Origin of the sequence: Nocardioides sp. (assembly GCF_041913365.1) — a bacterium.
Classification (GTDB): Bacteria; Actinomycetota; Actinomycetes; order Propionibacteriales; family Nocardioidaceae; genus Nocardioides.
In genome coordinates, this window is sequence record NZ_JAYSFM010000001.1 from 222,748 (window position 1) to 278,743 (window position 55,996).

The 55,996-nt window shown below is 72.4% G+C and carries 56 protein-coding genes and 1 tRNA gene (2 of these 57 running past the window's edge); 37 read left to right on the forward strand and 20 right to left on the reverse strand.

Translation table 11 applies throughout. The features are described from left to right. From ACE3QY_RS01130 to ACE3QY_RS01160, 7 genes are all read right to left on the reverse strand, one after another. On the reverse strand, positions 1-186 hold the 5' end (the start) of the coding sequence (locus ACE3QY_RS01130) for an adenylate/guanylate cyclase domain-containing protein (protein WP_374454164.1). It extends 855 nt beyond the left edge of the window; the window shows 186 of its 1,041 coding nt (coding positions 1-186); it begins with the start codon at positions 184-186; its stop codon lies off the left edge, out of view. Between the two features lie 7 nt (positions 187-193). After that, entirely contained in the window at positions 194-568 is a 375-nt protein-coding gene (locus ACE3QY_RS01135) for a cyclic nucleotide-binding domain-containing protein (protein WP_374454165.1), read from the reverse strand. 67 nt (positions 569-635) lie between these two features. After that, positions 636-1,862 carry an arginine deiminase gene (locus ACE3QY_RS01140; protein WP_374454166.1) on the reverse strand — a complete coding sequence of 409 codons (1,227 nt, stop codon included), beginning with the start codon at positions 1,860-1,862 and terminating at the stop codon, positions 636-638. A gap of 101 nt (positions 1,863-1,963) precedes the next feature. Continuing rightward, complete coding sequence (locus ACE3QY_RS01145; protein ID WP_374454167.1) at positions 1,964-2,890, reverse strand: hypothetical protein; 927 nt, start codon at positions 2,888-2,890, stop codon at positions 1,964-1,966. Between the two features lie 163 nt (positions 2,891-3,053). Next, the gene (locus ACE3QY_RS01150; RefSeq protein WP_374454168.1) at positions 3,054-4,190 is read right to left on the reverse strand and encodes a GNAT family N-acetyltransferase; all 1,137 of its coding nucleotides are present in this window, start codon (positions 4,188-4,190) and stop codon (positions 3,054-3,056) included. Next, positions 4,172-4,777, reverse strand: a complete 606-nt coding sequence (locus ACE3QY_RS01155) for a TMEM165/GDT1 family protein (RefSeq protein ID WP_374454169.1) — start codon at positions 4,775-4,777, stop codon at positions 4,172-4,174. Before ACE3QY_RS01155 ends, ACE3QY_RS01150 begins: the two co-directional genes overlap by 19 nt. A gap of 14 nt (positions 4,778-4,791) precedes the next feature. After that, entirely contained in the window at positions 4,792-5,652 is an 861-nt protein-coding gene (locus ACE3QY_RS01160; RefSeq protein ID WP_374454170.1) for a prephenate dehydratase, read from the reverse strand. A 68-nt stretch (positions 5,653-5,720) separates the two neighbouring features. Between ACE3QY_RS01160 and ACE3QY_RS01165 the strand changes: the two genes are divergently transcribed. Next, the gene (locus ACE3QY_RS01165; RefSeq protein WP_374454171.1) at positions 5,721-6,113 is read left to right on the forward strand and encodes a DUF4446 family protein; all 393 of its coding nucleotides are present in this window, start codon (positions 5,721-5,723) and stop codon (positions 6,111-6,113) included. Positions 6,114-6,121: 8 nt separating this feature from the next. On the opposite strand, the gene ACE3QY_RS01170 is transcribed toward ACE3QY_RS01165, so the two are convergent. Beyond that, entirely contained in the window at positions 6,122-7,696 is a 1,575-nt protein-coding gene (locus ACE3QY_RS01170; RefSeq protein ID WP_374454172.1) for a YegS/Rv2252/BmrU family lipid kinase, read from the reverse strand. A gap of 60 nt (positions 7,697-7,756) precedes the next feature. Here ACE3QY_RS01170 and serS point away from each other — a divergent pair, with 60 nt between their 5' ends. Genes serS through ACE3QY_RS01195 form a run of 5 tightly spaced genes read left to right on the forward strand, consistent with a single transcriptional unit; the run spans position 7,757 to position 11,648 of the window. Next, on the forward strand, positions 7,757-9,025 hold the full coding sequence (gene serS / locus ACE3QY_RS01175) for a serine--tRNA ligase (protein WP_374454173.1): 1,269 nt from the start codon (positions 7,757-7,759) through the stop codon (positions 9,023-9,025). A gap of 60 nt (positions 9,026-9,085) precedes the next feature. Then, positions 9,086-9,943, forward strand: coding sequence for an HAD family hydrolase (locus ACE3QY_RS01180; RefSeq protein ID WP_374454174.1), 858 nt, complete (start codon positions 9,086-9,088; stop codon positions 9,941-9,943). 1 nt (position 9,944) lies between these two features. Beyond that, a complete protein-coding gene (locus ACE3QY_RS01185) occupies positions 9,945-10,265 on the forward strand; it encodes a DUF1905 domain-containing protein (RefSeq protein WP_374454175.1) in 321 nt (106 codons plus the stop codon). Next, positions 10,262-11,062: a Cof-type HAD-IIB family hydrolase gene (locus tag ACE3QY_RS01190; RefSeq protein WP_374454176.1), complete on the forward strand. Its 801-nt coding sequence runs from the start codon at positions 10,262-10,264 to the stop codon at positions 11,060-11,062. The genes ACE3QY_RS01185 and ACE3QY_RS01190 overlap by 4 nt, the downstream gene beginning before the upstream one ends. 10 nt (positions 11,063-11,072) lie before the next feature. Beyond that, positions 11,073-11,648: a hypothetical protein gene (locus tag ACE3QY_RS01195; protein ID WP_374454177.1), complete on the forward strand. Its 576-nt coding sequence runs from the start codon at positions 11,073-11,075 to the stop codon at positions 11,646-11,648. Between the two features lie 4 nt (positions 11,649-11,652). On the opposite strand, the gene ACE3QY_RS01200 is transcribed toward ACE3QY_RS01195, so the two are convergent. From ACE3QY_RS01200 to ACE3QY_RS01215, 4 genes are all read right to left on the reverse strand, one after another. Then, a complete protein-coding gene (locus tag ACE3QY_RS01200) occupies positions 11,653-12,300 on the reverse strand; it encodes a bacterial proteasome activator family protein (RefSeq protein WP_374454178.1) in 648 nt (215 codons plus the stop codon). A 294-nt stretch (positions 12,301-12,594) separates the two neighbouring features. Next, the gene (locus ACE3QY_RS01205) at positions 12,595-13,563 is read right to left on the reverse strand and encodes an NAD(P)H-quinone oxidoreductase (protein ID WP_374454179.1); all 969 of its coding nucleotides are present in this window, start codon (positions 13,561-13,563) and stop codon (positions 12,595-12,597) included. 5 nt (positions 13,564-13,568) lie between these two features. Beyond that, complete coding sequence (locus ACE3QY_RS01210; RefSeq protein WP_374454180.1) at positions 13,569-13,892, reverse strand: DUF6457 domain-containing protein; 324 nt, start codon at positions 13,890-13,892, stop codon at positions 13,569-13,571. Positions 13,893-13,963: 71 nt separating this feature from the next. Then, positions 13,964-14,542: a molybdenum cofactor guanylyltransferase gene (locus ACE3QY_RS01215; RefSeq protein WP_374454181.1), complete on the reverse strand. Its 579-nt coding sequence runs from the start codon at positions 14,540-14,542 to the stop codon at positions 13,964-13,966. A gap of 84 nt (positions 14,543-14,626) precedes the next feature. Here ACE3QY_RS01215 and ACE3QY_RS01220 point away from each other — a divergent pair, with 84 nt between their 5' ends. Genes ACE3QY_RS01220 through ACE3QY_RS01230 form a run of 3 tightly spaced genes read left to right on the forward strand, consistent with a single transcriptional unit; the run spans position 14,627 to position 16,874 of the window. Continuing rightward, positions 14,627-15,394: a carbon-nitrogen hydrolase family protein gene (locus tag ACE3QY_RS01220; RefSeq protein ID WP_374454182.1), complete on the forward strand. Its 768-nt coding sequence runs from the start codon at positions 14,627-14,629 to the stop codon at positions 15,392-15,394. Between the two features lie 11 nt (positions 15,395-15,405). Further along, positions 15,406-16,590, forward strand: a complete 1,185-nt coding sequence (locus ACE3QY_RS01225; RefSeq protein ID WP_374454183.1) for a hypothetical protein — start codon at positions 15,406-15,408, stop codon at positions 16,588-16,590. Between the two features lie 56 nt (positions 16,591-16,646). Next, positions 16,647-16,874 carry a biotin/lipoyl-binding carrier protein gene (locus ACE3QY_RS01230; protein WP_310249565.1) on the forward strand — a complete coding sequence of 76 codons (228 nt, stop codon included), beginning with the start codon at positions 16,647-16,649 and terminating at the stop codon, positions 16,872-16,874. Positions 16,875-16,884: 10 nt separating this feature from the next. Here ACE3QY_RS01230 and ACE3QY_RS01235 read toward each other — a convergent pair whose 3' ends face one another. Further along, positions 16,885-18,996 (reverse strand): M1 family aminopeptidase, encoded by a 2,112-nt coding sequence (locus ACE3QY_RS01235; RefSeq protein WP_374454184.1) that lies wholly within the window; start codon positions 18,994-18,996, stop codon positions 16,885-16,887. Between the two features lie 100 nt (positions 18,997-19,096). Here ACE3QY_RS01235 and ACE3QY_RS01240 point away from each other — a divergent pair, with 100 nt between their 5' ends. From ACE3QY_RS01240 to ACE3QY_RS01250, 3 genes are all read left to right on the forward strand, one after another. After that, positions 19,097-19,741, forward strand: coding sequence for a Pr6Pr family membrane protein (locus tag ACE3QY_RS01240; RefSeq protein WP_374454185.1), 645 nt, complete (start codon positions 19,097-19,099; stop codon positions 19,739-19,741). Positions 19,742-19,751: 10 nt separating this feature from the next. After that, positions 19,752-20,756, forward strand: coding sequence for an aldo/keto reductase family protein (locus ACE3QY_RS01245; protein ID WP_374454186.1), 1,005 nt, complete (start codon positions 19,752-19,754; stop codon positions 20,754-20,756). A 91-nt stretch (positions 20,757-20,847) separates the two neighbouring features. Beyond that, positions 20,848-21,957, forward strand: a complete 1,110-nt coding sequence (locus ACE3QY_RS01250) for a S1C family serine protease (RefSeq protein WP_374454187.1) — start codon at positions 20,848-20,850, stop codon at positions 21,955-21,957. A gap of 73 nt (positions 21,958-22,030) precedes the next feature. On the opposite strand, the gene ACE3QY_RS01255 is transcribed toward ACE3QY_RS01250, so the two are convergent. Then, positions 22,031-23,302, reverse strand: coding sequence for an MFS transporter (locus ACE3QY_RS01255; protein ID WP_374454188.1), 1,272 nt, complete (start codon positions 23,300-23,302; stop codon positions 22,031-22,033). 97 nt (positions 23,303-23,399) lie between these two features. Here ACE3QY_RS01255 and chrA point away from each other — a divergent pair, with 97 nt between their 5' ends. Continuing rightward, a complete protein-coding gene (gene chrA / locus ACE3QY_RS01260) occupies positions 23,400-24,764 on the forward strand; it encodes a chromate efflux transporter (RefSeq protein ID WP_374454189.1) in 1,365 nt (454 codons plus the stop codon). 4 nt (positions 24,765-24,768) lie between these two features. Here the strand turns inward: chrA and ACE3QY_RS01265 are convergent, their stop codons facing one another. Then, a complete protein-coding gene (locus ACE3QY_RS01265) occupies positions 24,769-25,539 on the reverse strand; it encodes an HAD-IIA family hydrolase (protein ID WP_374454908.1) in 771 nt (256 codons plus the stop codon). Positions 25,540-25,610: 71 nt separating this feature from the next. On the opposite strand from ACE3QY_RS01265, the gene ACE3QY_RS01270 reads away from it, so the two are divergent. The 3 genes from ACE3QY_RS01270 (at position 25,611) to ACE3QY_RS01280 (ending at position 27,540) form a co-directional block, all read left to right on the forward strand. Beyond that, on the forward strand, positions 25,611-26,078 hold the full coding sequence (locus ACE3QY_RS01270; RefSeq protein WP_374454190.1) for an aminoacyl-tRNA deacylase: 468 nt from the start codon (positions 25,611-25,613) through the stop codon (positions 26,076-26,078). Positions 26,079-26,319: 241 nt separating this feature from the next. After that, positions 26,320-26,559 (forward strand): hypothetical protein, encoded by a 240-nt coding sequence (locus tag ACE3QY_RS01275; RefSeq protein WP_374454191.1) that lies wholly within the window; start codon positions 26,320-26,322, stop codon positions 26,557-26,559. A 48-nt stretch (positions 26,560-26,607) separates the two neighbouring features. After that, positions 26,608-27,540, forward strand: coding sequence for a zinc-binding alcohol dehydrogenase family protein (locus ACE3QY_RS01280; protein ID WP_374454192.1), 933 nt, complete (start codon positions 26,608-26,610; stop codon positions 27,538-27,540). Positions 27,541-27,582: 42 nt separating this feature from the next. On the opposite strand, the gene ACE3QY_RS01285 is transcribed toward ACE3QY_RS01280, so the two are convergent. After that, a tRNA-Ser gene (locus ACE3QY_RS01285) sits at positions 27,583-27,672 on the reverse strand. 149 nt (positions 27,673-27,821) lie between these two features. Between ACE3QY_RS01285 and ACE3QY_RS01290 the strand changes: the two genes are divergently transcribed. From ACE3QY_RS01290 to ACE3QY_RS01315, 6 genes are all read left to right on the forward strand, one after another. After that, on the forward strand, positions 27,822-29,717 hold the full coding sequence (locus ACE3QY_RS01290) for a lysophospholipid acyltransferase (protein ID WP_374454193.1): 1,896 nt from the start codon (positions 27,822-27,824) through the stop codon (positions 29,715-29,717). Then, positions 29,714-31,147 carry an HAD-IB family hydrolase gene (locus ACE3QY_RS01295; protein WP_374454194.1) on the forward strand — a complete coding sequence of 478 codons (1,434 nt, stop codon included), beginning with the start codon at positions 29,714-29,716 and terminating at the stop codon, positions 31,145-31,147. Before ACE3QY_RS01290 ends, ACE3QY_RS01295 begins: the two co-directional genes overlap by 4 nt. Beyond that, positions 31,144-32,541: a wax ester/triacylglycerol synthase domain-containing protein gene (locus tag ACE3QY_RS01300; RefSeq protein ID WP_374454195.1), complete on the forward strand. Its 1,398-nt coding sequence runs from the start codon at positions 31,144-31,146 to the stop codon at positions 32,539-32,541. Before ACE3QY_RS01295 ends, ACE3QY_RS01300 begins: the two co-directional genes overlap by 4 nt. 65 nt (positions 32,542-32,606) lie before the next feature. Further along, a complete protein-coding gene (locus tag ACE3QY_RS01305) occupies positions 32,607-33,818 on the forward strand; it encodes a GAF domain-containing protein (protein ID WP_374454196.1) in 1,212 nt (403 codons plus the stop codon). Positions 33,819-33,903: 85 nt separating this feature from the next. Further along, positions 33,904-35,427, forward strand: a complete 1,524-nt coding sequence (locus ACE3QY_RS01310; RefSeq protein ID WP_374454197.1) for an aldehyde dehydrogenase family protein — start codon at positions 33,904-33,906, stop codon at positions 35,425-35,427. After that, positions 35,427-35,804, forward strand: coding sequence for a DUF779 domain-containing protein (locus ACE3QY_RS01315; protein WP_374454198.1), 378 nt, complete (start codon positions 35,427-35,429; stop codon positions 35,802-35,804). Before ACE3QY_RS01310 ends, ACE3QY_RS01315 begins: the two co-directional genes overlap by 1 nt. Before the next feature lie 150 nt (positions 35,805-35,954). Here the strand turns inward: ACE3QY_RS01315 and ACE3QY_RS01320 are convergent, their stop codons facing one another. From ACE3QY_RS01320 to ACE3QY_RS01330, 3 genes are read right to left on the reverse strand one after another with little or no spacing between them, the layout of a single operon-like run. Continuing rightward, entirely contained in the window at positions 35,955-36,386 is a 432-nt protein-coding gene (locus ACE3QY_RS01320) for a GNAT family N-acetyltransferase (RefSeq protein ID WP_374454909.1), read from the reverse strand. Between the two features lie 47 nt (positions 36,387-36,433). Then, positions 36,434-36,895, reverse strand: a complete 462-nt coding sequence (gene tadA / locus ACE3QY_RS01325) for a tRNA adenosine(34) deaminase TadA (protein ID WP_374454199.1) — start codon at positions 36,893-36,895, stop codon at positions 36,434-36,436. Further along, positions 36,892-37,377: a tRNA adenosine deaminase-associated protein gene (locus tag ACE3QY_RS01330; protein WP_374454200.1), complete on the reverse strand. Its 486-nt coding sequence runs from the start codon at positions 37,375-37,377 to the stop codon at positions 36,892-36,894. The genes tadA and ACE3QY_RS01330 overlap by 4 nt, the downstream gene beginning before the upstream one ends. 127 nt (positions 37,378-37,504) lie before the next feature. On the opposite strand from ACE3QY_RS01330, the gene upp reads away from it, so the two are divergent. After that, the gene (gene upp, locus ACE3QY_RS01335; protein ID WP_374454201.1) at positions 37,505-38,146 is read left to right on the forward strand and encodes a uracil phosphoribosyltransferase; all 642 of its coding nucleotides are present in this window, start codon (positions 37,505-37,507) and stop codon (positions 38,144-38,146) included. Between the two features lie 8 nt (positions 38,147-38,154). Here upp and ACE3QY_RS01340 read toward each other — a convergent pair whose 3' ends face one another. Next, the gene (locus ACE3QY_RS01340) at positions 38,155-39,168 is read right to left on the reverse strand and encodes a LacI family DNA-binding transcriptional regulator (protein WP_374454202.1); all 1,014 of its coding nucleotides are present in this window, start codon (positions 39,166-39,168) and stop codon (positions 38,155-38,157) included. Between the two features lie 163 nt (positions 39,169-39,331). Between ACE3QY_RS01340 and ACE3QY_RS01345 the strand changes: the two genes are divergently transcribed. The 14 genes from ACE3QY_RS01345 to pntB form a co-directional block, all read left to right on the forward strand. Beyond that, positions 39,332-40,840 (forward strand): sugar ABC transporter ATP-binding protein, encoded by a 1,509-nt coding sequence (locus ACE3QY_RS01345; protein ID WP_374454203.1) that lies wholly within the window; start codon positions 39,332-39,334, stop codon positions 40,838-40,840. Further along, positions 40,837-41,919, forward strand: coding sequence for an ABC transporter permease (locus tag ACE3QY_RS01350; protein WP_374454204.1), 1,083 nt, complete (start codon positions 40,837-40,839; stop codon positions 41,917-41,919). Before ACE3QY_RS01345 ends, ACE3QY_RS01350 begins: the two co-directional genes overlap by 4 nt. After that, positions 41,919-42,986 carry an ABC transporter permease gene (locus ACE3QY_RS01355; RefSeq protein ID WP_374454205.1) on the forward strand — a complete coding sequence of 356 codons (1,068 nt, stop codon included), beginning with the start codon at positions 41,919-41,921 and terminating at the stop codon, positions 42,984-42,986. Before ACE3QY_RS01350 ends, ACE3QY_RS01355 begins: the two co-directional genes overlap by 1 nt. Before the next feature lie 22 nt (positions 42,987-43,008). Next, a complete protein-coding gene (rhaS, locus tag ACE3QY_RS01360) occupies positions 43,009-44,049 on the forward strand; it encodes a rhamnose ABC transporter substrate-binding protein (protein WP_374454206.1) in 1,041 nt (346 codons plus the stop codon). Between the two features lie 96 nt (positions 44,050-44,145). Beyond that, a complete protein-coding gene (locus ACE3QY_RS01365; protein ID WP_374454207.1) occupies positions 44,146-44,520 on the forward strand; it encodes an L-rhamnose mutarotase in 375 nt (124 codons plus the stop codon). After that, positions 44,520-45,683, forward strand: coding sequence for an L-rhamnose isomerase (gene rhaI / locus ACE3QY_RS01370; RefSeq protein WP_374454208.1), 1,164 nt, complete (start codon positions 44,520-44,522; stop codon positions 45,681-45,683). Before ACE3QY_RS01365 ends, rhaI begins: the two co-directional genes overlap by 1 nt. Positions 45,684-45,715: 32 nt before the next feature. Beyond that, positions 45,716-47,758, forward strand: coding sequence for a bifunctional aldolase/short-chain dehydrogenase (locus tag ACE3QY_RS01375; protein WP_374454209.1), 2,043 nt, complete (start codon positions 45,716-45,718; stop codon positions 47,756-47,758). A 21-nt stretch (positions 47,759-47,779) separates the two neighbouring features. Then, positions 47,780-49,225: a rhamnulokinase family protein gene (locus tag ACE3QY_RS01380; RefSeq protein ID WP_374454210.1), complete on the forward strand. Its 1,446-nt coding sequence runs from the start codon at positions 47,780-47,782 to the stop codon at positions 49,223-49,225. Next, positions 49,222-50,007: a (Fe-S)-binding protein gene (locus ACE3QY_RS01385; RefSeq protein WP_374454211.1), complete on the forward strand. Its 786-nt coding sequence runs from the start codon at positions 49,222-49,224 to the stop codon at positions 50,005-50,007. The genes ACE3QY_RS01380 and ACE3QY_RS01385 overlap by 4 nt, the downstream gene beginning before the upstream one ends. Positions 50,008-50,024: 17 nt before the next feature. Next, positions 50,025-51,482: a lactate utilization protein B gene (locus ACE3QY_RS01390; RefSeq protein ID WP_374454212.1), complete on the forward strand. Its 1,458-nt coding sequence runs from the start codon at positions 50,025-50,027 to the stop codon at positions 51,480-51,482. Then, positions 51,479-52,063, forward strand: a complete 585-nt coding sequence (locus ACE3QY_RS01395; protein ID WP_374454213.1) for a lactate utilization protein C — start codon at positions 51,479-51,481, stop codon at positions 52,061-52,063. Before ACE3QY_RS01390 ends, ACE3QY_RS01395 begins: the two co-directional genes overlap by 4 nt. 99 nt (positions 52,064-52,162) lie before the next feature. Beyond that, positions 52,163-53,239, forward strand: coding sequence for a hypothetical protein (locus ACE3QY_RS01400; RefSeq protein ID WP_374454214.1), 1,077 nt, complete (start codon positions 52,163-52,165; stop codon positions 53,237-53,239). Positions 53,240-53,421: 182 nt separating this feature from the next. Then, positions 53,422-54,948, forward strand: coding sequence for a Re/Si-specific NAD(P)(+) transhydrogenase subunit alpha (locus tag ACE3QY_RS01405; RefSeq protein WP_374454215.1), 1,527 nt, complete (start codon positions 53,422-53,424; stop codon positions 54,946-54,948). 3 nt (positions 54,949-54,951) lie between these two features. Next, on the forward strand, positions 54,952-55,996 hold the 5' portion of the coding sequence (pntB, locus tag ACE3QY_RS01410; RefSeq protein WP_374454216.1) for a Re/Si-specific NAD(P)(+) transhydrogenase subunit beta. 377 nt of this gene lie beyond the right edge of the window; 1,045 of the gene's 1,422 nt are visible here — the first part of the coding sequence; its start codon is at positions 54,952-54,954; the stop codon falls past the right edge of the window.

The window sequence follows — 55,996 nt, forward strand, 5'->3', positions numbered from 1 at the left end:
GCGGTGGGGGAAGCCGAGCTGGTGCCAGAGGGTGACGGCGACGTCGAGGGGTACGCCGGCGCGCTCGGCGACCTGGACTCGGGTCAGGCTGGGTGCCTCGCCGAGCAGGAAGGACTCCATGACGTCGCCCAGGTCGGGCGGCAGCCGCGGCGGCTCCGGCAGCGGCGGCCCGGACTCGATCGCCACGGTGGGATCAGCCCCGCTCGAGCCGCTCGGCCGCTGCGGCGCGGAGCGCGTCGCCGAAGGCCGGGATGTCCTCGGCGAGCTGCTGGATCCGCTCGCTGGTGAAGTGGACGACCTTGAGCGGGGTGAGCGCCACGATGGTGGCCGAGCGCAGCGTCTTGTTGACGATGGCGGTCTCGCCGACGACCGCTCCCGGGCCGAGCGTGGCCACCTCGGTGCCGCCCTTGCGGACCGACACCTCGCCCTCGGTGATGAGGTAGGCCTTGTCGGCGGGCGTGCTCTCCGCGATGGGCGACCATCCCTGCGGGAGGGTCAGCGCGTTTCCGGCGGCCAGGACCCGCTGGGCGTCCGTGGGGTCCAGGGCGTCGAGGATCGATGAGGTCATGCCGTCTCAACGAGCCAGCCGGACGAACGTGATGCCTTTTCGGTCAACAGTTGTGCACTGAGCGTGCTCAGTCCACGGAGAGCGGCTCCCGGGCGATCGGGCAGCTCATGCAGCGCGGGCCACCGCGTCCCGAGCCGAGCTCGGAGCCGGCGATCCGGACGACCTCGATGCCGGCGTCCTCGAGCCGGTCGTTGGTCTCGTCGTTGCGCTCGTAGGCGACCGCCACCCGCGGCGCGAGGGCCAGGGTGTTGTTGCCGTCGTCCCACTGCTCGCGCTCGGCGGTGACCGGGTCGAGGCCGGTGTCGATCTGGTGGAGCGTGTCGATCTGCATCGCCTTGGCCGCAGCGACCAGGAACGGCTCGGACTCGCTCACGCTCAGCGTCAGGTCGGACTCGTCCGAGCCCTGGTCGGCCAGCGTGACGGTGACGGCCCGCAGGGTGTCGGCGACGTTGGGGTACATCACGACCTTGTCGACGTCGACCATCGTGCACACGGTGTCGAGGTGCATCGTCGCCCGCTCCTGGGCGATCGGGACCGCGAGCACGGTGTGGGCGAGGTCGGCGTGGAAGACCTGGCGGGCCAGCCGCTCGACGCCGGCGGGCGTCGTACGCTCCCCGACGCCGACCGCGATCACGCCCGGCGCGAGCAGCAGGACGTCGCCGCCCTCGACGTGCTCGTTGTGCCAGCCGTGGATCTTGCGGGTGCCGGCGAAGCGCGGGTGCTCGGTGTAGATCAGCTCGGTCAGCTGGGTCTCGCGCTTGCGCGCGGGCATCGCGAGGCTGGTGACGGCCACCCGGTCGCGCACCCACACGCTGGAGTCGCGGGTGAACAGCAGGTTGGGAAGCGGGTCGATGAGGAAGTCGTGGGGGTGCAGCAGGCTGGTGACCAGGCCGTGGCCGCCCTTGACCTCGTCGTTGCGGATGCCGGCCGTGAGCACGTCGGTGAGCTCGGCCGGCGAGAGGTCGCGCAGCGCCGTCGCGAGGTAGTGCCGCATCGTGTCACCGAGGTGCAGGCCGGACAGCGCGCTGGTGATCGCGTGGTTGCGGGCGAGCTCGCTCTCGAGGGTCTCGGTGAGCAGCTCGGTCAGGTAGAGCACCTCGACGCCGCGGTTGCGCAGCGTCTCGGCGAAGGCGTCGTGCTCCTCCTGCGCCCGGTTGACCCACGGGATGCCGTCGAACAGTAACCGGTCGTTGTTGCGCGGCGTCAGGCGCTTGAGCTCGTTGCCGGGGCGGTGGAGCATCACGGTGGCCAGGCGGCCGACCTCGCTGTCCGCGCCATGGGGAGTGGAGACCATGGGCCGGACTCTATCGGTGCCAGCGCTGGACACGTGTCCGAGAAGTCGCCCTCCGTCTCCAGCCGCGGGGGCGACATCGCGGACACGTGTGGCGTACGACGTCAGGCCGCGTCGGAGAAGCCGGGGAAGTGCGGTCGCCAGTCGTCGCGCAGCCGGAGGGGCACGCCCGGCATCCCGCGAGCGAGCAGCACCCGGTGCACACGCTGGAGGGTGCGGAGCGGATGCTTGTAGATGCCGGCGCTGATCACGACGACCAGCCGCCAGTCGTCCTCGTCCATGTCCGCGCGACGCTCGAGGTCGTCCTCCCAGTTCTCCACCACCTCCGCGTGCAGCTTGCCGTTGAACTCCACCGCGACGCGTACGACGGGATAGCTGAGGTCGTACTTCCGGATCACCTCCCCGAGGTCGTCGCGGATCTCGAGGTTGACCGCGGGTTCGGGGAGCCCCGCGAGGACGAGGAGCATCCGCAGCCGGGTCTCCATCGGCGAGTCGACGCCGCGACGGACGAAACAAGCGGCGGTCAGCGCCTTCCTCCGGTCGCGGTGGCGGCTCGACTTGCAGGCCTTGACCAGCTGCTCGGGAGTGATCCCGCGGCGACGCACCAGCCAGTCGCCGACCACCACGAGGTCGACAAGGGTGAGCTGCCCGCTGAGCTCGATGAACATGGGTAGGTCGCCGGAGACCCGCATCCCTCTCTCGACGACAACGCCGGCGGGATCGCCCACGTGGCACCGGACGCCCTTGTGGTGGCGACGGAGCTTCTGGTGGGCGACGCTGACGTGCTCGTCGGCGATCGTCGGGATCGGCGCACCTTTCACCCGAGCCGCCGAGGCGTGGCTCGCCCACGCCTCCTCGCACTGGAGCACGAGCGCACCGCGGACGCGCTGGAGCGCGGTCGGCGGCGTGGTCGAGGCGACCAGCACGTTGCGGAACAGACGCCGGTAGCCAGGGCCACGCATCGCCTTCTCGGTGAGTCCGCCTGCCAGCCCGTCAGCACGCAGGAACGGTTGCGTCGGGTCGAAGGCCATGTGGCCAGCGTGGTCGACCGGCCCGTTGTCCCGCTGGGCTCGTCCACAGCCCGCCCGGGGCCGTACACGTGTCCGAGAAGCTGCCCCCGAACCTCGCGCGCGGGGGCAGGAACGCGGACACGTGTGGGGGCAGCGGGGGGAGCGCGAGCGTACGCCGGCTCGGTCAGGGCTGCTGGGCCAGCCACTCCTCGCGGAGGAGGGCGTACTCGTAGGAGTCGGTCCAGGTGCCCTTGGACCAGAAGTCGCCGCGGCGGTGGACCTCGCGGCGCATGCCGAGGCGCTCGCACAGCGCGGCGGAGCGGTCGTTGCGGGCGTCGAGGTTGGCGACGACCCGGCGCAGGCCGTAGTGCTCGAAGGCCAGCCGGAGCACCGCGCGCGCGGCCTCGGTGGCGTACCCCCTGCCGGCGTGCCGGGGCATCACGGTCCAGCCGATCTCGCCCTCGCTGAGGCCGGTGCCCTGGAGGATCAGGACCGAGTCGCCGACGACCTCGCCGTCGTGCTCGGCGACCAGGCCGATGAACGTCCCGTCGCCCGGCTCGGAGCGCCGGCGCACCATCTCCGCCACCTCGGCCGGGTTCATGGTGCCGCTGAGGAGCAGGCTCGTGTAGTCCTCGTCGGCCCACGCCTCGGTGAGGGCGGGCTCGTCCCCGGGCCGGAAGGGGCGCAGCAGCAGCCGCTCGGTGCGCAGCGGCCACACCGGCGCGACGGGGGTGAGGAACTCGCGGCGCGGCGCCTCGACCCAGGTCTCGCGCACCGTCGGCCCCCCGAAGCGCAGCCGGTCGTACGCCGTCATCGGCAGCAGGAACGACTCGAGGCCGGGCACCGCGAGGACGCCGTCGACGGCCTGCCCGAGCATGCCGCGACCGATCGGGTCGTGGGGGTCGCGGCGCAGGATCTCGACCGCGACCGACGCCTCGGCGACGCGCCTGGTCTTCATCCGGATCCGGACGGGCGAGACCTCCGTGAGGCAGACGTACTGGCCCGAGAGGTAGTGGCCCCACTCCTCCTCCGCGGTCGCGGGGTCGTCGGGCCAGAACGCGACGAACCAGTCGTGCAGCCGGTCGACCCCGCCGGCGATCTCCGCCAGTCTGCCGTGCTCGGCGGGCACCATCGGCGTCCCATCGGAGAGGAGGTACGACGGCAGCGGCAGGCGGCCCTCGAGCATCAGCGCCATCGCTTCGGGCGTGGCCTCCACGAAGTGCTCCCGGACGTAGACGTCGTCCGCCTCGCTCATCGGGTGGTCGCCGTTGACCTCGAGGTAGCGCCGGCGGACCTGGTCGATCAGCGTGTCATCTCCCACACGGTCAACCCTGCCATCAGCACGCAGACCGTCGCACCCAGGTAGTGGAGGACCGACAGCCGCACGCGCTGGAGCAGCAGCCGGCCGACGATCACGGCGAGGCCGGAGACCGTGAGCAGCGCGCCCCAGGCGCCGAGGAACACGGAGAAGGGGTCGTCGTACTTGGCGACGAGGGAGATGGTCAGCAGCTGCGACAGGTCGCCCCACTCGGCGGCGAACAGGACGAGGAACGAGGTGACCACGACCTTGACGCCGTGGGCGGCGGAGTCGGCCCTGGCGGCGTACTCCTCCTCCTGCCCGGCCTCGTCCTCGTCGGCCGAGCGGGCCTCGCGGAAGAGGATGACCGCGCCGATGACGAACATCAGCGCCGCCACGGTGTGGATCAGCTGCTCGGGCAGGAACGACGCGACCGTGCCGACGCCCACCGCGACGCCGGTCTGCACGAGGAACGCGAGCCCGACGCCGATCCAGACGAAGAGCGGGCGCATCTTCGTCGACATCACGAGGGTCGCGATGAAGGTCTTGTCGGGCAGCTCGACGACTAAGATGGCGCCGAAGGCGAGGGCCACGACCAGCAGATCGATCACGTGGCGAGTGTTTCCTACTCGGCGCGGAAGGCGTCGGCCGGGTAGACCCCGAGGACCTTCACCTCGGTGGTGAAGAACTCCAGCTCCTCCAGCGCGTTGCGGACCGGCGCGTCATCGGGGTGCCCGTCGACCTCGGCCAGGAACTGGGTCGCGGTGAAGTGCCCGTCGACCATGTAGCTCTCGAGCTTGGTCATGTTCACGCCGTTGGTCGCGAAGCCGCCGAGCGCCTTGTAGAGCGCGGCGGGCAGGTTGCGCACGTTGAAGATGAAGGTCGTGACGACCGGGCCGTTGCCGGAGGGGGCCTGCTCGAAGTCGCGGGAGAGCACCACGAAGCGGGTGGTGTTGTGGTCCTCGTCCTCGATCTCCTCGCGCAGCACCTGGAGGCCGTAGATCTCCGCGGCCAGCGGCGGCGCGATCGCGGCCTGGGTCGGGTCGCCGGACTCGGCCACCTCGCGGGCGGCGCCTGCGGTGTCGCCGGCCACGACGGGGGTCAGGCCGAGCTCGCGGATGACGCCGCGGCACTGGCCGAGCGCGTGGACGTGGCTGTGCACGGTCCGCAGCGAGTCGACGCTCGCCTCGGGCAGCGCCATCAGGGAGAACTGGATGCGCAGGAACCGCTCGCCCACGATGTGCAGCGACGAGGTCGGCAGGAAGTGGTGGATGTCGGCCACCCGGCCGGCGATCGAGTTGTCGATCGGGATCATCGCCAGGTCGGCGTCGCCGTTCTCCACCGAGGCGAAGGCGTCCTCGAACGACGCGCACGCCAGCGGCTCCCAGTCGGGGTAGGCCTGCTGGCAGACCAGGTGGGAGTTGGCTCCGGGCTCTCCCTGGTAGGCGATGCGGCGCGTGGCTCCGCCCGCAGATGGCTCTGTCACGCGGCGAGTCTTCCACGGCCGGCCGTGTCCGACCGGCCGTGACCAGTCGCCGAACATAGGGTCGCCCCATGCTCGATGTGGTCGCCGTCGTCCTCGCCGCCCTGGCCTGCGTGCTCGCCGCGCTCGCCCTCCGTCGTACGACGTCCCGCCCCGCCGGCGAGGGCGTCGACGCCCTGCCCGAGGACGTCCACGGCCTGCGGCAGGAGGTCGCGGCCCTCAAGGCGGAGAACGCCGACGCGCTGCGCCACCTCTCGGTCGTGCGCTACGACGCCTTCGGCGACGTGGGCGGCCACCTCAGCTGGAGCCTCGCCCTCCTCGACGACGCCGGCCACGGCGTCGTGCTGACGTCGATCCACGGCCGCAGCGAGGCCCGCACCTACGCCAAGTCGATCTCCTCCTGGTCCTGCGAGCAGCAGCTCTCGCCGGAGGAGGAGGAGGCGATCGAGCACGCCCGCCCCTGAGGGGCGCCTCAGCGCGGCACGCGCACCAGCAGCCGCCCGTGGACGCACTCCATCCGGAGCTCGCGGCCCTCGCCGATGGAGTCGCCGTCGAGCTGGCGGGGGGTGTCGGCGGAGGCCTTGATCCGGACCTTCGAGCCGGTGCGGCGGTCGAGCGTCTCGTCGACGATGGCGCTCTTGCGCAGCACCCGCAGCGCCACCGTGATCCACGACAGGAACTGCCGCGGGTGGATGATCACCACGTCGAGCACGCCGTCGTCGATGGCGGCGTCGGGCAGCAGCGGCATGCCGGCCTGGAGGAAGCCGACGTTGCCGACCACGACGGTGCGGGCCCGGTGGACGGTCGGCTGCTCGTCGTCGATCTGGATCTCGATCTTCACGGCCGGGAACATCAGCGACTTGAGCCCCGACAGGATGTAGGCCATCCAGCCGATCTTCTTCTTGATGTCCTCGTTGACGCCCTCCATGATCGCGGCGTCGAAGCCCATGCCGGCCATCACCATGAAGTGGGTGTCCTCGATGCCGTCGCCGCCGACCTCGACCAGGTCGATGGCCCGGTCCTGGCCGTTGAGCGCGACGTCGATGGCCGAGCGCAGGTAGAGCGGGATGTCGAGGTTGCGGGCGAGCAGGTTGCCGGTGCCGGCGGGGATGATCCCGACCGGGATGCCGGTGCCGGCGAGCTCGGCGCACACCTCGCGCACCGTGCCGTCTCCGCCGCAGACCATCACGAGATCGGCGCCCGAGACGGCGGCCTGCTCGGCCATGCCGGTGCCGGGGTCCTCGACGGTCGTGTACTGCCAGGTCGGCTCGGACCAGCCCGACTCCTTGGCCATGGTGCCGACGATCGACCGGAACTGCCCGACGTCGTCGACCTTGATCGGGTTGAGGATCACCGCGAGCTTGCGCTCGGAGGCGTAGACCTCCGGCAGTGGCTCGGCCTTCGCGGCGGTCGAGCGCGGCCGCGGGTCGATGAAGGCGAGCGCGAGCAGGAAGATGCCGAGGCCCAGCAGCGAGCCGGCGATGACGTCGGTGGGGAAGTGCCGCCCGAGCAGCACGCGGTCCAGGCACACCAGCAGCCACCACCCGACCGCCAGCACGATGCCGAGGCGGCGCAGGCTGGCGCGGCGTACGAAGAGGACGAGCAGCATCACCAGCAGGCAGGCGTACGCCGCTGTGGACGACGCGTGCCCCGACGGGAAGCTGTACGAGCTGAGCAGCCCGAGGTCGCCCTGCCACTCGGGCCGGTCCCGGCCCAGCCACACCTTGAGGCCGGAGGTCGCCAGCGACGTCGCCGTCATCACGACCGCGGCCAGCAGCGCGGCCCAGCGGTGGCGCCGCACGAAGAGCGCGACCACGAGGATGACCGACAGGATCGTCATGCCCGCAGTGCCGAAGGCGATCTCGACGGCCCGCAGCACGTCGATGAAGAAGGCGGAGTTGTCGGACCAGTCCTCGAGCTGCTTGCCGTTGACGTCGAACGAGTCGAGCGGAGCGCGGTCGCCGGTCACCAGGTAGCCGAGGACGGCGAAGACGGCCAGCGCGGCGATCGCCGAGGCGAGGCTGCGGGTGCGAGAGGCGGGGGTCACCCGCGAAGTATGCCCAAACCGAATCGCCCGCCCCACGCCCGTGCGGATAGCCTTTCCCGTGTGATCGATCCGCGCCTCCTCCGTGACGACCCCGACCGCGTACGTGCCGCCCAGGCCAAGCGCGGGCTGTCCGACGACGTGGTGGACCGGGCGCTGGCGGCCGACTCCGCACGCCGGCAGGCGATCGCCGACTTCGAGGCCAAGCGCGCCGCGCAGAAGGCCAGCGGCGCCCGCGTCGCGAAGGCGCAGGGCGAGGAGAAGCAGGCCCTGCTCGCACAGGTCAAGGAGCTCGCCGCGAGCGTGAAGGAGGCCGAGGCCGCCCGCAACGCCGCCGAGGCCGAGTGGGACGACGCCATCAAGGCCATCCCCAACCCGGCCGCCGACGAGGCCCCGGCAGGCGGCGAGGACGACTTCGTCGTGCTCGAGCACGTCGGCACGCCGCGCGAGTTCGACTTCGAGCCCCGCGACCACATCGAGCTCGGCCGGATGCTCGGCGCGATCGACCTCGAGCGTGGCGCGAAGGTGAGCGGCTCGCGCTTCTACTTCCTCACCGGCGTCGGCGCGCAGCTCGAGCTCGCGCTGGTCAACATGGCGATGGACCAGGCCCGCAACGCCGGCTTCACCCAGGTCATCGCCCCGTCGCTGGTCAAGCCGCGCGCGATGGAGGGCACCGGCTTCCTCGGCCAGGCCGCCGACGACGTCTACCGGATCGAGGGCGAGGACCTCTACCTCGTCGGCACGAGCGAGGTCGCGATGGCGGCCTACCACTCCGACGAGATCCTCGACGGCGGCACCCTCCCGCGGCGCTACGCCGCCTTCAGCCCGTGCTTCCGCAAGGAGGCCGGCAGCCACGGCAAGGACACCAAGGGCATCATCCGGGTGCACTGGTTCGACAAGGTCGAGATGTTCGTCTACACGACCGTGGAGGAGTCGTACGCCGAGCACGAGCGGCTGCTGGCGTGGGAGAGGGAGTTCCTCGACAAGCTCGAGCTCGCCTACCGCGTGATCGACGTCGCCGCCGGCGACCTCGGGCTGAGCGCGCAGCGCAAGTTCGACTGCGAGGCCTGGATCCCGACGCAGGGCAAGTACCGCGAGCTCACCTCGACCTCCAACTGCACCGACTTCCAGTCGCGCCGTCTCGACATCCGCACCCGTGAGGACGGCCAGACCGTCCCGGTCGCCACCCTCAACGGCACGCTGACCGCGATCACCCGCGCCATCGTCGCCGTCCTCGAGACCCACCAGAACGAGGACGGCTCGGTCACCGTCCCGCAGGCGCTCCGCCCCTACCTGGGTGGGCTGGAGGTCATCAAGCCCCTTGGACAGTGAGCCGCGAGCGCAGCGAGCAGCTCGGTGTCCTGAGGACGAAGAACTTCTACGAGAGCTGCCATGACTGAACCCCAAGCCGTGAACGACTGGCAACCGAAGGTCGTCGCGCTCGACATCGACGGCACCCTGCTCGCATGGGTCGACGGGCAGACCGAGGACTACGAGACGATCCCGCAGGCGGTGTACGACGTCGTGCACCGCGCCCTCGACGCGGGCGCGCACATCGTGCTGTCCAGTGGCCGCTCGCCGCACGGCATGACGCGCATCGCCGACCTGCTCGACGTCCCGCGTGAGGGCAACGACCGGCTCTGGATCGTGGCGTCCAACGGCGCCGTGGTCTTCCGCTACCCGCCGATGGAGGTCGTCCACGAGGAGACCTTCGACGCCGCCCCCGCGGTCGCTGCGGTGCTGGAGCACCACCCCAACGCCCTGGTCGCGGTCGAGGAGCGCGGCGTCGGCGGCTACCGGGTGAACCGCGTCTTCCCCGAGGGCGAGATCTCCGGGGAGCAGATCATCACCGAGGTCGACGACATCGTCGGCGAGCCGGTGAGCCGCGTGATCATCCGCGACCCCGAGGCCACCGCGCAGGACTTCGTCGACCTCGGCGCCCGCCTCGGCCTGCACGGCACCGACTACGTCGTCGGCTGGACGGCCTGGCTCGACCTGTCGCCGGTCGGCGTCTCGAAGGCGTCCGGCCTCGCCCACGTGTGCGAGGCGCTCGGCCTCGACGCGAGCGACGTGCTCGCGATCGGCGACGGCCGCAACGACATCGAGATGCTCCGCTGGGCCGGTCGCGGCGTGGCGATGGGCCAGGCCGTCGAGGAGGTCAAGGTGGCCGCCGACCACGTGACCGCCAGCGTCCACGAGGACGGCGCCGCGGTCGAGATGTCGCGGTGGTTCCCGCCCGTCGGGGGCTGAGGTGGGCGACTCGTTCACGTTCACCGCGCCGCTGTGGCGCTGGACGGCGCGTGAGGAGTCCGCGGACGCCGGGGCGTGGAGCTTCGTGACGCTGCCGCTCGACGTCGCCGACGAGGTCCGCCAGCGGGCCGGGGAGCCGCGGGGCTTCGGTTCGGTGCGGGTGCACGTCGAGGCCGCCGGCCAGGCGTGGGACACGAGCGTGTTCCCCGACGCCGGCTCGGGGAGCTTCGCGCTCCCGGTCAAGAAGGCCGTCCGCGCGGCAGCGGGCGTCGAGGAGGGCGACGAGCTCACCGTGACCCTGTTCCTCCGGGACCCCGCGTGACCGCACCGCGGCTCGTCGCCACCGACCTCGACGGCACGCTCCTCGACTCCGAGGGCCGGGTGTCCGCGCGGACCCGCGCGGTGCTCGACGAGCTCGACGCCACCGGCGTACCCGTCGTCTTCACCACCGGCCGGCCGATCCGCTGGATGGAGGAGCTCTGGGACGCCGTCGGCGGCCACGGGCTGGCGATCTGCAGCAACGGCGCGATCGTGTACGACGTCACGCGGCGCGAGGTGCGCGAGCACCGGCCGGTCACGCGGGAGGTCGGCCTCGCCCTGGCCGAGGCGGTGCGGGCGGCCATCCCGGGCACGACCTTCGCGATCGAGCACATCGGCGGCTGGTCCAGCGAGGACGCCTTCCCCACCCACCCCGACGACCACGCGGACCGCACCCGCGGTGCGTGGGCAGACATCTTCCGCGACGACGTCGTCAAGATCCTCGCCGTGCACCGCGACCTCGACCCGGAGGACTTCTGGGACCGCGTCGCGCAGGTCGTCGGTGACACAGTCGTCACGACGTGGTCGTCCTCCTTCGCCCTGGTGGAGATCAGCGCGGCGGGGGTCACCAAGGCCTCGACGCTGGAGTCGCTGGCCGCGGAGATGGGGCTCGCGGCCGAGGACGTCGTCGCGTTCGGCGACATGCCCAACGACCTGCCGATGCTGGAGTGGGCCGGGACGTCGTACGCCATGGCCAACGCGCACCAGAGCGTGCAGGAGCTCGCCGACCACCTCGCACCGAGCAACGACGACGACGGCGTGGCCACGGTCCTCGCCGAGCTCTTCGACCTCTCTCGCTAGGCTGCCCGCCATGATCCGCACCGCCCGACTCGCCGCTGCCCTGCTGCTCGCGTGCCTCGGGCTGGTCGTCACGGTCAGCGCCCCGGCCTCGGCGGCGGAGTGCACCTGCAAGCAGGGCCAGCTCGCCCAGCAGGTGAAGAAGGCCGACGTCGTCTTCATCGGCACCGTCGACGCGGTCGCCACGGAGGGCAAGGACCACACCTACTCGATCACCGCCTCCCGCGCCTACCAGGGCGAGCCCGAGCGCTCGACCATGGTCGAGTCGGCCGGCGGCCGCAACGCCTGCGGCCTCGGCGCGCTGGGCGTCGGGACGACGTACGTCTTCTTCGCCACTGGCACCGAGGCGCCCTACCAGGCCGACAGCTGCGGTGGCACCAGCGTGGCCAACCCGACGAAGGTGCAGAAGGTCGAGAAGCTGCTCGGCGAGGGGACCTCGGTCGAGCCGCCACCGCCGCCGCAGGCCGTCTTCACCCGGGTCGAGGACTCCGCCCCGCCACGCTTCGCGCGGATGGCCGCGCCCGGCGCGGCCGCGGTGATCATCGGCCTGCTCGGCCTCGTGCTCGTACGCCGCCTCGCACGCCGCTGACGGACTAGAGGTACATCCCCCCGCTGCCGCCCTGCGCGTCGTCGCCCTCACCGGGGTGCATCCGCGGCGCACCCATCGGCGGGTGCGGCGCGCCGTCGCTGCCGGCCGGGAGCGCGCGGCGGATCTGCTCGAGCTGGGCGCGCGAGGCGACCTGCTGGGCGTAGATCGCGGTCTGGATGCCGTGGAAGAGGCCCTCGAGCCACCCGACCAGCTGGGCCTGCGCGATCCGGAGCTCCCCCTCGGACGGGGTGCCGTCCTCGGTGAAGGGCAGGGAGAGCCGCTCGAGCTCGTCGACCAGCTCGGGTGCGAGCCCCGACTCCAGCTCCTTGATCGAGGCTGCGTGGATCTCCTTGAGCCGCTGGCGGCTGGCCTCGTCGAGCGGCGCCGCCTTCACCTCCTCGAGGAGCTGGCGGATCATGCTGCCGATCCGCATCACCTTCGCCGGCTGCTCGACCAGCTCGGTGATGTGCCGCTCGCCGTCGCCGTCCTCCCCGTCGCCGTGCTCCCCGGAGTCGGCGACCTGCGCCATGGGCGGCAGCGCGCTCGCCGGGATCGTGCCGATCGGCTGGCCGTCCGGTCCGACGACCACCACCTGGTCCTCGCCACCGTCGGCGGGGGTCGCGGTCGGGTCGGACTGCTGCTGCTCGGTCATGCCCGCAACCCTAGTCGGGGCCTCCCACGGGGCTGCCTGCGCTGGGTGAGCGGTGGTCGAGGGGGATTCCGGAGGCCCGAAATCCTCCTCTGCCACCGCCCGTCGGGTCGGCGGTGGTCCACCTACATTCGGCGGCCCGGAAATGTAGGTCGGTCACCGCTGCTCGGGCGTGTCGTCTCCGACCCGCGGGTGGGCGGTGGTCCACCGACATTCGGCGGGCCAGGAATGTAGGTGGGCCACCGCTCGACCGGCGGGCCAGGAGTGCAGGTGGGCCACCGCTCGACGGGCGGGAGGTCAGAGGGTGAGGACGATCTTGCCTGAGTGGCTGCCGTCCTCCATGAGCTGGTGCGCGGTGGCGAGGTCCTCGAGGGGCATGGTCCTGTCCACGACCGGGCGGATCGCGCCGGAGGCGACGAGCGGCCAGACGTTCTCGACCACGCCGCAGCAGATCGCCGCCTTCTCGGCGAGCGGCCGGGCGCGGAGCGAGGTGGCGGTGACCGAGGCGCGCTTGCGCAGGAGGGCGTTGATGTCGAGCTCGCCCTTGGTGCCGCCCTGCATGCCGATGATCACCAGCCGGCCGCCGGTGGCGAGCGCGGAGACGTTGCGGCCGAGGTAGCTCGCGCCCATGTTGTCGAGGATGACGTCGGCGCCGCCGGCCTCCTTCATCACCTCGACGAAGTCCTCGTCGCGATAGCTGATCGCCCGGGTCGCACCCAGCGATCGGCACAGCTCGAGCTTCTCCGCCGACCCGCCCGTGGCGAAGACCTCGGCACCGCGCGCGGCCGCGAGCTGGATCGCCATCGTGCCGATGCCGCCGGCGCCACCGTGCACGAGGAGCCGCTCGCCCTTGGCGAGGTGGGCGGTCATGAAGACGTTGGACCACACGGTCGCCGCGACCTCGGGCAGCGCGGCCGCCTCGAGGAGGGAGACGCCGGACGGGACAGGCATGACCTGGCCGACCGGCACGGCCACGCGCTCGGCGTACCCGCCGCCGGCGAGGAGGGCACACACCTCGTCGCCGACCGACCACCCCTCGACGCCCTCGCCGAGCGCGGCGACCCGGCCGCTGCACTCGAGGCCGATGACCTCGGAGGCGCCGGGCGGCGGGGGGTAGGAGCCCATCCGCTGGAGGGTGTCGGCGCGGTTGACCGCCGTCGCGACGACGTCGAGGAGCACCTCGCCCGCCGCCGCAGTCGGCTCCGGGACCTCTCCGACGGACAGGACGTCGGGCCCACCGGACCCGGAGGTGACTGCAGCGCGCAAGCCGGTCAGTCCTCGTACTCGTCGTCGGTGTGGTCGACCGACGAGTCGTCGGGCACCTCGTCGTCGATGTCGTCGGGGTCCGGCGCGTCGGAGGGACGGTCCCAGCTCTCGGCGAGCTGCTGCGCGCGACCGGCGAGCCGCTCCACCTCGTCGGGGTCCGCGTCGCCGGCGCCGGCGGCGAAGCCGAGGAGGTACGCCGTGATGGGCGCCGCGGTCTTCTGCACGTTCTCAGCGGCCACCCGCGCCAGGTCGAGGATCAACCCCTCGTCGACCTCTGTTTCGACGTCGAGCGCGTCGCTGAGCTCGTCGATCCAGTCGTGAAGGTTCACGAGGCCAATGTCTCGCACCCGACCCGCGTGCTGCAAGGGAACCGGGCGGGACCGGGCGGATCCGGGCGCGGCTACCCGCTGAGGTCGCGCAGGTCGGTCCAGGTGTCCACGTCGACCGCCTCCTCGCCCAGCGCCGGCACCTCGGCGAGGTCGAGCGGGGCGAGCAGCCGGTGCAGCGGCATGCCGTGCTGCCCCTCGAGGTCGGGTCGCACGTCCGCGAGCCGGCCCGCGTCGAGGACGCCGGCCAGCTGGCGACGCCCGGTGGCGTCGACGAGGAACGCCCCGTCGTGGCCCGGGCAGGCCTCGCGCAGGCGCCGCATCGTGTACGCCGTCGCGCGCGGCATGTCGACCGCCAGCACCCCGACCAGGCGGGGGCGGCGCAGCAGCGCGTCGACCCCGGTGAGCAGACCGGCCACCGGCCCGCCCCTCGGCGGGTCCTCACAGACGAAGGTGACGGGTCGGGTCGTCGGGACGGGCGTGGGGGCGACCACGACGACCTCGTCGGCGTCGAGGAACGCATCGATCGCGATCTCCAGCAGCGTCCGCCCGCCGAGCTCCACGCTCGCCTTGTCGACGCCGTCCATCCTCGCGGCCGTGCCGCCGGCCAGGACGACGCCGCAGAAGCCGGTCGCGGTGAGGTCGAGGTCCACAGGCCCATCCTCCCAGTCGAGGGTTTCGAGGCTCGCTGGCGCTCGCACCTCAACCACCGAGAAGCGGCGGCCTACGCTGGTCCCATGAGCGACCGGCTGCGCGTGCGCGTCCACCAGTGGGCGAGCGGGCTCGACCCCGCCGCCAACCGGGCCCGCCTCGCCCAAGGCGTCACGCCGGGCGCCGACCTGGTGGTGTTCCCGGAGGCCTTCGCCCGTGACTTCGGCCAGGCCGGGTCGGACGTCAGCGCGTTCGCCGAGCCGCTGGACGGTCCCTTCGCGCACGAGGTCTCCCGGGCCGCCGACGCCGCGTCGACGACGGTGGTCGCCGGGATGTTCGAGGTGGCCGAGGATCCGGAGCGGCCCTACAACACCCTCGTGGTGGGCGGCGCGGCCAAGGCGTCCTACCGCAAGATCCACCTCTACGACTCCTTCGGCTACCGCGAGTCCGACCGGCTGACCGGGGGTGCGCTGGAGCCCGTCGTGGTCGAGGTCGCCGGCTGGCAGGTCGGGGTGATGACCTGCTACGACCTGCGCTTCCCCGAGCTGGCCCGGCGGCTGGTGGACGCCGGCGCCGAGGTCGTCGTCGTACCCTCCGCGTGGCTGCCGGGCGACCGGAAGGTCGAGCACTGGCGCACGCTGCTGGCCGCACGCGCGATCGAGAACACCTGCTTCGTGGTGGGCGCCGGGCAGCCGGAGCCGCGCTACGTCGGGCACTCGGCCGTGTTCGGCCCGCTCGGGCAGGAGCTGGCGGCGGCGGGGGGTGGCGAGCAGGTCCTGGAGGCGACCCTGGACCGCGCCGACCTCGCCGCGGCGCGCCGTACCAACCCGTCCCTGGCCAACCGTCGGCTGTAACCTCGTCCGTCGTGTCTTCCCCCACCTCCAACCGCGCCCGCGGGTCCTCCCGCGGCAAGCGGGTGGCCGAGCGCCCGCCCTCGCGGCTGCGGCGCGCCCGGAAGGTGGAGCGGCCCACGCCGACCGCACCAGCTGCGACGCCGCCGGCGGCGCCGCCCGCACCCGTCGAGGACACCACGCCGGACTTCGGAGGTCCGTCGAAGAAGGTCGTCGCCCTCTGGCTGCTGCTGCTCGCGCTGGGCACCGTCGCGCTCGTCTGGGCGGCGGTCGACGGCGCCCTGAGCCGTGGCGACGCGCTGAGCGACCTGTTCCCGGTGCCCGCGTGGCTCGACGGCGCCGGCGCGGTGGCGGTGGTGACGTCACTGTCGTGGCTCCTCGCCACCCGCACCGCCGGCCGGCCGCTCGTGTCGGCGGGACTCGCGCTCGTGCTCGGGGTCACCAGCGTCCTGGTCGGCGGCCGCATCCTGCCCACCGGTGCGGCCGTGATGACCTGCGTCGTCGGCAGCGTGTACGCCGTCATGGTGACCGTGCCCGCGGTGACGTGGTGGAAGGCGGTCCGCGAGGTGCTCGTCGCCACGGTCGTGGCGGCGGTGACGTCCCTCGCGGCGATCGGCTTCGAGCCGACCGTGGCGACCGAGCGCTTCGACCTGGCGACGCTCGTGCTCGCGCTCGGGCTCGCGTTCACCATCGTCTACCGCCTCGGCGCCGGCCTCCACGGCCTCGGCCGCCGCGGCATGATCGTCGTGGCCATCGGTCTCGCCCTGCTCCTGGTCACGCTCGCCTACGCCGAGCTGCTGCGCCGCTACGGCGCCCAGACCTTCGTCTCCTCTGTCCTCGACTTCGTCGACACCACGTCCGAGCAGATCGGGGCGTTCCCGCGCCCGCTCGTCGTGCTGCTGGGCATCCCGGCGCTGCTGTGGGGCACCCACGTGCGGGCCCGCCGGCGGCAGGGCTGGTGGGTGTGCGCCTTCGGTGTCGCGGCGACCGTCCCCCTGGCGACCGGGCTGGTCGCGCCCGACAGCTCCTACCTCGAGGCGGCGCTGCGAGCGGCGTACTCCCTGGTGCTCGGTGTGCTGCTCGGCTACCTGATCATCCGCGCCGACCTCGCGCTCACCGGGCCGAAGGGCCGGCGCGGGCGACGGGCCGAGGAGGCGGGGCCGCACCGGCCCGAGCCGAGCCGCTTCGCCGAGCTCTGAGCGGGCCGGCCACGCTGATCGGTGGCTACGCCCGGGTAACCGCTAGCGTCGGGCGCATGGCCCGCTCCAAGTCGCTCGAGATCGTGTCCGAGCTGGTCGCCAACGTGCTGACGATCGAGGTCGCCGAAGGTGACCACGTCGAGGCCGGCGACACCGTCGTGCTCCTGGAGTCGATGAAGATGGAGATCCCGATGCTCGCCGAGCGGGCCGGCACGGTGAGCGCGGTCAAGGTGACCGTCGGCGACGTCGTGCAGGACGGCGACGTGCTCGTCGTCCTCGACTGACCCTTCTCCGCTAGCGCGGGCGCCCGTCCGGAGCCCAGCGCTTCGGTACGGCGGACGGCGACCCGAGTGCGCGGCGCGCGGACAGCGCATCGAGCCCGGCGGGCTTCTCACCGGTGAACAGCCACGCGTCGAAGAGCGCGTCGAGGTCCTCGCCCGAGACGCGCTCGGCGAGCCGCACGAACATCGGCGTCGTGACGTTGCCCCGCGAGTTCAGCTGCGCCCAGAGCCGCAGCGTCCGGAAGAAGGCCGGGTCGCCGATCTCCCGGCGCAGGGCGTGCAGGGTGCCCGCGCCCCGGAAGTACACCGCCCCGTCGAACAGCGCGTCGGGTCCGGGGTCGCCGATGGTGAGGCTCCAGAACGGGTCGTCGGCCGGGATCGAGGCGAGGAAGCCGAAGATGTCGTCGGCCGTGTCGCCGCCCTGCTCCTCGCTCCAGAGCCACTCGGTGTACGACGCGAAGCCCTCGTTGAGCCAGATGTGCTGCCACGTGTCGACCGCGACGTCGTCGCCGACCCACTGGTGGGCGAGCTCGTGGACCACCACGCCCTCGGTGCCCGCGGTGCGGTTCTCGAAGAAGCCCTTGGCGTAGATCGGCCGGGTCTGGTTCTCCAGGGCGAAGCCGATCCGGTCGGTGTCGTCGACGATGCCGCCGACCGCGGAGAACGGGTAGGGGCCGAAGAGGCCTTCGAGGAAGTCGACGATCTCCGGCTGGCGGGCCAGCGAGCCACGGGCCACGTCCCCGATCGACGGCGGCGCGTCGGCGACCGTGCCGGCGATCCAGTCGTTCTCGTTGGGGACGCTGCCGGCGGGTGCGCCCGGGGTGGTCCAGCCGTCGAGCGGGTCGGCGTCGGCCTCGAACGACGTGGAGCCGCCCGGCCACGTCACGTCGTCGACGTACACGCCGGAGAGCTGGTAGAAGTCGTCGCTCGCGACGGAGAGGGAGACCTCGACCTGCTGACCGGCGTACGGCGTCAGGTCGACGGCCCAGCGCTCGTAGCCGTCGCTCCCACCGCTCGCCGCCCACCACTCGCCGGTCGCGGTGCTGGGCGTGCACGTGCCGTCGCCGTTGTCGGTCTGGTAGCTCGTGAGGAACGGGTGCAGCCCGAGCCAGAACGGGCAGGAGAAGCCGGTGGCGTCGGAGGTGTGGCCCTCGAGGTCGGGCAGCGTCGTCCACTCGTCGGAGCCCACGGCGTGCGCCTCGACGAAGAAGTAGTCCCAGTCGGGCTCGGTGTCGCGGGTGACCCAGAACGTCAGCTGGCCGCCCGAGGCCGGCACCGTGATCGTGCGGGCCAGTCGCTTGTACGTCGTGTCGGCGGCCTGCGACAGGGCGTAGCCGTCGCCGGTGCGCGGGCCGGGCACGGCGTCGAGGTCGGGGTCCAGGGCGTCCCAGTAGCGCCGGCCGTCCGCACGGTAGGCCGCGATGTCCCACTCGCCGACCGAGGCGGTCGCCAGGTAGGCCGCCATCGGTTCGGCGACGCGCCAGCGCCAGGTGGTCCATCCCCGTCGGGTGGACGACCCGCGCAGCACGCCGTTGGAGACGGCCTCGAGCCCGGCGGGCGCGGTGACGTCGATGTCGAACGTGGCCTTGTCGCGCGGGTGGTCGTTCACGGGGAACCACGTGGCCGCGACCTCCGGCTCACCGATGACCAGCGAGCCGTCGTCCGTGTGGAAGAACCCGCTCTCCCCGAGCGTCGGGGACGAGATGGTCGCCGGCACGCCGTCGTACTCGATCACGCTGGTGAAGGCGTGGTGGCGGCGCAGGGTCTTGCGGGGGGTGACGGTGAGCTCGTCGCCGCTGCGGGTCCAGGCCGCCCGGCGGCCGTCGATGAGGACGCGGCGAACCGTGAGGCCGGCCAGGTCGAGGTTGAAGCTCGAGAGGTCCTGGGTCGCCCGGGCTCGCATCGTGGTGACTCCGGTGAGCACGTCGGTGGCCGGGTCGTAGCGCACGTCGAGGTCGTAGTGCCGCGCGTCGTAGCCGCCGTTGCCGTAGAGGGGGAAGTACGGGTCGCCGATGCCGGCCGCGCCGGGCGTGCCCGGTGGGTGTCCGTGGTCGCCCGGATGGGCGGCGGCCGGTGCGAGCGACGCAAGGACGAGGGTCAGGCCAGCAACAAGGGTCCGAGTCATGGCAGCCTCCTGGGTCCTTCGACCGTAAACCCGTTCTTTACTTTCGGAGCCGTGGTCTGGACCGCCGATCGGCCTCGGGCGCTGCCCCTACGCTCCTGCCATGACTCCCGAGCGGGCCCGATGGGTGCACCTCGTCGTCGCCGCCGTCGCCTGGTTCGCGCTGGTGCTCCAGCTGGTGCTGGTGCTCCAGGGCGGTCGGGTCCTCGACGAGGTGGACCCGCCCGGTCTCGTGGCACGGATCTACCGCTACTTCGCCTACTTCACGATCCAGAGCAACATCCTCGTCGCGGTGGTCTCCACGATGCAGTCCCGCGACCCGACCTGCGGCATCCGGGGCTGGCGGGTGGCGCGGGTCGCTGCCCTCGTCGGCATCACCGTCACCGCGCTGGTGCACTTCTTCCTGCTGCGCCCGCTGCTGGAGCTCGATGGGCTCGACTGGCTCTGCGACAAGCTGCTGCACATGGCGGTCCCGCTCCTGGCGGTCGCAGCCTGGGCGTGGGTGGGCCCGCGCCCGCGGATCGCCCTGAGAGACGCGGCGTACGCCCTCGTCTGGCCGGTGCTCTGGGTCGCCTGGACCCTCGCCGTCGGGCAGGTCGACGGCTGGGTGCCCTACCCGTTCCTCGACGCCGACGAGGAGGGCTGGGCCGCGGTCGGGATCACCTGCACCGGGGTCACGATCCTCTTCCTCCTCCTCTTCACGCTCTACGCGTGGCTCGACCGGAGGCTGCGCCCCGCCCCTCGCTAGTGTCGGGAGAATGGAATTCCGATACCTCGGCAACAGCGGGCTCAAGATCTCCGAGATCACCTACGGCAACTGGCTCACCCACGGCTCCCAGGTCGAGAACGACGTCGCGTCGCAGTGCGTGCGCGCCGCGCTCGACGCCGGCATCTCGACCTTCGACACCGCCGACGTGTACGCCAACACCGCCGCGGAGACCGTGCTCGGCGAGGCGCTGAAGGGCGAGCGCCGTGAGTCGCTGGAGATCTTCACGAAGGTCTACTGGCCGACCGGCCCCAAGGGCAAGAACGACACCGGCCTCTCCCGCAAGCACATCATGGAGTCGATCAACGGCTCGCTCGAGCGGCTGCAGACCGACTACGTCGACCTCTACCAGGCCCACCGCTACGACGTGGAGACCCCGCTCGAGGAGACGATGCAGGCCTTCGCCGACGTCGTGCGCCAGGGCAAGGCGCTCTACATCGGCGTCAGCGAGTGGACCGCCGACCAGATCCGCGCGGGCGTCGAGCTGTCGAAGGAGCTCGGCTTCCAGCTGATCTCCAGCCAGCCGCAGTACTCCATGCTCTGGCGCGTGATCGAGGACGAGGTCGTCCCGGCGTCCCGTGAGCTCGGCGTCTCGCAGATCGTGTGGAGCCCGATCGCGCAGGGCGTGCTGACCGGCAAGTACAAGCCCGGCGCCGAGCCGCCGGCCGGCTCGCGCGCCACCGACGCCAAGGGCGGCGCCGACATGATCTCGCGCTGGATGCGCGATGACGTGCTCACCGCGGTGCAGGACCTCGAGCCGATCGCGGCCAACTGCGGCCTCACGATGGCCCAGCTCGCCGTGGCGTGGGTCCTGCAGAACGACAACGTCGCCGCCGCGCTCGTCGGTGCCTCGCGTCCCGAGCAGGTCGCCGACAACGTCAAGGCCGCCGGCGTGACGCTCGACGACGACGTGATGAAGCGCATCGACGACGCGATCGGCTCGGTCGTGGTCCGCGACCCCCAGCTCACCCAGGTCCCGAAGGGCCGCGCGGTCTGAGGCCTCATCCCTGATCGCTGGGTGAGGCACAGCGACCGCACAGGAGGGCGGTCGAGGCTCGACGGACACCTCATCTCCAAGGAGTCCGTCGATGCCTCGTCCGTCCCTCACCCGCCGCCTGACCTCGGGCACCGCGGCGCTCGCCCTCGCTGCCACGGCGGTCCTGGTGCCGGTCGCCTCGGCCACCGCCGCGCCGGCGATCACCCGTGCCGCCGACTTCGGTCCGTACGGCGGCCAGTACCCGTCGTACCCCTCCGTGCCGGGCAGCGGCACCGCCACCACGACCGCAGGCCTCGACGTCACGACCGCGACCGACGCGCAGGCTGCGGGACTCGTGCTGGTCTCCTCCACCATCGGTTACGGCACCGGGACCGCGGCCGGCACGGGGATGGTGCTGGCGTCGGACGGCGTGATCGTGACCAACCACCACGTCGTCGAGGGAGCGACCAGCGTCGAGGTGACCGTGGCGACGACCGGGGAGACGTACGACGCGACGGTGGTCGGCGCCGACGCGACGCGCGACGTCGCGGTGCTGCAGCTCGAGGACGCCAGCGGACTGGCCACGGTGACGACCGACGACGACGGCCTGTCGACCGGCGACCCGGTCACCGCCGTCGGTGACGCGGGTGGGGACGGCGGCGACCTCACCGCCGCCGCGGGCACCGTGTCGGACCTGCGCGAGTCGATCACCGTCTCCGACGAGGACGGCGGATCCAGCGCGCTGCGCAACCTCATCGAGATCGACGCCGACATCATCGGCGGCGACTCGGGTGGTGCCCTCCTCGACGCCGCCGGCGACGTGGTCGGGATGAACGTGGCCGCCTCGAGCGGCACCGCCGAGATCACCGGGTACGCCATCCCGGTCGCGCGCGTCCTGCGTGTCGTCGACCGGATCCTCGCCGGCGACGAGGGCGGGAGCATCGTCCTCGGGGTCGGCGGGCGGCTTGGCGTCGCGACGGCGATGGGCTACGGCGGCGCCACGATCGCCGAGGTCGCCGACGGCACCCCCGCGGCTTCGCTGGGACTCGAGGTGGGCGACGTGGTCACCGCGGTCGACGGCACCGCCGTCTCCTCCTCCGAGCAGCTGTCGGCGGCGATCGGCAGCCACGACGCGGGAGACCGGGTGACGATCACCTGGACCGACACCTCCGGCGCCAGCCGCTCGGGCACGGTCACCCTCGCGGCAGGCGCGGTGCGGTAGACCGCACGCGCGCACACGTGTCCGAGTTCTCGCCCTCCAGGCGGCGGTCCGAGGGCAGCTTCTCGGACACGTGTCAGGCGGAGACGGCCCGGGTGACGCGGTAGCGGACGAAGGCAGGCACCGCGAGTGCGGCGAGGACCGTGAAGACCACGACCAGCACCCCGCCGCCGGCCGCCGCGACGGCGGCCCCGGTCGCTGCGGCGGTCGCGCCGTGGGCGACGTCGGCCACGCGGGGGCCGCCGGCCACGACCACGATGAAGATGCCCTGGAGTCGGCCCCGGACCGAGTCGTCGGCCGCGGCCTGCAGCATCGACGTACGGAAGGCGGCGGAGGCCATGTCGGCGGCGCCGCCGATCGCGAGCATCAGCACGGCGACGCCGAGCATGAGGGCGGGGGCGTACGACGCGAGCATGGCCGCGACGCCGAAGCCGACCATCGCCAGTCCCCAGACGAGGATCGCGACGATCACGGCGAAGCCCTGGCGCTCGACGCGGGAGACCCAGCCGGAGAGCACGCCGCCGATGACCGCACCCGCGGGGATCGCGGCGAAGAGGAGGGCGAAGGCCAGGCCGCCCTCGCTCGGACCGCCGAACTCGACGTCGGCCATCTCCGGGAAGAGGGCGCGCGGCATGCCGAAGACCATCGCGATGATGTCGACGACGAACGACATCATCAGCACCGGCTGGGTCCGGAGGTAGCGGAAGCCGTCGACGACCGCGCGGATGCCGGGTGTCACCGTCGCGCCGATTACCGGCAGCGCGGGCAGCCCGACGACGGCGCCGAGGGTGGCGAAGAGGGTGATCGTGTCGACGAGGTAGAGCCACGAGAAGCCGATCAGCGGGATCAGCGCGCCGCCGACCAGCGGCCCGGCGATGCCGCCGGCCTGCATGACGGTCATGTTGAGCGAGTTGGCCGCCGGCAGCAGGTCGTCCGGCAGCAGCCGCGGCAGCAGCGCCGAACGGGTCGGCTGGTTGACCGCGAAGAACGCCTGTTGCACCGCGAACAGCCCGAGCAGCAGCCACACGTCCTCCGCGCCGAAGGCGGCCTGCAGCCAGAAGCCCGCGCTCGTGAGGATGAGGCCGACGGTGGTGATCATCAGCAGCGTGCGCCGGTCGAAGACGTCGGCCAGCGCCCCGCCCCACAGCCCGAAGACCACGAGCGGCACGAGGCCGAAGACGCCGGTGAGACCGACGTACGCCGACGAGCCGGTGATGGCGTAGATCTGCGCGGGCACCGCGACGACGGTCAGCTGGGCGCCGATGACCGTGACGATGTTGGCCAGCCACAGCCGCTTGAAGTGCGGGTTGGCGAGGGGGCGGGTGTCCGCCAGCAGTCGCCTCTCCACCACGGCAGGCTAGGTGACCGGCGGGGCCGTCCCGGCACCGGTCCCAAAGTCGAGTCCGCGGCTTGACTTAACGGCTGCCACGCGGTTCGGTGCTCGCGTGCCGAACCCCCGCGACACGACGAACGACGTGGTCCCGCTGCGCGAGGCCACCAAGGCCTGGTTCGCGATCTCGCTGCAGACCTTCGGCGGACCTGCCGGGCAGATCGCCGTCATGCAGCGCACCCTGGTGGACGAGAAGCGGTGGATCGGCCAGCAGCGGTTCCTCTTCGCGCTGTCGTACTGCACGCTGCTCCCGGGTCCCGAGGCGCAGCAGCTCGCGACGTACGTCGGGTGGCTGCTCAACGGCGTGCGGGGCGCGCTGGTCGCCGGCATCCTCTTCATCCTGCCTGGGGTCGTCGCCCTGCTCGCCCTCTCCGGCATCTACGTCGCGTTCGGCGACACGACGCTCGTCGAGGCGCTCTTCCTCGGCCTGGAGCCCGCCGTCATCGCGATCGTCGTCCAGGCTGTGGTGCGCGTGGGCCGCAATGGGCTCGGCCACCCGGCGCTCGTGGTGCTCGCGGTCGTCTCGTTCGTGGCGCTGACGTTCTTCGGCGTGCCGTTCCCCGCGGTGGTCCTCGGCGCTGCCGTCATCGGCTGGGCCCTCGGCCGGCGGATCCCGACCCTCACGCACCCGCCGAGGTCGGCGGCCGACGACGGACCGCCGCCGCTGATCAGCGACGACGCGCTCCACCACGAGCTCCCGTCCGGTCGGCGTACTGCCCTGACGCTCGCGATCGGGCTGACGGCCTGGGCCCTGCCCGTCGCGGTGGCGGCTCTCGCGTTCGGCCGGTCGAGCATCTTCGTCGACCAGGGGCTCTTCTTCTCGGGTGCCGCCGTGGTGACCTTCGGGGGTGCGTACGCCGTCCTCGCCTACGTCGCCCAGCAGGCCGTCGAGGTCTACCACTGGCTCCTGCCCGGGGAGATGGTCCGCGGCCTCGCGCTCGCCGAGACCACGCCGGGGCCGCTGATCATGGTCGTGCAGTTCGTCGCGTTCGTCGGGGCCTACCGCGCGCCCGGCGACCTCGACCCGTGGGTCGCCGCGGTCGTCGCCGCGCTGCTGACGACCTGGGTCACGTTCGTCCCGTGCTTCCTCTTCATCCTGCTCGGGGCGCCGTACGTCGAGCGCCTCCGCGGCAACCGCGACCTCGCCGCCGCCCTCGCGGGCATCACGGCGGCGGTCGTCGGCGTGATCGCGAGCCTGGCCGTCTTCTTCACCCTGCACACGCTCTTCTCGGAGACCGGCCACGTGGCGGCCGGGCCGCTGGACGTCGAGTACCCGCACCTCACGTCCCTCGACGCGGCGGCCCTCGCCGTCGCCGCGCTGGGCTTCCTGCTCATCTTCTGGCGGAGGTGGTCGGTGCTGCGGACCCTGGGCGCCTGCGCGCTCGCCGGGATCGTGCTGGGGCTGGCCGGGGCGGTCTGAGGCCCTAGGCCTCGTCGGGGCGGAAGAGCTCGCCCACCAGCGCCACCACGTCGGCGATGGAGTCGACGACGCGGGTGGGTCGGTAGGGGAAGTTCTCGACCTCGTGCAGCGCGGTGGCACCGGTCGCGACGAGGATCGTGCGCAGCCCGGCCTCGAGGCCGCTGATGATGTCGGTGTCCATCCGGTCGCCGATCATCACCGTGGTCTCGGAGTGCGCCTCGAGCCGGTTGAGAGCGCTGCGCATCATGAGCGGGTTGGGCTTGCCGATGAAGTAGGGCTGCCGGCCCGTCGCCGTGCTGATCAGCGCCGCCACCGACCCGGTCGCCGGCAGCATCCCCTGGGCGCTCGGGCCGTTGGGATCGGGGTTGGTCGCGATGAAGCGGGCCCCGCCGCTGACGAGCCGGATCGCCCGCGTGATCGCCTCGAACGAGTAGGTCCGGGTCTCCCCGAGCACGACGTAGTCGGGGTCCCGGTCGGTCATGACGTAGCCGACGTCGTGGATCGCCTGGGTCAGCCCCGTCTCGCCCACGACGTACGCCGAGCCGCCCGGGCGCTGCTCGTCGAGGAACTGCGCGGTCGCGAGGGCCGACGTCCAGATCCGATCCTCCGGTACGTCGATGCCGCTGCTGCGGAGCAGCCGGACGCGCAGGTCGCGCGGGGTGAAGATGGAGTTGTTGGTGAGGACGAGGAACGGCAGGTCGCGCTCGCGCAGCGCGGCGATGAACTCCTTCGCGCCCGGGATCGGGTCCTCCTCGTGGACGAGGACGCCGTCCATGTCGGTCAGCCAGGTCAGGACGGGGCGGCGATCGGTCACCCGGACATCATGGCGGTCATAGTCTCGATGGCGTGGACGACGAGACTCCGGCGACGCGCGCGCTCGCCGCATCCGGGATCGCGCACACCGTCACCCGGCACGGCAGGGTCGGCTCGCTCGCCGAGGCCGCGGCAGCTCGGGGCGTCGACCCGTCGGCGATCGTGAAGACGATGGTGGTGCGCCGGGGCGAGGGCGACCACCTGCTCGTGCTGGTGCCGGGCGACCGGCAGATCTCGTGGCCCAAGGTCCGCGCCCTCCTCGGCGTCAACCGGATCTCGATGCCCGACGCGGACGCTGCCCGCGAGGTGACCGGCTACGAGCGTGGCACCATCACCCCGTTCGGCGCGCAGGGCGACCTGCCGGTCCTGGCCGACGAGCGCCTGGTCGGTCGGACCATCTCGATCGGTGCGGGTGGCCACGGCGTCGCCGCCACGCTCGCCGCCGACGATGTGATCGCCCACTTCGGGGCCCGGGTCGCCGACGTCACCGACCCCGCCTGAGCGACGTACCGCCGGGTCGTTTGGTGAGGGTGGCGGCGGACGACATCGGGTCGGGTGTCGGAGGTGTCGTATGCCGCCACCCTGGTGACCGACACGCCCGGAATGCGCGTTGAGTCGCTGGGCGACTCAAGGGCCAGTGGTCGTCGGCGCGAGTGGTCGAAGATCACACCTGCCAGGGATTGGATCGTTCCAATGATTTCGGGACACTGGACGTATCGACGCTCATCAGAGGAGAACCGACATGCGTCTGATCGACGAGCTCAATGAGCTCCACGCCCACTACGCCCGCATGATCGAGGCCGCGATCGCCGCCGACGACGTCGCCTCGGCCGAGGGCTACGCCCAGGCCTACGAGGACGAGGCCGTCCAGCTCATGGCCGAGCGCGAGGGTCTCACCCACCTGCTCCCGCTGCCCCGCTTCGGCACCCGGCCGAGCGCGCTGCGCACCCGCGTACGCCGCTTCGGCCGCCGCGCCGCCTGACGCACCGCTCGCAGGAGCGACGCGCCGGCCCTCGGCTACGTTCGAGGCATGGCACAGCACTGGGTCGCGACCCGTCCGGGCGGCACCGACGTCTTCGCGCTCGAGGAGCACGACGTCCCCACGCCGGGCACGGGTGAGGTGACCATCGAGGTCCACGCCGCCGGCATGAACCCCGCCGACGCCAAGCATGTGGCGCGCGGCAACCCCGAGGACTTCCCCAGGCCCATCGGCTACGAGGTCGCCGGGGTCGTCACGGCCGTCGGCCCCGACACCCAGGCCGCGAGCGGTCCGGTGGCCGTCGGTGACGAGGTCCTCGCCTTCCGCATCAGCGGTGGCTGGGCGACCGAGGTGACCGTGCCCGCCCGCGACGTCTTCGCCAAGCCCGCGTCCCTGACCTTCGGCGAGGCGGCGAACCTGCTGCTCGCCGGCTGCACCGCCGCGGAGATGCTCCACGTCACCGGCGCCGGCGCGGGTGACACCGTCCTCGTCCACGGCGCGTCCGGCGCGGTCGGGGTCAGCGTGCTCCAGCAGGCCGCGCTGCTCGGCGCGAGGGTGGTCGGCACCGCGAGCGAGAAGAACTTCGAGACCGTGCGGAGGTTCGGCGGGATCCCGGTCCCGTACGGCGAGGGCCTCGAGCAGCGCGTCCGCGAGCTGACGCCCGACGGCGTGGTGGCGGCGCTCGACTGCGTCGGCACCGACGAGGCCGTGGATGTGTCCCTGGCCCTGGTCGCGGACCGGGAGCGCATCGTCACGATCGCGGCTGCCGAGCGGGCGAAGCAGGAGGGCTTCACAGCCATCGCCGGCGCGATGCCGGCCAGCCAGGCCTACCGCGACTCGGTGCGCGGCGACCTCGTCCGGCTCGCGGGCGAGGGCCGCCTCGTCGTGCCCGTCGCCCGTACGTTCCCCCTGGCCGACGCCGTGGAGGCGACCGAGCTGCTGATGGGCGGGCACCCCGGCGGCAAGCTGGTCCTCGAGCCGTGAAATGACGATCAGGCCGGCCCGCGAGGGACCGGCCTGATCGGCTGGCGGTGACGGAGGGATTTGAACCCTCGGTGGACTTGCGCCCACAAACGCTTTCGAGGCGTTCTCCTTAGGCCGCTCGGACACGTCACCGCGCCGAACGTTACCGGAGGGTGCCCGCGAGCCGAAAACCGCGGGTGGTCCCACGAATCGCCCCGAGCCCGTGGCCAGCAGGCCCGTACGACGGTAACTTTCGGCGCACGCCTGTGCTCGCGCTGCGGCGCGTGCGGGAAGGAGAGGCTGTGGCTGCCGTCCGACGTGCCCGAGACCTCGCCCGTGCTGCGCTGCCCCGGAGCGTGGGGGAGCGGCTGCCCGCCGCGCCGCCGCAGGAGGTCACCGAGCTCCTGCACGACAAGCGCTTCCAGCGGGCCGTCGCCGAGCAGGCCGAGGAGCAGGGCCGCCCGGAGGAGGAGGTCTGGGAGGAGGTCAAGGGCTACCTCCACGAGATGGCCGCCGCCCACGACGACCGCGCCTCGCAGGGCTGGGCCCGCATGGGCGAGTGGTTCCTCAGGGCGTACGACGTCCTGGTCGACGAGGACGACATGCAGCAGCTGCGGCGGGTCGACCGCGACCACAGCCTGGCGCTGGCGTTCAGCCACCGGTCCTACCTCGACGGCATGGTCATCCCCAACGCGCTGATGGCACGGCGCTTCTCGCCGACCTACACCTTCGGCGGCGCCAACCTGAACCTCCCGGTCATCGGCTCGGTGGCCAGCCGCACCGGCCTGATCTTCATCCGGCGTGCGACGCAGGAGATCCCGGTCTACCGGCTCGCGCTGCGGTCCTACATCCGGCAGATGGTCACCAACAAGCGCAACCTCGCCTGGTCGATCGAGGGCGGCCGCACCCGCACCGGCAAGCTCCGCCCTCCGGTCCACGGCATCCTGAAGTACCTGACGGACACAGTGGACGGGGACGACGCGCCCGACGTGCAGGTCGTGCCGATGTCGGTCGTCTACGACCAGCTGCACGAGGTGTCGCTGATGACCCAGGAGGCGCGCGGCGCCAGCAAGACACCGGAGGACTGGCGCTGGCTGGTGCGCTTCGCGCGGCTCCAGCGCAACCGGCTCGGCCGGGCCTACCTCACCGTCGGCGAGCCGTTCTCGCTGCGCCAGCGGATGGCGGAGCTCGCCGCCGAGGGCGTCACCGGCCACCAGGCCGTCGAGCGGGTCGCCCTCGACATCTCCCACCGCCTCAACCGGGCGACGCCGGTGACGGTGACCGCCATCGTCAGCCTCGCGCTCCTTGGCGCCGACCGGGCGATGACCATGGACGAGGTGCTCGACACCGTCGAGCCGCTGGCCTCCTACATCGAGGCCCGCCAGTGGCCGGTCGCCGGGGCCGCCGACCTCCGCGACCGCGCGACGCTCCGGCGGGCGCTGGCCGAGCTGGCCCGCAGCGGGGTGCTGACGGCGTACGACGGGGGGACGGAGCCGGTCTGGAGGATCGGGGACGACCAGCACCTGGTCGCCGCGTTCTACCGCAACACGGTCATCCACATCCTCGTCGAGCGCGCGATCGGCGAGCTCGCGCTGCTGACCGTCAGCGAGCTCGAGCCCGGCGCCGAGCTGCCGCCGGGAGGCGAGCTGCAGGTGGGCTGGGAGGAGGCCAAGCGGATGCGCGACCTCCTCAAGTTCGAGTTCTTCTTCCCGGGGCGCGCCGGCTTCGAGGACGACCTCCGCACCGAGCTCCAGCTCCTCGTCGGCCAGGACGTCACGGGCATGACGCCCGACCGGGCCCGCGAGCTGCTGGTGTCCGCCCGCCCGCACCTGTCCCACCTCGTGCTGCGGCCGTTCCTGGAGGCCTACCTCGTGCTGGCCGACCGCCTCGCCGACCGCGGTGACGCGGAGGTCGCGGAGAAGGACCTGCTCGCCGACTCGCTCGCGGTCGGCCGCCAGTGGGCGCTGCAGCGCAAGGTCGCGAGCGAGGAGTCGATCTCGCTGGAGCTGTTCCGCACCGCGCTCGCGCTCGCGCGCCACCGCGGCCTGCTGGAAGGAGGGGACGGCGTGGGCACCGCCCGCGAGGCCTTCGCCGCCGAGCTCCGCGACTCCGTGCGACAGGTCAACATCATCGGCGAGATCGCCGGCGAGCCGACGTCGTCGGTGCCCGAGCCGCGCCACCGGCAGGACAACAGGTGAACGGACTCTCCGCCGACGTCGAGGCGGCCGTCGCGGCGATCGAGGCGGGGCCGCAGGGCCCGGAGGTCGGGGCGTTCTTCGACCTCGACGGCACCCTCGTCGCCGGCTACACCGCCGCCACGTTCTACGGCGACCGCCTCCGCGGCCGCGAGGTGTCGCCCGCGGAGTTCCTGCGCACCGTGGTGACGGCCGTCGACGGCGAGCTCGGCGGCGACCCGACGGCCATCGCGCACGTCGCCTTCGCCGCCATGCGCGGGGTGTCCGAGGAGTCCTTCGCCGACCTCGGGGAGCGGCTCTTCCGCTCCAAGATCGCCGGCACCATCCGCCGCGAGTCGCGGGCCCTGGTCGCGGCCCACCAGCGGGCCGGCCACACGGTCGCGATCGCGTCGGCCGCCACCCGCTACCAGATCGGCCCGGTCGCCCGGGACCTCGGCGTCGAGCACCTCGTGTGCACGCAGCTGGTGGTCGAGGACGGCCAGTTCACCGGTGCCACGGACGGCCCGATGCTGTGGGGCCGGCACAAGGCGACCGGCGTACGTCGCTTCGCCAAGGCGCACGGCCTCGACCTCGCGCAGTCCTACGCCTACGGCAACGGCTACGAGGATGTCGCCTTCCTCTCCTCCGTCGGCCACCCGACCGCGCTCAACCCGCACCGCGACCTCCGCGCTGCCGCGGCGCGGCTCGGCTGGCCCGTCCTCGACCTGACCGACCCGGTCGGCGGATCGCTCGTCGCGGCCGGGCGCACGGTCGCGGCCCTGGCGGGCATGAACGCCGGCGTTGCGGCGGGCATCGCCTACGGCCTCGCCCGCGCCGACCGGCGCGAGGGCCGCAACCTCGCGGTCAAGCTGGCCACGCACATCCCGATGGCGGTCGCCGGGGTGTCGATGGACGTGCTCCACCAGGAGCGCCTCTGGACCCACCGCCCGGCGATCTTCGTGGCCAACCACCAGAGCTCGCTCGACATCCCGGTCCTGGGCCGTCTGCTCGAGCGCGACTTCACGATCGTGGCCAAGAAGGAGGCGCGCTGGGACCCGCGCGCCATCGTCGGCTCCGTGGTGATCGACCCGGCCTACATCGACCGCTCCGACTCCGCGTCGGCCCGCGCCACCCTCGACGGGGTCGTCGAGCGGATCCGCAGCGGGACGTCGCTGATGATCTTCCCGGAGGGCACCCGGTCGGCCACGCCGGTGCTCGGTCCGTTCCGCAAGGGCGCGTTCCACCTCGCGGCGCAGGCGGGCGTGCCCGTCGTCCCCGTCGTGCTGCGCAACACCGGCGAGCTGATGCGGCGCAGCTCGCTGGTGCTCAACCCCGGCGTCGTCGACGTGTGCGTCCTCGAGCCGGAGACCGACTGGACCACCGACGGGATGGGCGAGCGCATCGCGGCCCTGCACGCGAAGTTCGAGGAGACCCTGGCGAGGTGGCCTTCATGACGAGTGCCGAGGACCTCGAGCGGTGGGGTGGCGCGGCCACCTGGTCCACCGGCTCCGAGCTGACGTCGATGCAGACGCTGCTGTGGCGCGCCGAGCGGCACCCCGTGCAGTCGTCCACCTCGACCGTGGTCATCGACCTCGACCGCGCCCCGGACTGGAAGCGCTTCGTCGCGGCGACCGACTGGGGCACCCAGCTCGTACGCCGCCTGCGCCAGCGCGTCGTCGACCCCGTCGTCCCGACCGCCTCGCCGACCTGGTCCGACGACCCGACCTTCGACCTCGCCTACCACCTGCGCCGTGAGCGGGTCGCCGACCGCGAGGAGATGCTGGCCCAGGCCGCGCAGATCGCCCTGCGCCCGTTCGACCGCTCGCGCCCGCTGTGGGAGGGAGTGCTCTTCGAGGTGGGCGAGGAGGGAGCGGCGTACGTCCTCAAGATCCACCACGCGCTCGCCGACCCGCTCGGCACCGTGCAGCTGCTGTCGATGCTCCAGTCGTCGCGGCGCACGCACACCGCGCGCAAGCCCCTCGCCGACGACGACACGTTCGTGGCGGCCGACCCCGTCGAGCTCGCCGTCGCCGGGCTGCGCGCCGACGTCACGTCGCTCCCGGAGGCGGCGGCGACCGCGCTGCGCAACCTCGGCCTCGCCGCCGCCCGCCCGCAGTCGGCGGTGGCCTCCGCGCTGCGCTACGGCGCGTCCGTACGCCGCCTCGTCACCCATGCCGCGCCCCCCTCGCCGGCGCTCACCCCGCGCACCGGGCGGATGTGGACCTTCCTCACGCTCGACGCGCCGCTCGAGCCGCTGCGCGCGGTCGCCCGGCAGGGCGGTGGCACCCTCGACGACGCGGCGGTGGCGCTGGTCCTCGGTGGGCTCGGCCGCTACCACGCGCGCCGCGACAGTCCGTTGACCGAACTCCCCGTGGCCGTCCGGGTCTCGCTCGACCGGGCCGACGACCTGGGCAACCGGTTCGCCGGCGCCCTCATCTCCGGCCCGCTGGCGATCGAGGACCCGGTCGACCGGGTGGCGGCGGTGCGCGGCGAGATCCTGTCGCTCCACACCGAGCGGGCCCTGACGGTGCTCGACGCCGCGGCCCCGGTGATGAACCGTCTGCCCGCCTTCGTCGGGGCCTCTGCGCTGCGGACCGCCGCCGTGCCCGACGCGTTCGTGCTCACGCTGCCCGGGCCGCCCCGGAAGCGCTACATGGCCGGCGCCGAGGTCCGCGGGATGTACGTCCTCGGGCCGCTGCCGGGGGCCGCGCTCACCGCCTGCCTGGTGACCGTGGGCGACACCGCCTGCCTCGGGATCAACGTCGACGCCAGCGCCGTCGCCGACCTCGCCGGGCTCGAGGAGTGCCTCGCCGAAGAGCTGGCGACGATGACCCAGGTGGTCGAGTAGCCCGCTGCTCGACCACCCGGGGCGGACCAACCGGCGACCAACGGTCCACGTGGTCCCATCGCGCGGTGACGACCCTCGCGACGGACGGCAGCATGCGCGCCCAGGTGGCCGACTCCTGGCACCTGTCCGCCGCGTCCGGGGTCGACGCCGAGACCGCCGAGGCGCCGATCACCCTCGCCGACGGCGACCTGCGCGACCACCGTGAGGCGCACCCGCTGGCGCGGGTCTTCCCGCTGCTCGACGACGTGCTGGGCCAGGCCGCCCGCGAGTGCGGCGCGATCATGGCGGTCAGCGATGCCGCCGGTCAGCTGCTGTGGGTCTGCGGCACGCCCTCCACCCTGCGAAGGGCCGAGTCGATCGGCTTCGTCGAGGGCTCGAACTGGGACGAGCGGATGGCCGGCACCAACGCTCCCGGCATGGCGTTGCGGCTGGGCCAGACCGTGCAGGTGCGTGGGTCCGAGCACTTCCGCCGCTCGGTCCAGCCGTGGAGCTGCGCGGCGACCCCCATCCTCGACCCGACCTCGTCGCACCTGCTCGGCGTCCTCGACGTGACGGGCGGCGACGACATCGCCGTCCCGCAGACCACGGCGATGGTGCGTGCCGCGGCCCGGATGGCCGAGGCCGAGCTCGCCCGCGAGCTGCTGTCGGGCCGGCCCCCGGTGCCCGCGGCGTCGCAGGGCTGCCAGGTCGGGGTCGAGCTGCTCGGGCGCCACGAGGCCCTGCTCACCGTCTCCTCGACCGGCCGGACCCGTACGCCGATCCGCCTCACGCCGCGCCACTCCGAGATCGTGCTGCTCCTCGGCACCGCCTCGCACGGCCTGTCCGGCGACGAGCTCGCGGTCCTGCTCTACGAGGACGACGGCGCCTCCTCGACCCTGCGCGCCGAGCTCAACCGGTTGCGCCACCTGCTCGGTGACGAGCTCCTGCTGTCGCGCCCCTACCGGCTCGCCGCGGCGATCGCCGGCGACTGGCTGGCGGTCGAGGCGCAGCTGGCGGCGGGCGACCTGAGGGGCGCGCTGCGGGCCTACCGCGGCCCGGTGCTGCCGCGCTCGACCGCGCCCGGCGTCGTACGACTCCGGGAGAACCTGCACCACTCCCTCCGGGCGGCGCTGCTCGCCGGCCGCGAGCCGGACCTGATGTCGACGTGGACCCGCACTGCCTGGGGCGCGGACGACTACGAGGTCTGGCAGGCCCAGCGCGACGTCGTGGGGCCGACCTCCCCGATGCGCGCGCTCGTCGAGGGCCAGATCGCCCGGCTGGACCGCGAGCTTGCCTGAGCCGCCCGAGGCAGCGCAACGTCGTTGCAACGTGCCGCTTCCTAGCGTGACGCCCGTCACAGCACCTCGCGCCTTGGAGCAGCACATGACCGTCTACGCACAGCCCGGAACAGCCGACTCGACCATCGAGGTCAAGAGCCGGTACGGCCACTACATCGGCGGAGAGTGGGTCGACCCGATCAGGGGCGCCTACTTCGAGGACATCTCGCCCGTCAACGGCAAGCCCTTCACCGAGATCGGCCGCGGCACCGCCGAGGACATCGAGAAGGCGCTCGACGCCGCGCACAACGCAGCACCCGCCTGGGGACGTACGTCGGCCACCGACCGCTCGAACGTCCTCCTCAAGATCGCCGACCGGATGGAGGCCGCGCTCGAGGACCTCGCCGTCATCGAGACGTGGGACAACGGCAAGGCCGTCCGCGAGACCCTCAACGCCGACCTGCCACTCGCGATCGACCACTTCCGCTACTTCGCCGGCGTCCTCCGCTCCCAGGACGGCACCATCTCGGAGATCGACGAGAACACCATCGCCTACCACTTCCACGAGCCGCTCGGCGTCGTCGGCCAGATCATCCCGTGGAACTTCCCGATCCTGATGGCGGTCTGGAAGCTCGCCCCGGCCCTCGCCGCCGGCAACGCGGTCGTGCTCAAGCCGGCCGAGCAGACCCCGTGGTCGATCCTCAAGCTCGCCGAGGTCATCGGCGACCTGCTGCCCGCCGGCGTGCTCAACATCGTCAACGGCTTCGGCGTCGAGGCCGGCAAGCCGCTCGCGTCGTCCCCGCGGATCTCGAAGATCGCCTTCACCGGCGAGACCACCACGGGCCGGCTGATCATGCAGTACGCCAGCGAGAACATCATCCCGGTGACGCTCGAGCTCGGCGGCAAGAGCCCGAACATCTTCTTCGAGGACGTCGCGGCCCAGCGCGACGCGTTCTACGACAAGGCGCTGGAGGGCTTCACGATGTTCGCCCTCAACCAGGGCGAGGTCTGCACCTGTCCCTCGCGGGCCCTCGTGCAGCGCTCCATCTACAGCGACTTCGTGCCCGACGCGATCGCGCGGGTCGAGGCGATCACCCAGGGCAACCCCCTCGACACCACCACGATGATGGGCGCACAGGCCTCCAACGACCAGCTCGAGAAGATCCTGTCCTACTTGGACATCGGCAAGGCCGAGGGCGCCAAGGTGCTCACCGGCGGCGAGCGCCAGGTGCTCGAGGGCGACCTCGCCGAGGGCTACTACGTGCAGCCGACGGTCTTCGAGGGCGACAACTCGATGCGGATCTTCCAGGAGGAGATCTTCGGCCCCGTCGTGGCGCTGACGTCGTTCGACGAGGAGGCCGACGCCCTCAAGATCGCCAACGACACGCTGTACGGCCTCGGCGCAGGCGTGTGGTCGCGCGACGGCTCGCGCGCCTTCCGTGCCGGCAAGGAGATCCAGGCCGGTCGGGTCTGGACGAACTGCTACCACGCCTACCCGGCCCACGCCGCCTTCGGCGGCTACAAGCAGTCCGGCATCGGCCGCGAGACCCACAAGATGATGCTCGACCACTACCAGCAGACCAAGAACCTGCTCGTGTCCTACTCCCCGGACGCCCTCGGCTTCTTCTGATGGGACGCGTCTCCGTCTCCGGTGGGGCGGCGGACCTGATCCGCCGCCTCACCGGCCTCCACGGCCCGGTGATGTTCCACCAGTCCGGCGGCTGCTGCGACGGGTCGGCACCGATGTGCTACCCCGACGGGGAGTTCCGCCTCGGCGGGTCCGACGTGCACCTCGGTGACCTCGACGTCGGCCTCGAGCGCCACGTCCCGGTGTGGATGTCCGCCGCGCAGCTCGCGTACTGGAAGCACACCCACCTCACCATCGACGTGGTCCCCGGCCGCGGCGCCGGCTTCTCCCTCGAGGCACCCGAGGGCGTGCGCTTCCTGATCCGCTCCCGCCTGCTCACCGACGAGGAGTACGCCGACAGCGCCGAGGCGGTCGAGTAGCCGAGCCCTCTCACTACATAGGTGGTCGAGTAGCCGAGCGAGGAACGAGCGAGGCGTATCGAGACCCATCCACCATCGAGAGGTCTCGATTCGCCGCTCGCTGGCGCTCGCGTACTACTCGACCACCTGAGGGGGAGTGGCGCTCGCGTGCTACTCGACCACCTGAGGGGGGTCTGTCGGGCCGATGTAGCAGAGCATCCGGTAGTCGACGCCCTCCTCGATGTTCACGAAGCCGTGACGCTCGTAGAAACGGCGGGTGTCGACGTCGACCTCGTCCACGTTGATGTGCATCTCCGGCGCCCCGGCCTCGCGGACGATCCGGCGGGAGAGGCCGAGCACCTGGGTGCCGATCCCGCGGTCGCGGAGGTCGGGCACGACGTAGAGCTCCTCGAGCTGCGCGACCGGCCCGTCGAACCAGATCGCCGGGCGCAGGCTGAGCAGCGCGAACCCCACTGCCGCGCCCTCGTCCTCCGCGACCACCGCGACGATCTCCGGCAGCTCCAGCAGCCGCGCGAACCGGTCGGCGAGCACCGGCGCGTCGTCGGTCTCGGTCTCGAACTCGGTGTTGAAGTCCCACAGCATCCGGGCGAGCACGGCCGCGTCGGCGGCGCTCGCCCGTCGTACGTCGGTCACGGCCGGTCCTGCCGGTGGCGGGCGAAGAACTCGTCGAGCAGGGCCGCGGACTCGGCGGCCAGGACCCCGGCGACGACCTCGGGCCGGTGGTTGAGCCGGCGGTCGCGGACGACGTCCCAGAGCGAGCCGACCGCGCCGAGCTTGTCGTCGTACGCCCCGAAGACGAGGCGGTCCACGCGGGCGAGCACGAGGGCCCCGGCGCACATCGTGCACGGCTCGAGGGTGACGACGAGGGTGCAGCCGGAGAGCCGCCAGCCGCCGCGGGCCCTCGCGGCGGCGCGGAGGGCGACCACCTCGGCGTGGCCGGTCGGGTCGCCGTCGGACTCGCGGGTGTTGCGGCCGGTGCCGATGACGGCCCCGGTCTCGTCGACGACGACGGCGCCGACGGGTACGTCCTCGCCGGCGAGCGCGGCCTGCGCCTCGGCGAGGGCCAGGCGCATCGGGTCGTCCCAGGTCATGCTGAGGTGAGGCCGACGGCGTCGTCGAAGAGCTTGCCGAAGCCGAGGCGGCGAGCGATGTCGGAGAGCATCTCGTCGGGGTAGAGCTCGACGTCGTCGAGCAGGGCGCCCATGTCGATGGCGTGCAGGCCCAGGTCGCCGAGCAGGTCGAGGTCGCCGGCCGGCACCTCGACGTCGTCGTCCTCCGGGGGCGGCAGGCCGAGGAAGTCGATGGCCGACTGGGCGAGCTCCCACTCGTCGGCCGCGGTGACGTCGCTGAGCAGGACGCGGGTCTCGGTGCCGTCGACCCGGACCAGCACGAAGAAGTCCTCGTCGACCGCCACCATGCCGACGGCGCCGGCGTCACCGGAGAGGCGGCGCAGGGCGTGGCTGAGCGAGTCGATCGAGTCGAAGGCGGGCGAGGCGATGTCCTGCAGCTGCCACCGACCGTCCTCGCGGAAGGCGGCCAGCGCGAAGTCGACCTCGCCACTCGGCTCGGACATCGGAGCGACCTCCCCACGGTCTTCGGGCAACCAGCGCCTACACAAGCCAATGTCCCAGACGGCGGGGGCTTCGCCAACCCTCTTTCGGACTCGTAGGGCCGCAGGCTGGGCCACTAGGGTGGCCCCCATGCGCCTGCACGTGGTGAACCACCCCCTCGTCTCCCACAAGCTCACCGTCCTCCGCGACGAGCACACCGACTCGCCGACCTTCCGTCGGCTGACCGACGAGCTGGTCACCCTGCTGGCCTACGAGGCGACCCGCGAGGTGCGCGTCGACCCCAAGCCGATCACCACCCCGGTCGGCCCCACCACGGGTGTCTACCTCGCCCAGCCCAAGCCGATGGTCGTCCCGATCCTCCGCGCCGGCCTCGGCATGCTCGACGGGATGATGCGGCTGCTGCCGACGGCCGAGGTCGGCTTCCTCGGGATGGTGCGCAACGAGGAGACCCTGGAGGCGTCGACGTACGCCGAGCGGCTTCCCGAGGACCTCTCCGGGCGCCAGTGCTACGTCCTCGACCCGATGCTCGCGACCGGTGGCACGCTGGCCGCCGCCATCAAGTTCCTCACCGACCGCGGCGCCGACGACATCACCGCGATCTGCCTGCTGGCCGCCCCCGAGGGCGTGGAGAACCTCGAGAAGGGCCTCGACGGCCTCGACGTCCCGGTCACGGTGGTGACCGCCGCCCTCGACCAGAAGCTCAACGACAAGGGCTACATCGTCCCCGGCCTCGGTGACGCGGGCGACCGGCTCTACGGCGTCGCCCAGTAGGCCTGGCGTCAGCCGAGGGTGGACCGCCGGGCGACCAGCTCGGGGGTGAAGACGAGCTGCTGGTGGAGGTGGCTGGGGTTGTCGGCCTCGTCCAGCACCAGCTCGGCGGCGCGGCGGCCGAGCTCCTGGCGGGGCTGGCGCACCGACGTGAGGGGTACGGCGGCGGCGCCGGCGTAGTCGATGTCGTCGTAGCCGACGATCGCCATGTCGCCGGGGACGGACAGGCCCGCGGTGCTGAGCTGCTGGAGCAGCCCGAGGGCGAGGAGGTCGTTGGCGCAGAAGGCCGCTGTGGGGCGGCGTCGCGCGGCCAGGCCCATCACCCGCTCGCCGGCCGAGCGGCCCTCCACCACCGTCAGCGCCGACGTCGGCACCACGGTGAGCTGGTCCGCCGGCAGCCCGGCGTCCGCCCACGCGCGGCGGGCGCCCTCGAGGCGGTCGCGCACCTGGCCGATGCTGTCGGGGCCGCCGATGAAGGCGACGCGGGTGTGCCCGCGCTCGACGAGGTGCTCGACGGCGAGCCGGCCGCCGAGGACGTCGTCCACGGCGACGGAGCAGAACTTGTCGTCCTCGCGGGTGCGGTCGACGATCACCAGCGGGGTGCCGTTGCGGCGCACCTCTGCGAGGCCGGGGGCCGCCGGGTCGACCGGGGTGACCAGGATTCCTTGCACCCGCTGCTCGACGAGGTGGGCGAGGTAGTCGGCCTCACGTGACGCGCGGTTGTCGGAGTGGCACAGGAACAGCGACAGGCCGGAGTCCTCGGCTGCGCGCTCGGCGCCCTCGGCGACGTCGGTGAAGAAGGGGTTGCGCACGTCGAGCACGACGTAGGCCAGCGTGCGGCTGCGCCCGGCGCGGAGCTGGCGGGCCGACTCGTTGCGGACGAAGCCCAGGTCGCGCATGGCCTGCTCGACCCGGCCGCGCGTCTCGGGGGAAACCCGCTCGGGCCGGTTGAGCACGTTGCTCACCGTGCCGAGGGACACCCCCGCCCGGGCGGCGACGTCCTTGACCGAGGCAGCGCGCGACACGACGTACCTCCTCGGGACAGCGCCGTTGAAACGATGTGGCGCGCAGCCTACGCCATGCCGGCCGTCCCGAATCGTTCATCGGTGGACACGCCGGGGCAGGGGGTTGACAGGTGTGACGACCCTCACCTACCTTGCGTTGAAACCTTTCAATCCGAGGAGCCCCATGACCACCGCCGCACCGGTGCTCGAGCTGCGCGACGTCTCCAAGTCGTTCGGCCCCGTCGTCGCCCTGCGCTCCGGCAGCATCCGCGTCGAGGCAGGCTCGATCCACGCGCTGATCGGCGAGAACGGCGCGGGCAAGTCCACGCTCGTCAAGGTGGTCGCCGGCGTGCACCGCCGGGACGGCGGCACCTTCGAGCTCGGCGGCGAGGCCGTCGACTTCTCCTCCACGGCCGAGTCCAAGCACGCCGGCGTCGCGGTGATCTACCAGGAGCCGACGCTCTTCCCCGACCTCTCGGTCACCGAGAACATCTTCATGGGTCGCCAGCCGCTGGCCCGCGGTCGCCGCATCGACCGGCAGGCGATGTACGCCGAGGCCGAGCGCCTCTTCGACCGCCTCGGCGTCCGCATCGACCCGCGCCGGCCGGCGGCGGGGCTCTCGATCGCCGACCAGCAGATCATCGAGATCGCCAAGGCCATCTCGCTCGACGCCCGCCTGCTGGTCATGGACGAGCCGACCGCGGCGCTGAGCGGCGTCGAGGTCGAGCGCCTCTTCGCCGTGGCGCGCAGCCTGCGCGACGAGGGCCGCGCCCTCGTCTTCATCTCCCACCGCTTCGACGAGGTCTTCGCCCTCGCCGACACCGTCACCGTGATGCGCGACGGTGACTACGTCGACACGCTCCGCATCGAGGACACCGACGTCGACCAGCTGGTCGCCCTCATGGTCGGCCGCGAGGTCGGCGAGCTCTTCCCGAAGACCGCCGCCACCATCGGCGAGACGGTGCTCGAGGTGCGCGGCCTGAGCCGGGCCGGCGTCTTCCACGACGTCGACCTCGAAGTCCGTGCCGGTGAGATCGTCGGGCTGGCCGGCCTGGTGGGCGCCGGCCGCAGCGAGGTCGCCCGCGCCGTGTTCGGCGTCGACGCCTACGACGCCGGCTCGGTCACGATGTCGGGCAAGCGGGTGCGCGCCAAGGACCCGAGGGCCGCGATCCGCGCGGGGATGGCGTTCATCCCGGAGGACCGGCGCAAGCAGGGCCTGGTGATCGACTCCTCCGTCGCCCGCAACGTCGCCGGCGCGATCCGCCGCGGCATCGCGAAGGCCGGGCTGATCACCTCCGCGATGGAGAACCGCGCGACCGCGCCGTGGGCCTCCCGCCTCGAGGTGAAGACCAGCGCCCTCGACATGCACGCCACCACGATGAGCGGCGGCAACCAGCAGAAGGTCGTCATCGCCAAGTGGCTCGCCACCGGCCCGAGGCTGCTGATCATCGACGAGCCCACCCGCGGCATCGACATCGGCACCAAGGCCGAGGTGCACCGGCTGCTGTCCGAGCTCGCCGGCCAGGGCCTCGCGATCCTGATGATCTCCTCCGAGCTGCCCGAGGTCCTCGGCATGGCCGACCGGGTCGTCGTGCTGTGCGAGGGCCGGGTCACCGCCGAGCTCGATCGCGCCGACGCCACCCCCGAGGCGGTCATGCACGCCGCCACCCACCACCCGGAGCCCGCAGCATGAACACCCACCTCGACACGCCCCCCGCCGCCCCGGACGCCGAGGTCTCGACGAGCGAGGCCCTCCTGGTCGAGCCGAGCCGCCTCTCGCCGACGCGTCGCGCGCTCACCACGGTGCTCCGCTCCCGCGAGCTCTCGATCTTCCTGGTGCTCGTCGCCGTGGTGGTGCTCGCGACCACCAAGAACGACAGCTTCCTCTTCAGTGCCGACGGGTGGCGCAACTTCCTGCTCAACCCCTCGCTCCTACTGCTGCTCGCGGTCGGCCAGGCCGCCGTGATCATCACCCGCAACGTCGACCTGTCGGTGGGCTCCGTGATGGCGCTGACCGCGTACCTCACCGGTCGCCTCTTCATCGAGCAGCCGGGCATCCCGATCGTCGCCGTGCTCGCCGCGTGCCTCGCGCTCGGGGCGGTCCTCGGCCTGGTCAACGGGGTGCTCGTCGCCTACGGCAACGTGCCTGCGCTGGTGATCACCCTCGGCACGCTCTACATCTACCGCGGCATCATGCTCACCTGGGCCGGCAGCGACCGGATCAACGCCGGTGACCTGCCGCGCGAGTTCCTCCGCCTCGGCACCCGCACCGTCGTCGGCGTACCCGTCCTGACGATCATCGCGCTCGTCGTGCTGGTCGCCGTCGGCTACTACCTCCACACCGCCCGCGGTGGCCGGGAGCTCTACGCCATCGGCTCCGACCCCGACGCGGCCGTCCTCTACGGCCTGCCCGTACGCCGCCGCCTGCTCGCCGCGTTCGTCCTCAGCGGCGCGCTGGCCGGGCTCGCCGGTGCCCTCTACACCGCCCGCTACGGCACCGTCAGCTCCAGCGTCGGCAACGGCATCGAGCTCCAGGCGGTCGCCGCCGCGGTCATCGGCGGCATCGCGATCTTCGGCGGCAGCGGCACCGTCTGGGGAGCCGCCATCGGCGCCTTCCTCCTCGTCACCATCAACCGCGCACTGCCCAGCCTCGGCATCGAGGACTTCTGGCAGCGGGCCGTGGTCGGCGCCCTGATCCTCGGCGCGATCGTGCTCGACCGCGTCCTCGCCGCGAGACAGGCCCGCAAGCTCGCCGAATCGAGGGACCACTGATGACCACGACCGAGGCCCCCGCCCGCACCTACGCGACGTACTCGGCACCGCTGTGGCAGCGCCTGCTGCTCACCCGGGAGACGGCCGTCATCGCGCTGACCGCGGCGGTGATCCTCTACTCGCTGGCCAACGTGCCCAACTTCGACGGCCCGCTGACGCTGAAGTTCCTGCTCCAGGACGTCGCCCCGATCCTGCTCATCGCACTGCCGATGACGCTGGTGATCATCACCGGGGAGATCGACCTGTCCGTCGCGAGCATCATGGGCCTGAGCAGCGTGCTGCTCGGCGTGCTCCACGAGAACGGCATGTCCGTCCCGGCCGCCGCGCTCCTCGCCCTGCTGGCCGGACTGGCGTGCGGCGCGCTCAACGGCTTCCTCATCGCGTACGTCGGCCTGCCGTCCCTCGCCGTCACCATCGGCACGCTGGCGCTCTTCCGCGGCATCGCCGTCGGCCTGCTCGGCACCAAGGCCGTCACCGACTTCACCGAGAAGTGGGCCGACCTCGCCACCGACACGATCGGGGAGAGCCGCATCCCGCTGGTGATGATCCCCTTCGCCGTCCTCGCGATCGGCTTCGTCGTGCTGCTGCACTTCTCGACCTTCGGCCGCGGCGTCTACGACATCGGCCTCAACAGCGAGGCCGCCCACTTCACGGGGGTCGACGTGGCCCGCACCAAGATGGTGCTGTTCCTGCTCTCCGGCGTCGTGTCGGCCTTCGCCGGCATCTACTTCACCCTCCGCTTCGGCAGCGCCCGCGGCGACAACGCCACCGGCTACGAGCTCCAGGTCATCGCGGCCGTGCTGCTCGGCGGGGTCTCGATCTTCGGCGGCCGCGGCCGACTGCACGGCGTCCTCGCCGGCGTCGTCCTGATCGGCGTCATCTCCAGCGCGCTGCGCCTGGAGAGCGTGACGGTCAACGTCACCAACATCATCGTCGGCCTCCTCCTGGTGGCGTCGGTGATCCTCCCCAACGTCCTTGGGTGGGCCGGCTCGCGGCTGCCCCGCAAGGCGCAGGCGGCTCCTCCCGGACCGCGCCCCGACAAGGACGCGGCATCCGCCGCCGTCTAGGAACACGAAAGGTAGAGAGACGATGAAGCTCCACACCAGGCCCACGGCCCTGGCCGCGCTCCTGCTCACCGCCGCGCTGGCGATGACCGGGTGCGGCAGCGACGACGGCGGCGACAGCGGCAGCGGCGGGGACGGTGGCGGTGACGCGCTGAGCCTCACGATGCTCCCGAAGAACCTCGGCAACGCCTACTTCGACACCAGCACCGACGGCGCCGAGAAGGCCGCCGACGAGCTGGGCGCCGACATCGAGGAGGTCGGTCCCGAGACCGGCAGCCCCGACGCCCAGGTGTCGTACATCAACACCGTCGCCCAGCAGGGCAAGGACGCGCTGATCCTCTCGGCCAACGACCCCGAGGCCCTCTGCGACGCGATCGACGAGGCCCGCAGCGCGGACGTCAAGGTCATCACCTTCGACGCCGACACCAACCCCGACTGCCGTGACCTGTTCATCAACCAGGCCACCGCCGAGGGCATCGCCGCCAAGCAGCTGGAGCTCATCTCCGAGCAGATCGGCGGCAAGGGCGAGATCGCGATCCTGTCCGCGTCGGCCAACGCGACCAACCAGAACGCGTGGATCGACATGATGGAGCAGGAGCTCGCCGACAACCCCGACTACGCCGACATCGAGCTCGTCGACACCGTCTACGGCGACGACGAGGACCAGAAGTCCTTCGACCAGACCGAGGCGCTGCTGCAGAACCACCCCGATCTCAAGGGCATCATCTCGCCCACCACGGTCGGCATCGCCGCCGCGGCCCGCTACCTCTCGGACAGCCAGTACAAGGGCAAGGTCGCGCTGACCGGCCTCGGCACCCCCAACCAGATGCGGGAGTACGTCGAGGACGGCACCGTCACCGCCTTCGCGCTGTGGAACCCGGGCGACCTCGGCTACCTCGCGACGTACGCCGCCGCCGCGCTCGTCAACGGCGACATCTCCGGCGAGGAGGGCGACACCTTCGAGGCCGGTGACCTCGGCGAGTTCGAGGTCGGCGCCGACGGCGTCGTGCTCCTCGGCGACCCGTACACCTTCGACGCGGACAACATCGGCGACTTCGACTTCTGATCGACGCCCCCGAGCTCCGCTGGTCGGGGAGGCGCACCACCCTCCCCGACCAGCGGGACCCACCACCCAGCAGCAGCCACCAGCGAGGAGACCGCGATGGACCGCGTCTGCTTCACCCTCCAGGTCCGCACGGACCGGATGGAGGAGTACGTCGAGCGGCACGCCGCGGTCTGGCCCGACATGCTCCGCGCCCTCCACGACACCGGCTGGCACAACTACTCCCTCTTCCTGCGCGAGGACGGCCTGCTCGTGGGCTACCTCGAGACCGACGACCTCGCCGCCGCGCAGGAGGGCATGGCCCGCACCGACGTGAACACCCGCTGGCAGGCGGAGATGGCCGGGTTCTTCGAGGACCTCGACCTCCCTCCCGACCAGGGCTTCTGGCAGCTGGCCGAGGTGTTCCACCTCGAGGACCAGCTCGCCGCCCTCCCCGACCAGCACTCCGACACCCCGACAGCTCAGGACCAGTGATGACCAGCTTCTCCGACATCAGCGACCGGCTCGGCGACCTCGCCATCGAGGTGCCGTCGTGGGCCTACGGCAACTCCGGCACCCGCTTCAAGGTGTTCGGCTCCGCCGGCACCCCGCGCACCGTGCAGGAGAAGATCGCCGACGCCGCCGCGGTCCACCGCTCCACCGGGCTCGCGCCGACCGTCGCCCTGCACATCCCGTGGGACCTCGTCGACGACTACGCCGCGCTGGCGTCGTACGCCTCCGACCTGGGTGTGCGGCTCGGCACGATCAACTCCAACACCTTCCAGGACGACGACTACAAGCTCGGCAGCCTCACCCACGCCGACCCCGCCGTCCGCGCCAAGGCCGTGCAGCACAACCTCGACTGCATCGACGTGATGGACGCGACCGGCTCGCGCGACCTGAAGATCTGGCTCGCCGACGGCACGAACTACCCCGGCCAGGGCGACATCCGGGCCCGCCAGGACTGGCTGGCCGAGGGGCTGCGCACGATCTACGACCGGCTCGGCGACGACCAGCGGCTGGTGCTGGAGTACAAGTTCTTCGAGCCGGCGTTCTACCACACCGACGTGCCGGACTGGGGCACGTCGTACGCCCACGTGGCCGCCCTCGGCGACAAGGCGATGGTGTGCCTCGACACCGGCCACCACGCGCCGGGCACCAACATCGAGTTCATCGTCGCCCAGTTGCTGCGGCTCGGGAAGCTCGGCTCCTTCGACTTCAACAGCCGCTTCTACGCCGACGACGACCTGATCGTCGGCGCCGCCGACCCGTTCCAGCTGTTCCGGATCCTCGTCGAGGTGATCCGCGGCGGCGGCTTCGGCCCCGGCTCCGACGTCGCGCTGATGCTCGACCAGTGCCACAACATCGAGGCCAAGGTGCCGGGCCAGATCCGCTCGGTGCTCAACGTCCAGGAGATGACCGCCCGCGCGCTGCTCCTCGATACCGACGCCCTCGACAAGGCGCGCACCGCTGGCGACGTGCTGCTCGCCAACGAGGTCTTCATGGACGCCTTCTACACCGACGTACGCCGCGACCTGGCCGCGTGGCGCGAGGAGCGCGGCCTCCCGGCCGACCCGATGCGCGCCTACCTCGAGTCCGGCTACCAGCAGCAGATCGAGGCCGACCGCGTGGGCGGCTCGCAGGCCGGCTGGAACTGACCCCCTACCGATCCACCACCGAAGGAACCCCCGTGAGTGACCTGAACCCGACCGTTGCCGAGCTCGTCGCGCGCTCGAACTCGTTGGGCGCCGACCCGAAGAACACCAACTACGCCGGCGGCAACACCTCCGCCAAGGGCACCGAGACCGACCCGGTCACCGGCGAGGACGTCGAGCTGCTGTGGGTGAAGGGCTCCGGCGGCGACCTCGGCACCCTGACCCCCGCCGGCCTCGCCGTGCTGCGGCTGGACCGGATGCGCGCGCTCGTCGACGTCTACCCCGGCGTCGACCGCGAGGACGAGATGGTCGCGGCGTTCGACTACTGCCTGCACGGCAAGGGCGGGGCTGCGCCGTCGATCGACACCGCGATGCACGGCCTCGTCGACGCCGCGCACGTCGACCACCTGCACCCCGACTCGGGCATCGCGATCGCGACGGCCGCCGACGGTGAGCAGCTGACCAAGGAGGTCTTCGGCGACAAGGTCGTGTGGGTGCCGTGGCGCCGGCCCGGCTTCCAGCTCGGCCTGGACATCGCCGCCATCAAGGAGGCGAACCCGAAGGCGATCGGCTGCATCCTCGGCGGCCACGGCATCACCGCCTGGGGCGACACCAGCGAGCAGACCCGCAAGAACTCGCTCTGGATCATCCGGACCGCCGAGCGCTACATCAAGCAGCACTCGAAGAAGCTGCCGTTCGGCGCGCGGGTGAAGAAGTGGGAGCCGCTGTCCCCCGCCAAGCGGCGCGCCCGCGCTGCGGAGCTCGCCCCACTGCTGCGCGGCGTCGCGTCGGCCGATCGCCCGATGGTCGGGCACTTCACCGACGACAAGGTCGTCCTCGACTTCCTCGCCTCGAAGAACCACCCGCGCCTCGCCGAGCTGGGCACCTCGTGCCCCGACCACTTCCTGCGCACCAAGGTCAAGCCGATGGTGCTCGACCTCGCCCCCGACGCGCCGCTGGAGAAGGTGCGCGCCCGGGTCGCCGAGCTGCACGAGGCCTACCGCGCCGACTACGCGGCGTACTACGACCGCAACAAGGTGAAGGGCTCGCCCGCGATGCGGGGCGCCGACCCGTTGGTGATCCTGGTGCCGGGCATCGGCATGTTCAGCTATGGCAAGGACAAGCAGACCGCCCGCGTCGCCGGCGAGTTCTACGTCAACGCGATCAACGTGATGCGCGGCGCGGAGGGCCTGTCGACGTACGCGCCCATCGACGAGGCGGAGAAGTTCCGGATCGAGTACTGGGCGCTGGAGGAGGCCAAGCTCCAGCGGATGCCGAAGCCCAAGCCGCTGGCCACCCGGGTCGCGCTGGTCACCGGCGCCGCGTCCGGCATCGGCCTGGCAACGGCGAGGAAGCTCGCCGCCGAGGGCGCGTGCGTGGTCATCGCCGACCTGTCGCTCGACAAGGCGCAGGCGGCGGCGGCAGAGATCGGCTCGACCGACGTCGCAGTCGGCGTGCAGGTCGACGTGTCGGACGCCGCCGCCGTGCAGGCGGCCGTCGACGCGACCGTGCTCGCCTTCGGCGGTGTCGACCTCGTCGTCAACAACGCCGGCCTCTCGCTGTCGCGCTCGCTGCTCGAGACGACCGAGAAGGACTGGGACCTGCAGCACGACGTGATGGCCAAGGGCTCGTTCCTGGTTGCGAAGGCCGCGGCGAAGGCGATGATCGAGCAGGGCATCGGCGGCGACATCGTCTACATCTCCTCGAAGAACTCGATCTTCGCCGGCCCCAACAACGTGGCCTACGGCGCCGCGAAGGCCGACCAGGCCCACCAGGTGCGGCTGCTCGCGGCCGAGCTCGGGGAGCACGGCATCAAGGTCAACGGCGTGAACCCGGACGGCGTCGTCCAGGGCTCCGGCATCTTCGCCGGCGGCTGGGGTGCGTCCCGCGCCGCGGTCTACGGGGTGGAGGAGAAGGATCTCGGCAAGTTCTACGCGCAGCGCACCCTGCTCAAGCGCGAGGTGCTGCCGGACAACATCGCCAACGCCGTGTTCGTGCTCTGCTCCGACCAGCTCAGCCACACCACCGGTCTGCACGTGCCCGTCGACGCCGGCGTGGCCGCGGCCTTCCTCCGGTGACGCCCTTTCTCGGTGGTTGAGGTGCGAGCGCAGCGAGCCTCGAAACCCGTCCACGTCGCGGCCGTCGACCTCGGGGCGTCGAGCGGCCGGGTGATGCTGGGCGAGGTCGGTCCCGACCGGCTGCGGCTGGCCGCGGCGGCCCGCTTCACCAATGGTCCGGTGACCGCTGCCGACGGGCTGCACTGGGACGTCTCCGCGCTGCACCGGCACGCGCTCGCCGGTCTGCGGGCCGCGGCCGCCGCCGCGCCCGGCGGCCTGGCCAGCGTCGGCATCGACTCGTGGGCCGTGGACTACGGCCTGCTGCGCGACGGCCGCCTGCTCGCGGAGCCGTTCCACTACCGCGACGAGCGCCGTGGCGAGGTCGGCCCGCGACGCGTGCACGACCGGGTGCCCCGGGCCGATCTCTATGCGCGCACCGGTCTGCAGTACCTCCCGTTCAACACCGTCTACCAGCTGGCCGCCGACGAGCGGCTGGCCGAGGCCGACCGGCTGCTGCTGGTGCCCGACCTGCTCGCCTGCTGGCTCACCGGCAGCGAGGTGGCCGAGCGGACCAACGCCTCGACCACCGGCCTGCTCGACGTCCGCACCGGGGAGTGGGACGAAGAGCTCATCACCGGCCTCGGACTGCCGCGCGGTCTGTTCGCCGACCTCGTCGACCCCGGCACGACGATCGGCACCCTGCTGCCGGAGGTCGGGGCCGCCGTCGGTGCGGCGGGGCTGCCCGTCGTGGCCGTCGGGTCGCACGACACGGCCTCGGCCGTGGTCGGCGTACCGATGGCGGGGGAGGAGGCGGCGTACGTCTCGCTCGGCACGTGGGGACTCGTCGGCCTCGAGCTCGACGCGCCGGTCCTGACCGAGGCCGCGCGGGTCGCCAACTTCACCCACGAGGGCGGCGTCGACGGCACGATCCGCTTCCTCACCAACGTGATGGGCACCTGGCTGCTCAGTGAGACCCTGCGCGCACGGGGTCGCGACGACCTCGGCCCGCTGCTCGCCGCGGCCGCCGACGTCACCGGGCCGGTGCCGGTCTTCGACGTGCAGGACCCGCGCTTCGTGCCGCCCGGCGACATGCCCGGCCGGATCGCGGCGTGGTGCACCGAGCACGACGTCGCGGCGCCGACCGACGACGCCCGCCTCGTCCGGAGCATCGTGGAGAGCCTCGCCGCGGCGTACGCCGACGCCCTCGCGACCGCCGCGACCCTGGCCGGACGGACCGTGCACCAGGTCCATGTGGTGGGAGGTGGCAGCCAGAACACCCTCCTCTGCCAGGCCCTCGCCGACCGCACCGGCCTGCCGGTCGTCGCCGGGCCGGTGGAGGCGACCGCCCTCGGCAACGTGCTGGTGCAGGGCCGCGCGGCCGGCGCGGTCTCCGGCGGCCTCGACGAGCTGCGCGCGCTGGTGGCCCGGACCCAGGACCTGCGGCGGCACGAGCCCCGCACCCGTGCGTGGCAGGATGCGACGGGATGAAGGTCGCCCTCCAGATCACCTGCGTCAACGACGCCATGTTCCCCGAGACGGGCAAGGCGGTCGTCCGGCTGCTGAGGCGGCTCGGGGTCGACGTGGACTTCCCGCAGGCGCAGACCTGCTGCGGCCAGCCGATGGTCAACACCGGCTACCTCGACGAGGCGGTGCCGGTCGTGCGGACCTTCGTCGACGCGTTCGCGGGCTACGACGCCATCGTCACGCCGTCCGGCTCGTGCGCCGGGTCGGCCCGCCACCAGCACTCCATCGTCGCCGAGCGCTCCGGCGACCCGGCCCTCGTCGCCGCGGTCGCGGAGACCGCGCCCCGGACGTACGAACTCACCGAGCTCCTCGTCGACGTGCTCGGGGTGACCGACGTCGGCGCCTACTTCCCGCACCGGGTCACCTACCACCCGACCTGCCACAGCCTGCGGATGCTCGGCGTCGGCGACCGGCCGCGGCAGCTGCTGGAGGCGGTCCGCGGCATCGAGCTGGTCGAGCTGCCCCGTGCCGGCGAGTGCTGCGGCTTCGGCGGCACCTTCGCCGTCAAGAACGCCGACACGTCGGTCGCGATGGGGGCCGACAAGGCCCGCCACGTCCGCGACACCGGCGCCGAGGTGCTGGTCGCCGGCGACAACTCCTGCCTGATGCACATCGGTGGCGTGCTGTCGCGCCAGCGGGCCGGCGTACGGGTCATGCACCTGGCCGAGGTCCTCGCCGCGACGGAGGACACCGAGGGTGAGTCCACCGGGCCCGCGGTCGGCAAGCGGGCGGAGTCGCTCCCGTGAGCGGCACCTTCGTCGGCATGCCAGTCTTCCCGACCGCCGCGCGCCAGGCGCTCGGCGACACCCAGCTGCGCCGCAACCTCGCCCACGCCACCCAGACGATCCGCGACAAGCGCGCCCGCGTCGTCGCCGAGGTCGAGGACTGGGAGGAGCTCCGGCTCGCCGGTGCCGGGGTGAAGGAGGCGGCGCTGCGCGACCTCGCCACCCACCTCGAGACCCTGGAGGCCTCGCTCACCCGGGCCGGTGCGACCGTCCACTGGGCGCGCGACGCCGACGAGGCCTGCGCGATCGTGGCCGCCGTCGCGAAGCGGCACGGCGCCGACGAGGTCGTGAAGGTGAAGTCGATGGCCACCCAGGAGATCGGGCTCAACGAGGCACTGGAGGCCGAGGGCATCGCCGCGTGGGAGACCGACCTGGCCGAGCTCATCGTCCAGCTCGGCGAGGACCTGCCGTCCCACATCCTCGTGCCCGCGATCCACCGCAACCGGGCCGAGGTGCGCGAGATCTTCCGCCGCCGGATGGCGGCGGTCGGCCGGCCCGCGCCCGACGACCTGACCGACGAGCCGGCCGTCCTCGCGGGTGCCGCCCGCGAGCACCTGCGCGAGAAGTTCCTGCGCGCGAAGGTCGGCGTCAGCGGCGCCAACTTCGCCGTCGCCGACACCGGCACGCTCGTCGTGGTCGAGTCCGAGGGCAACGGCCGGATGTGCCTGACCCTGCCCGACGTGCTGGTCAGCGTGGTCGGCATCGAGAAGGTCGTCGCGACCTGGTCCGACCTCGACCCGATGCTGCGGCTGCTGCCGCGCTCGTCGACCGGCGAGCGGATGAACCCCTACACCTCCACCTGGTCCGGCGTGACGCCCGGCGACGGCCCGCAGGAGGTGCACGTCGTCCTCCTCGACAACGGCCGCACGAACGCCCTCGCCGACGAGGTCGGCCGCCAGGCGCTCCGCTGCATCCGGTGCTCGGCGTGCCTCAACGTCTGCCCCGTCTACGAGCGCGTCGGTGGCCACGCCTACGGCTCGGTCTACCCCGGCCCGATCGGCGCGATCCTCAACCCGCTGCTCCGCGGGGTCTCCGACGAGCAGACCGCGTCACTGCCGTACGCGTCCTCGCTGTGCGGCGCCTGCTTCGAGGTCTGCCCGGTGCGGATCGACATCCCGTCGGTGCTGGTCGACCAGCGCGCGGCCGTCGTCGACTCCCACCGCGGCGACCGGGTTCCCAAGCCAGAGGCGGTGGCGATGAAGGCCGCCGCATGGACCTTCTCGTCCGCGAAGCGCCTCGCTCGGGCCGAGCAGGCCTCCGGCCTGGCCGGACGGGTCCTCGGCCGCTTCTCCCGTACGTCGCTGCCCGGAGGCAGGACCGCAGCCGGCCGCCTGCCCGGGCCCGGGGCCGCGTGGACCGGCGCCCGCGACCTGCCCGCCCCGCCCGAGGAGTCCTTCCGCGCGTGGTGGGACCGCACCGATGGGGGCCAGAAGTGAGCGCGCGCGACGACATCCTCCGGCGTGTCCGCACCGCCCTCGACAGCGTGTCGCCCGCCGAGGCCGTACCTCCGGCCCCCCGCGCCCCCGACCGGGGCGACCTGGTGGCGCTCTTCGCCGAGCGGGTCGAGGACTACCGGGCCGAGGTGACCCGCTGCGCGCCGGGCGACCTGGCGTCGGTGGTCGCCGAGGTGCTCGGGGCGGCGCGCGTCGTCGTACCTCCCGGGCTCGACCTCGACGTCCCCGGAGCGGTCGTCGACGACGGTCTCACCGCAGCCGAGCTCGACGCGATCGACGCGGTGGTGACCCGGGCCGCCGTGGGGATCGCCGAGACCGGCACGATCGTGCTCGACCACGGGCCGGGCCAGGGCCGCAGGATCATCAGCCTGGTCCCCGACGTGCACGTCTGCATCGTCGACGCGGGTCAGGTCGTCGCCGACGTGCCCGACGCGGTCGGCCTCCTCGACCCCGCCCGCCCGACCACCTGGATCAGCGGTCCCTCGGCCACCAGCGACATCGAGCTCGACCGGGTCGAGGGCGTCCACGGACCCCGCACCCTCCACGTGGTCCTCGTCGACTGACCCGGGTCGAGTGCGCCACCCCGCGGCGACTACTACCGCGCGGGCACTCGACCTGGGGGCCGCGCGCCCGACCACCCGTAGCACGGCAGGGTGGTGCCCATGACGGAGCACGGGGACGAGACGGTGGCGGCGGCTTCCGCACGGGCGATGGGCCTCGACGAGTGGGACGTGGTCGTCCCGCTCGCCGGCGGACGTGGGGGCGCGAGCCGCGCGACCGCGGGCGGTGTCGACCATGTGATGAAGCGCTACCCGGCCGGCGACCCGACGGGCGGTGCCCGCGAGCGGGCCGCGCTGCACGCGCTCGCCGGCGCCGCGGGCACGCCGACGCTGCTGGCCGAGGCGGACGAGCCACCGCTCGTGGTGATGTCCCACGTCGCGGGGCACGGGAGCGTCGCCGACGTGCTGCTCGGGGACGACCCGCAGGTGGCCGAGGAGGCGCTGCTCCGCTGGGCCGTCGCGCTGGCGCACCTGCACGCGGCGGGCACGCCCGACGTCGGCGATGCGTTCGTGGAGCGGCTGGCCGAGCGGGGCCCCGGGCTGGAGCCGCGGTCGCTGGCGGGCGACTTCGCCGGCGCCGCGGAGAGTTACGCCGTCGCGCTGGCCGACCTCGACCTGCCACCGCACCCCGACGGGCTCGCGGAGCTGCGGGCGCTTCCGGCCCGTCTCGGCGACGTACGCGACGAGGTGCTCTCGCCGGCGGACACCTGCCCCGACAACAACGTCCTCACGGCCGACGGCCTCGTGCTGATCGACTTCGAGCACGCCGAGCTGCGCCACCGGGCGTGGGACGTCGCCTACCTGCGCGCCCCCTGGCCGAGCTGCTGGTGCGCCTGGCTCGTCCCCGAGGACGTCGCCGCGCGGGCCGTCCACCGCTACCGCGCCGCCGCCGGCCCGGTCGCCGTCCGTCCAGGCTTCGACGCCGACCTCGACCTCGCCACCCTGGGCTGGCAGGCGATGACCCCGGGCTGGTTCCTGGCAGGTGCGCTGGAGAGTGACGACCGGGACCGCAGCGCCCGCGGCCCGACCCGGCGGGCCTTCGTGCTGCACCGCCTGGCCGCGGTGGCAGCGACGGACACCCTGCCCGCGCTGGCCGCCATGGCCGCGGACCTGCACGCCGAGCTGGTCCGGCGGTGGGGCGAGGTCGACCTCGAGCTGGCGCCGGCGTTCCGGTCCTGACCGGCAGGCCCGTTCGCCGAGGCACTGCTCTTCCTGCTCGAGCGCCTCGAGGTGGTCCCGCCCCGCGTGTGACGCGCGCCACCTGAGACACCGGCGCCGGGGGGCCTGCTTTCGGTACGTTGTGCCCGGCCCGCACGCCGTCCAGGTCCTGTCCACACACCCGGCCCACCCAGGAGGCACCAGTGCGCATCGGCATCCCGCGCGAGTCCCGACCAGGCGAGACCCTCGTCGCCGCCACGGCGAAGACGGCGTCCCAGCTCGCCGCGCTCGGGTACGACGTCGTGGTCGAGGCAGGTGCCGGAGTGGCCGCCGACCAGCCCGACGACGCCTTCCTCGACGCCGGCGTGCAGGTGGGCTCCGCCGAGGACGTGTGGGGCAGCGACGTCGTGGTGAAGGTCAACGCACCCACCGACGACGAGGTCGCCCGGCTCCGTCGCGGAGCCACGGTCATCAGCCTGATGGCCCCGGCCCGGACCCCCGAGCTGGTCGAGCGGCTCGCCGCCGCGGGCGTCACCGGCCTGGCGATGGACGCGGTGCCCCGCATCTCGCGCGCCCAGTCGATGGACGTCCTCTCGAGCATGGCCAACGTCGCCGGCTACCGCGCCGTGATCGAGGCCGCCCACGAGTTCGGCCGGCTCTTCACCGGCCAGGTGACCGCGGCAGGCAAGGTCCCGCCGGCGCGCGTCTTCGTCGTCGGCGCGGGCGTCGCTGGCCTCGCCGCGATCGGTGCGGCGGGCTCGCTGGGCGCGGTCGTGCGCGCCTTCGACGTACGTCCCGAGGTGGCCGAGCAGGTCGAGTCGATGGGCGCGGAGTTCGTCACCGTCGACATGGAGCAGGAGGTCTCCTCCGACGGCTACGCCAAGGAGATGACCGCCGAGCAGGAGGCCGCCACCGCGGCGATGTACGACGAGGAGGCGCGCGCCGCCGACATCGTCATCACCACCGCGCTGATCCCGGGCCGCCCGGCCCCGCAGCTGGTGACCGCCGAGACGGTCGCCGCGATGCGGCCCGGCTCGGTCGTCGTCGACATGGCGGCCGCCAACGGCGGCAACGTGGCGGCGACGGTGCAGGACGAGCGCGTCGTCACCGCCAACGGGGTCACGGTCCTCGGCTACACCGACCTCGCCGGCCGCCTCGCCGCCCAGACCAGCCAGCTCTACGGCACCAACATCGTCAACCTCCTCAAGCTGCTCACCCCCGAGAAGGACGGGCAGCTGACCCTCGACATGGACGACGTGATCCAGCGCGGCATCACCGTCACGCGGGAGGGCGAGACCCTCTGGCCGCCGCCGCCCGTCCAGGTGTCCGCCGCACCGGCGGCGCCCGCCGCCGCCGTGGTCGCGAAGGAACCGCCCCCGCCGCCGGACCCGAGGCGCCGGTTGTACGCCGCCGGGCTGGCGGCCGTGGTCTTCCTGGCCCTCGCGACCGCCGCGCCGGCGTACTTCCTGCCGAGCCTCACCGTCTTCGTGCTCGCCGTCGTCATCGGCTTCTACGTCATCGGCAACGTCCACCACGCGCTGCACACCCCGCTGATGAGCGTCACCAACGCGATCAGCGGGATCATCGTGGTCGGCGCGATCCTCCAGGCGCCGCTCGACGACGTCGCGGTGCAGGTGATCGCGGGCGTGGCCATCCTGTTCGCCAGCATCAACGTCTTCGGTGGCTTCCTCGTCACCCGGCGGATGCTCAACATGTTCCAGAAGGACTGAGCCGTGGTCTCGTTCGTGACGGGGGCCTACATCCTGTCGGCCCTCCTGTTCATCCTCGCGCTCGCCGGCCTGAGCAAGCACGAGACTGCCCGCCGCGGCAACGCCTTCGGCATGGCCGGGATGGCGCTGGCGCTGGTCTCGACACTGCTGCTGGTGCTGCGCCAGCTCACCGACGGCTCCTACGACTCGTTCAACGTCTGGGTCGGCCTGCTGATCATCGTCGTGACGATGGGAATCGGCGCCACCATCGGCATCCGGCTGGCGCAACGCGTGGAGATGACCGGGATGCCCGAGCTCATCGCGATGATGCACAGCTTCGTCGGCCTCGCCGCTGTGCTCGTCGGCTACAACACCTATATCGAGACCGCCTCGGTCCACGGCATCGTGACCGACTCGGTGCACGCAGGCGAGATCTTCGTCGGCGTCTTCATCGGCGCGGTGACCTTCACCGGCTCGATCGTGGCCAACCTCAAGCTGAGCGCGCGGATGAGGTCCGCGCCGATGATGCTGCCGGGACGCCACTTGCTGAACCTCGGCATCCTGGTCGCATCGGCGCTGCTCATGGTGTGGTTCATGGTGGCCGACGGCTGGCCGGCCATCGCCCCGCTGGCCGTCATGACCGCGCTCGCACTGCTGCTCGGCTTCCACCTGGTCGCGGCCATCGGCGGCGGCGACATGCCGGTCGTCGTCTCGATGCTCAACAGCTACTCCGGGTGGGCCGCGGCGGCGGCGGGCTTCATGTTGAGCAACAACCTGCTCATCGTCACCGGCGCCCTGGTGGGTTCCTCCGGTGCGATCCTCAGCTACATCATGTGCAAGGCGATGAACCGCTCCTTCGTGAGCGTCATCGCCGGTGGCTTCGGCTCGGACGGCGGTCCCGCGGAGGACCGCGACTACGGCGAGCACCGCGAGATCCAGGCCGACGACGTCGCCGACCTGCTCGCCCACGCGTCCACGGTGGTGATCACGCCCGGCTACGGCATGGCCGTCGCCCAGGCGCAGTACCCCGTCGCCGAGATGACCAAGAAGCTGCGCGAGAAGGGCGTCG

Coding starts and splice junctions, on each gene's coding strand:
- ACE3QY_RS01280 (WP_374454192.1), top strand. CDS start 26,608: ATGGCACAGCACTGGGTCGCGACCCGTCCGGGCGGCACCGACGTCTTC.
- ACE3QY_RS01330 (WP_374454200.1), bottom strand. CDS start 37,377: ATGTCCGAGCCGAGTGGCGAGGTCGACTTCGCGCTGGCCGCCTTCCGC.
- ACE3QY_RS01355 (WP_374454205.1), top strand. CDS start 41,919: ATGACCACGACCGAGGCCCCCGCCCGCACCTACGCGACGTACTCGGCA.
- ACE3QY_RS01235 (WP_374454184.1), bottom strand. CDS start 18,996: ATGACTCGGACCCTTGTTGCTGGCCTGACCCTCGTCCTTGCGTCGCTC.
- ACE3QY_RS01250 (WP_374454187.1), top strand. CDS start 20,848: ATGCCTCGTCCGTCCCTCACCCGCCGCCTGACCTCGGGCACCGCGGCG.
- rhaI (WP_374454208.1), top strand. CDS start 44,520: ATGACCAGCTTCTCCGACATCAGCGACCGGCTCGGCGACCTCGCCATC.
- ACE3QY_RS01350 (WP_374454204.1), top strand. CDS start 40,837: ATGAACACCCACCTCGACACGCCCCCCGCCGCCCCGGACGCCGAGGTC.
- upp (WP_374454201.1), top strand. CDS start 37,505: ATGCGCCTGCACGTGGTGAACCACCCCCTCGTCTCCCACAAGCTCACC.
- ACE3QY_RS01275 (WP_374454191.1), top strand. CDS start 26,320: ATGCGTCTGATCGACGAGCTCAATGAGCTCCACGCCCACTACGCCCGC.
- ACE3QY_RS01390 (WP_374454212.1), top strand. CDS start 50,025: ATGCCAGTCTTCCCGACCGCCGCGCGCCAGGCGCTCGGCGACACCCAG.
- ACE3QY_RS01385 (WP_374454211.1), top strand. CDS start 49,222: ATGAAGGTCGCCCTCCAGATCACCTGCGTCAACGACGCCATGTTCCCC.
- rhaS (WP_374454206.1), top strand. CDS start 43,009: ATGAAGCTCCACACCAGGCCCACGGCCCTGGCCGCGCTCCTGCTCACC.
- ACE3QY_RS01400 (WP_374454214.1), top strand. CDS start 52,163: ATGACGGAGCACGGGGACGAGACGGTGGCGGCGGCTTCCGCACGGGCG.
- ACE3QY_RS01200 (WP_374454178.1), bottom strand. CDS start 12,300: ATGACCGAGCAGCAGCAGTCCGACCCGACCGCGACCCCCGCCGACGGT.
- ACE3QY_RS01245 (WP_374454186.1), top strand. CDS start 19,752: ATGGAATTCCGATACCTCGGCAACAGCGGGCTCAAGATCTCCGAGATC.
- ACE3QY_RS01140 (WP_374454166.1), bottom strand. CDS start 1,862: ATGGTCTCCACTCCCCATGGCGCGGACAGCGAGGTCGGCCGCCTGGCC.
- ACE3QY_RS01265 (WP_374454908.1), bottom strand. CDS start 25,539: ATGGACGGCGTCCTCGTCCACGAGGAGGACCCGATCCCGGGCGCGAAG.
- ACE3QY_RS01220 (WP_374454182.1), top strand. CDS start 14,627: ATGAGCGACCGGCTGCGCGTGCGCGTCCACCAGTGGGCGAGCGGGCTC.
- ACE3QY_RS01195 (WP_374454177.1), top strand. CDS start 11,073: ATGATCCGCACCGCCCGACTCGCCGCTGCCCTGCTGCTCGCGTGCCTC.
- ACE3QY_RS01145 (WP_374454167.1), bottom strand. CDS start 2,890: ATGGCCTTCGACCCGACGCAACCGTTCCTGCGTGCTGACGGGCTGGCA.
- ACE3QY_RS01310 (WP_374454197.1), top strand. CDS start 33,904: ATGACCGTCTACGCACAGCCCGGAACAGCCGACTCGACCATCGAGGTC.
- ACE3QY_RS01345 (WP_374454203.1), top strand. CDS start 39,332: ATGACCACCGCCGCACCGGTGCTCGAGCTGCGCGACGTCTCCAAGTCG.
- ACE3QY_RS01165 (WP_374454171.1), top strand. CDS start 5,721: ATGCTCGATGTGGTCGCCGTCGTCCTCGCCGCCCTGGCCTGCGTGCTC.
- ACE3QY_RS01240 (WP_374454185.1), top strand. CDS start 19,097: ATGACTCCCGAGCGGGCCCGATGGGTGCACCTCGTCGTCGCCGCCGTC.
- ACE3QY_RS01180 (WP_374454174.1), top strand. CDS start 9,086: ATGACTGAACCCCAAGCCGTGAACGACTGGCAACCGAAGGTCGTCGCG.
- ACE3QY_RS01135 (WP_374454165.1), bottom strand. CDS start 568: ATGACCTCATCGATCCTCGACGCCCTGGACCCCACGGACGCCCAGCGG.
- ACE3QY_RS01315 (WP_374454198.1), top strand. CDS start 35,427: ATGGGACGCGTCTCCGTCTCCGGTGGGGCGGCGGACCTGATCCGCCGC.
- tadA (WP_374454199.1), bottom strand. CDS start 36,895: ATGACCTGGGACGACCCGATGCGCCTGGCCCTCGCCGAGGCGCAGGCC.
- ACE3QY_RS01320 (WP_374454909.1), bottom strand. CDS start 36,386: ATGCTGTGGGACTTCAACACCGAGTTCGAGACCGAGACCGACGACGCG.
- ACE3QY_RS01230 (WP_310249565.1), top strand. CDS start 16,647: ATGGCCCGCTCCAAGTCGCTCGAGATCGTGTCCGAGCTGGTCGCCAAC.
- ACE3QY_RS01300 (WP_374454195.1), top strand. CDS start 31,144: ATGACGAGTGCCGAGGACCTCGAGCGGTGGGGTGGCGCGGCCACCTGG.
- ACE3QY_RS01365 (WP_374454207.1), top strand. CDS start 44,146: ATGGACCGCGTCTGCTTCACCCTCCAGGTCCGCACGGACCGGATGGAG.